Annotated in this window: 31 protein-coding genes and 2 pseudogenes; 18 read left to right on the top strand and 15 right to left on the bottom strand. The window is 38.7% G+C overall.

Going from position 1 to position 46,529, the window contains the following annotated elements:
* Positions 1 to 1,011: 1,011 nt before the first annotated feature.
* From ACFIMU_RS03620 to ACFIMU_RS03610, 3 genes and pseudogenes are all read right to left on the bottom strand, one after another.
* Positions 1,012 to 1,195, bottom strand: a pseudogene (locus ACFIMU_RS03620) (hypothetical protein); the annotation flags it as partial.
* Between the two features lie 129 nt (positions 1,196 to 1,324).
* Entirely contained in the window at positions 1,325 to 3,532 is a 2,208-nt protein-coding gene (locus ACFIMU_RS03615) for a primosomal protein N' (protein WP_375696849.1), read from the bottom strand.
* A gap of 1,202 nt (positions 3,533 to 4,734) precedes the next feature.
* Complete coding sequence (locus tag ACFIMU_RS03610) at positions 4,735 to 5,070, bottom strand: hypothetical protein (RefSeq protein WP_375606586.1); 336 nt, start codon at positions 5,068 to 5,070, stop codon at positions 4,735 to 4,737.
* Positions 5,071 to 5,536: 466 nt separating this feature from the next.
* Here ACFIMU_RS03610 and fsa point away from each other — a divergent pair, with 466 nt between their 5' ends.
* Positions 5,537 to 6,190 (top strand): fructose-6-phosphate aldolase, encoded by a 654-nt coding sequence (gene fsa, locus ACFIMU_RS03605; RefSeq protein ID WP_375609428.1) that lies wholly within the window; start codon positions 5,537 to 5,539, stop codon positions 6,188 to 6,190.
* On the opposite strand, the gene ACFIMU_RS03600 is transcribed toward fsa, so the two are convergent.
* Both ACFIMU_RS03600 and leuS read right to left on the bottom strand, forming a co-directional pair.
* The gene (locus ACFIMU_RS03600; protein ID WP_375609429.1) at positions 6,187 to 6,783 is read right to left on the bottom strand and encodes a hypothetical protein; all 597 of its coding nucleotides are present in this window, start codon (positions 6,781 to 6,783) and stop codon (positions 6,187 to 6,189) included. The two genes, fsa and ACFIMU_RS03600, sit on opposite strands and share 4 nt — an antisense overlap.
* Entirely contained in the window at positions 6,770 to 9,412 is a 2,643-nt protein-coding gene (gene leuS, locus ACFIMU_RS03595) for a leucine--tRNA ligase (RefSeq protein ID WP_375609430.1), read from the bottom strand. The genes ACFIMU_RS03600 and leuS overlap by 14 nt, the downstream gene beginning before the upstream one ends.
* A 165-nt stretch (positions 9,413 to 9,577) precedes the next feature.
* Here leuS and ACFIMU_RS03590 point away from each other — a divergent pair, with 165 nt between their 5' ends.
* The 6 genes from ACFIMU_RS03590 (at position 9,578) to ACFIMU_RS03565 (ending at position 17,325) form a co-directional block, all read left to right on the top strand.
* Complete coding sequence (locus tag ACFIMU_RS03590) at positions 9,578 to 10,267, top strand: YggS family pyridoxal phosphate-dependent enzyme (RefSeq protein WP_375606590.1); 690 nt, start codon at positions 9,578 to 9,580, stop codon at positions 10,265 to 10,267.
* Positions 10,268 to 11,365: 1,098 nt separating this feature from the next.
* Positions 11,366 to 11,659 (top strand): hypothetical protein, encoded by a 294-nt coding sequence (locus tag ACFIMU_RS03585; RefSeq protein ID WP_375609431.1) that lies wholly within the window; start codon positions 11,366 to 11,368, stop codon positions 11,657 to 11,659.
* 912 nt (positions 11,660 to 12,571) lie between these two features.
* Positions 12,572 to 14,515 (top strand): acetate--CoA ligase, encoded by a 1,944-nt coding sequence (gene acs / locus ACFIMU_RS03580; protein WP_375606592.1) that lies wholly within the window; start codon positions 12,572 to 12,574, stop codon positions 14,513 to 14,515.
* A gap of 532 nt (positions 14,516 to 15,047) precedes the next feature.
* Positions 15,048 to 15,707: a cell division ATP-binding protein FtsE gene (gene ftsE / locus ACFIMU_RS03575; protein ID WP_273723097.1), complete on the top strand. Its 660-nt coding sequence runs from the start codon at positions 15,048 to 15,050 to the stop codon at positions 15,705 to 15,707.
* Positions 15,700 to 16,653 carry a cell division protein FtsX gene (locus ACFIMU_RS03570; protein WP_375606593.1) on the top strand — a complete coding sequence of 318 codons (954 nt, stop codon included), beginning with the start codon at positions 15,700 to 15,702 and terminating at the stop codon, positions 16,651 to 16,653. The genes ftsE and ACFIMU_RS03570 overlap by 8 nt, the downstream gene beginning before the upstream one ends.
* A gap of 3 nt (positions 16,654 to 16,656) precedes the next feature.
* Positions 16,657 to 17,325 carry a YdcF family protein gene (locus ACFIMU_RS03565; protein ID WP_375606594.1) on the top strand — a complete coding sequence of 223 codons (669 nt, stop codon included), beginning with the start codon at positions 16,657 to 16,659 and terminating at the stop codon, positions 17,323 to 17,325.
* A gap of 3 nt (positions 17,326 to 17,328) precedes the next feature.
* On the opposite strand, the gene ACFIMU_RS03560 is transcribed toward ACFIMU_RS03565, so the two are convergent.
* The 9 genes and pseudogenes from ACFIMU_RS03560 to ACFIMU_RS03520 all read right to left on the bottom strand — a co-directional run bounded on the left by ACFIMU_RS03560 (position 17,329) and on the right by ACFIMU_RS03520 (position 35,103).
* The gene (locus ACFIMU_RS03560) at positions 17,329 to 17,466 is read right to left on the bottom strand and encodes a hypothetical protein (RefSeq protein ID WP_375614523.1); all 138 of its coding nucleotides are present in this window, start codon (positions 17,464 to 17,466) and stop codon (positions 17,329 to 17,331) included.
* A 1,221-nt stretch (positions 17,467 to 18,687) separates the two neighbouring features.
* Positions 18,688 to 23,643, bottom strand: a complete 4,956-nt coding sequence (locus tag ACFIMU_RS03555) for a DEAD/DEAH box helicase (protein ID WP_375696828.1) — start codon at positions 23,641 to 23,643, stop codon at positions 18,688 to 18,690.
* 1,707 nt (positions 23,644 to 25,350) lie between these two features.
* The gene (locus ACFIMU_RS03550) at positions 25,351 to 27,339 is read right to left on the bottom strand and encodes a MacB family efflux pump subunit (protein ID WP_375606597.1); all 1,989 of its coding nucleotides are present in this window, start codon (positions 27,337 to 27,339) and stop codon (positions 25,351 to 25,353) included.
* A 3-nt stretch (positions 27,340 to 27,342) separates the two neighbouring features.
* Positions 27,343 to 28,569, bottom strand: coding sequence for an efflux RND transporter periplasmic adaptor subunit (locus ACFIMU_RS03545; RefSeq protein WP_375606598.1), 1,227 nt, complete (start codon positions 28,567 to 28,569; stop codon positions 27,343 to 27,345).
* A complete protein-coding gene (locus ACFIMU_RS03540; protein WP_375606599.1) occupies positions 28,566 to 30,047 on the bottom strand; it encodes an efflux transporter outer membrane subunit in 1,482 nt (493 codons plus the stop codon). The genes ACFIMU_RS03545 and ACFIMU_RS03540 overlap by 4 nt, the downstream gene beginning before the upstream one ends.
* Before the next feature lie 61 nt (positions 30,048 to 30,108).
* Positions 30,109 to 30,924, bottom strand: coding sequence for an exodeoxyribonuclease III (locus ACFIMU_RS03535; RefSeq protein ID WP_375606600.1), 816 nt, complete (start codon positions 30,922 to 30,924; stop codon positions 30,109 to 30,111).
* A 33-nt stretch (positions 30,925 to 30,957) separates the two neighbouring features.
* On the bottom strand, positions 30,958 to 31,566 hold the full coding sequence (locus tag ACFIMU_RS03530; protein WP_375606601.1) for an outer membrane lipoprotein carrier protein LolA: 609 nt from the start codon (positions 31,564 to 31,566) through the stop codon (positions 30,958 to 30,960).
* A 121-nt stretch (positions 31,567 to 31,687) separates the two neighbouring features.
* Positions 31,688 to 31,954, bottom strand: a pseudogene (locus ACFIMU_RS03525) (DNA translocase FtsK); the annotation flags it as partial.
* A gap of 707 nt (positions 31,955 to 32,661) precedes the next feature.
* On the bottom strand, positions 32,662 to 35,103 hold the full coding sequence (locus ACFIMU_RS03520) for a DNA translocase FtsK 4TM domain-containing protein (RefSeq protein WP_375606602.1): 2,442 nt from the start codon (positions 35,101 to 35,103) through the stop codon (positions 32,662 to 32,664).
* Positions 35,104 to 35,846: 743 nt separating this feature from the next.
* On the opposite strand from ACFIMU_RS03520, the gene ACFIMU_RS03515 reads away from it, so the two are divergent.
* Positions 35,847 to 37,124, top strand: a complete 1,278-nt coding sequence (locus tag ACFIMU_RS03515; protein ID WP_375614525.1) for a ubiquinone biosynthesis hydroxylase — start codon at positions 35,847 to 35,849, stop codon at positions 37,122 to 37,124.
* 1,539 nt (positions 37,125 to 38,663) lie between these two features.
* On the opposite strand, the gene ACFIMU_RS03510 is transcribed toward ACFIMU_RS03515, so the two are convergent.
* Positions 38,664 to 38,951 (bottom strand): H-NS family nucleoid-associated regulatory protein, encoded by a 288-nt coding sequence (locus ACFIMU_RS03510; RefSeq protein WP_015857007.1) that lies wholly within the window; start codon positions 38,949 to 38,951, stop codon positions 38,664 to 38,666.
* 743 nt (positions 38,952 to 39,694) lie between these two features.
* Between ACFIMU_RS03510 and ACFIMU_RS03505 the strand changes: the two genes are divergently transcribed.
* The 10 genes from ACFIMU_RS03505 (at position 39,695) to ACFIMU_RS03460 (ending at position 46,298) form a co-directional block, all read left to right on the top strand.
* Positions 39,695 to 40,324, top strand: a complete 630-nt coding sequence (locus tag ACFIMU_RS03505) for a TrwN protein (protein ID WP_375606604.1) — start codon at positions 39,695 to 39,697, stop codon at positions 40,322 to 40,324.
* A gap of 117 nt (positions 40,325 to 40,441) precedes the next feature.
* Entirely contained in the window at positions 40,442 to 40,741 is a 300-nt protein-coding gene (korA, locus tag ACFIMU_RS03500) for a KorA family transcriptional regulator (protein ID WP_015857010.1), read from the top strand.
* A complete protein-coding gene (gene trwL / locus ACFIMU_RS03495) occupies positions 40,704 to 41,027 on the top strand; it encodes a VirB2 family type IV secretion system major pilin TrwL (protein ID WP_375696827.1) in 324 nt (107 codons plus the stop codon). Before korA ends, trwL (ACFIMU_RS03495) begins: the two co-directional genes overlap by 38 nt.
* Before the next feature lie 82 nt (positions 41,028 to 41,109).
* Positions 41,110 to 41,436 (top strand): VirB2 family type IV secretion system major pilin TrwL, encoded by a 327-nt coding sequence (gene trwL / locus ACFIMU_RS03490; RefSeq protein WP_375696826.1) that lies wholly within the window; start codon positions 41,110 to 41,112, stop codon positions 41,434 to 41,436.
* A 53-nt stretch (positions 41,437 to 41,489) separates the two neighbouring features.
* Positions 41,490 to 41,813, top strand: coding sequence for a VirB2 family type IV secretion system major pilin TrwL (gene trwL, locus ACFIMU_RS03485; RefSeq protein ID WP_375696825.1), 324 nt, complete (start codon positions 41,490 to 41,492; stop codon positions 41,811 to 41,813).
* A 53-nt stretch (positions 41,814 to 41,866) separates the two neighbouring features.
* The gene (gene trwL / locus ACFIMU_RS03480; RefSeq protein ID WP_375696824.1) at positions 41,867 to 42,187 is read left to right on the top strand and encodes a VirB2 family type IV secretion system major pilin TrwL; all 321 of its coding nucleotides are present in this window, start codon (positions 41,867 to 41,869) and stop codon (positions 42,185 to 42,187) included.
* Positions 42,188 to 42,427: 240 nt separating this feature from the next.
* A complete protein-coding gene (locus ACFIMU_RS03475) occupies positions 42,428 to 42,739 on the top strand; it encodes a conjugal transfer protein (RefSeq protein ID WP_375606608.1) in 312 nt (103 codons plus the stop codon).
* A 12-nt stretch (positions 42,740 to 42,751) separates the two neighbouring features.
* Positions 42,752 to 43,060: a type IV secretion system protein VirB3 gene (locus tag ACFIMU_RS03470; RefSeq protein ID WP_375606609.1), complete on the top strand. Its 309-nt coding sequence runs from the start codon at positions 42,752 to 42,754 to the stop codon at positions 43,058 to 43,060.
* A gap of 2 nt (positions 43,061 to 43,062) precedes the next feature.
* Positions 43,063 to 45,534: a VirB4 family type IV secretion/conjugal transfer ATPase gene (locus tag ACFIMU_RS03465; RefSeq protein ID WP_375606610.1), complete on the top strand. Its 2,472-nt coding sequence runs from the start codon at positions 43,063 to 43,065 to the stop codon at positions 45,532 to 45,534.
* Complete coding sequence (locus ACFIMU_RS03460) at positions 45,531 to 46,298, top strand: type IV secretion system protein (protein WP_375606611.1); 768 nt, start codon at positions 45,531 to 45,533, stop codon at positions 46,296 to 46,298. The genes ACFIMU_RS03465 and ACFIMU_RS03460 overlap by 4 nt, the downstream gene beginning before the upstream one ends.
* Positions 46,299 to 46,529: the final 231 nt, after the last annotated feature.

Here is a 46,529-nt window from a genome sequence, read left to right as displayed (position 1 = left end):
GACTGCGACTGCGACTGCGACTGCGACTGCGACTGCGACTGCGACTGCGACTGCGACTGCGACTGCGACTGCGACTGAAAAAATGTGTTATTTCAAACTCATAAGCAAGAAAAAATAACGGATATCCCTCTTAAAATTAAGAAAAATTTGATCTTTTTTCTTCAAATACCCACGCTTCTGAAAACATTTCACCAAATTATTTCCTTTTAAAAACACTTTTTAAATATACAACTTAAATATACAATGCATTGATTTATAATGATAATGCTTCTTTCTTCATACTGAATACTCCCCAACATCGTAAGATTCTCTCATTTCAAATCCTTTGATCAAAATCATTCTCTTGCTCCATTACAAGTAAGGAAGATGGATAAAATGATTAAAGAAAAAACATCTCTTATAAACGCTCTCAAGGACTAAGAGCTTTCGTAAGATTAAGAGCTAAAATAATATAATGGTGCCAACCGGTACTTTATAAAATAAAGGTGGTACTCCCTAACGGCTTCTGCATTCATGAAAGCCCTTACATTATATTATTCACGGATAACATCGTAAAATGAATTCGAGCGTACTGAGAAACACTTACTTAAACAAGAAATGTAACAATACAATAATATTCTGTTTTGGTTGCTCTGCTTTGCATGAAAAACGCAACCCCATTAAAAAATGAGGGTAATAAAAGCGTGAAGAACTGGAACAGCTCCATGAAAAAAATATTGCTATGAACGCTTTTAAAACGATAAAATCAAATAAAAAGATGGTAACGATAGACGCTCATTTTTACCTTTACGCTCCAAAATGAATCTGTGTTCTCATCAAAGATAAATAAAGCAGATATAATATTTTTCACTCTAATTGGGTATAACATCAAAACGACTCGTACAGTACAAAAACATTTTATTTTCTGTTACATGCTGCTGTATGAGATTTGACTGTCAAACAACATCAAAAACACGATCTTCTTAAATCCACACCCTTCATTTTAATATTGCGCAGACTTTAGAAAAAGCTTTATGGATCGATATCAATTTGAACCAGAATAGAACTGAGCATTTTGGAGTATACCGCTAAGCATTGTCCCCTTATACAAAGAATATTGCCCCTAAAATAAAAAAAGCAGCAAAAACTGAAAACGATAACGCCCCCGAACCAGAGCCAAAGGCGCTTCTGCTGGTCCCATAACAGAGATATTTTTTCCCGTGGCGCTGCTTAATGCAATGTACATATATCATATTTTGCTGCTTGGATGCTTATTCTGAATAATAAGAAGAGTTCAAGTAAAGCACCTTAAGCAAAAAGACCTTCGCTTTATGCGATACTGGTTTTAGAAAAAGCTTTGCGGATCAATATCAATTTGAACCCGAACGGAACTGGGCATTTTGGGTATACTACTAAGCATTACACGTATAAACCCTTGTATATCAAAAGAGCGCTGTCCTTTCAGCAAAAGCCGAAAACGATAACGCCCCCGAACCAAAGCCAAAGGCGCTTCTGCTGGTCCCATAACAGAGATATTTTTTTCCCGTGGTGCTGCTTGACGCAATGCGCGCGCATAATGTTCTGCTGCTTGGCGCTGTTGTGCCGACACAATCAAAGAGGCAAGCCGCCCATAGGGGGGCAAATGATAATGCTGACGTGCTGCAATCTCACGTGTGTAAAAATCTTCTGGCTGGCATGCAAGTAAGGCTTTGATGACCGGATGATCTGGTTGATAGGTTTGCAATAATCCTAAACTCTTCAATCCCACACGCCCTGCTCTTCCGGTAACTTGAGAAAGCAGCTGATAGGTACGTTCACTTGCGCGTAAATCGCCATTGGCAAGACCAAGATCAGCATCAATAACACCAACCAGAGAGAGCTTGGGAAAATGATGTCCTTTAGCGACCAGCTGTGTTCCAATAATAATGTCTACATCGCCATTGGCAATGGCTTGCAATTCGCTTCGCAACTGCCCAATTCCCCCTTTAAGATCTGTTGAAAGGATCAATGATCGCGCTTGAGGAAAAAGCATCTGTGTTTCTTCGGCAATTCTTTCCACACCCGGTCCGCAAGCCACAAGATGATCTAAGGTTCCGCATTCAGGACAGGCTTCAGGAAGTGGTTCATGATATCCACAATGATGACATTTCAGTTGCCCTTGCGCGCGATGTTCTACCAACCAACTTGAACAATCGTTACAATGAAAACGATGTCCGCAAATTCGGCATAAAGTTAAAGGTGCATAACCACGGCGATTAAGAAAAAGAAGAGCTTGTTCACCCTTATCAAGCGTTTGTTTTAAAGCTCTTTCAAGAGCAAAGGAAATAAAGCGCCCCTTTTGCACCCCTCCTTGACGCATATCAACCACCCGCAACTGTGGAAGTGCGACTTCTTTAAAACGGGATGGTAAATGCACCTTTTGATAACGCCCTTTTAAAACATTGGCTTGGCTTTCAATCGACGGTGTGGCTGAGGATAAAATAACAGGAAAATGCTCAAAAGAGCCCCGAGCAACTGCCATATCACGCGCATGATAAAAAATGCGCTCTTCTTGTTTATAAGCGCTATCATGTTCTTCATCGACAACAATTAAGCCAAGCTTAGGAAAGGGAAGAAAAAGCGCCGAACGAGCCCCAGCCACAACACGCACCCGCCCTTCTGCGACTTGCCGCCAGACGCGTTCTCTACGACGTGGCGTCAAATCAGAATGCCATTCTGCTGCCGCAGCGCCAAAGCGCGCATAAAAACGATCTAAAAACTGCTGAGTTAAAGCAATTTCCGGCAATAAAATTAAAACCTGCTTATCGCCTTTGAAGGCTTGAGCAACCGCTTCAAAATAAACTTCTGTCTTTCCAGATCCAGTCACACCATCAAGCAAAAAAACTTGAAACTGAGAAGATAAAACACCTTCCCGCAATACTGTTGCTGCTTCATTTTGCGCTCCCTGCAACTGAGGAGGACAAAAATCAGGATCAGGCATTTCCACAAGGTCAGGAGCAGGAACCATAACATCTTCGAAAACTCCTAGAGCTTTTAAACCTTCAACAACAGAAACCGAAGTTCCAGCCGCATGTGCCAGACCAGAACGTGTCCATATCTTCTCATCACGCACCAATTCCAAAATCCGTGATCGCGCTGGTGTGAGACGTTCTACATTGCCACCACAATATCGCAAACCCAGCATCTGCGCTTCCGGCTCTAAAGCAGCCGGTACAGACAAAACCAATCGTGCAACAAGACCAAAAGGTGCCATTGTATAGCGACTAACAAAACGCAAAAATGTGATCATTTCTGCCTTTAATGGGGGGCAATCAAAAACATGAAGAAGAAAGCGTAATTTTTCACGCGCCACAGGTGCAGCCCCTTGCCCATCGGCTCTCTTTTCTTCAACGTCCACAACAAAACCGCAAAGTTCACGCCCCATCACCGGAACCCGAACAAAAGACCCAACGTTTACCTCCATAGAAGATGGAACTTTATAACTATAAGGGTGAGCAACAGGAAGAGGAACCAATACGGATACAATCTTTTCCTCCATCATGTTTGAATTCATCTTTTTAACCAATCTACAACCCCTCTAGCACCAACAGGTCTATACGTTATCTTTAAATACTCTTAATTAAAATTCATTGCGGGATTCAATCTTTCCCTCCTATCACAGCACTTTTCTCACAAAAATTCTTTTAAACACTCATCCCATCATCAAAGCACCAACAAAAAACCAATCTCATCCTCTATAGCAAAAAAAACAGCGCCATTCTCCAGTGCAAATAAAGCCCATCACTATAAACATTCAACATGATATCGTAAGTATCCCCCTCCACAACACTATCCCATAGTGCAACTTATTCTTAACACAAAAACTTTTATTTTTTTTGCGCCTCATGTTTCAATTTAATCCTCAATAAACTGATTCATAAAGATAATTCACTTTTTGTATGTTGAATGAAAACCCCTCAATACGATAAATTTTTCTCATTTCAAACCCATCGAGGAACATTTGTAAATCTTTATTAATGAGAGAGTACGCCATGTTTTTGAGTGCCGGTGGGATAATAGTGCGCAAAACCATCGCAATATTTGTCTTGGCAATATTTGTCTTGCTTCATGCCAAAGCGTGGAAACAATGCGTACATTTTTCAACCTAGTTGAAACTACGCAACAACAATACAAGCAATAAGCCGGTACCAACACACACCTTGCCAGCTCGTGGATGTTGCCAACAAGCCCCTTGGCACTTAAAATGATTCATAAAAGGTATTTTCTCTTCTTTCTTGGACAGTTTCACTCTCCACGGCTTTTCCCGTTTGTCACCTGCAAGAAAATGATTTTTATTGATTCAACATCAAACAGGTTTAGAATGAGAGAATCTACGATATTCGGCGTTCTCATTCAACATACAAAAAGTGAATTATCTTTATGAATCAATGCAATGCAGTACAAAAGTATAGGGTTAAAAAATTGTTTATACAGATTTTTATTGTCAAAAGATCTTTCCAATGAAATTTCTAAGACATTAAACGCTATTTTAGCCCATTTTTCTCATCATCTTATGGAACTTCCAATGATCATAAGTCATTGAGGGTCCTCGCCACATTTCAAAAATGAAGATTTTTAACCTCGCCGATCTATAAATAATGTCCTGTACATAATGTTTTGTAAATAATCCTGCTTCCTAAACGGACTTACAACCTCTTTATGTGATTCATATCTCCCTCCTAAAGTAAGCTAATTTATAAGATACAGCTCCTTTCTCTAAATATTTATCAAACTCTCATACAAATCCACGCCCTTTTCGCAACGCAAACCATGAATGGTATAATGATAAATCCACTGATCACCACCATCTTTACGCTTCACAAAGGAGTAAACCAGCACCATCACATACCTTGCCAGCTCATGAATGTTGCCCCCCCTTAGCACTTGAAACAATTCATAAGAAGCATCTTGAGTACTTTCTGAAATACTTATTCCCCACATTCCTGCCCCTCTTATGACGTGCAAACAAGTGATTTTAATTGATTCAATATAAAGCAAAATACGTGATGAGAAAATCTTTCTGTCTTTGGCGTTATAATTCAAGTTAAACAATTATTTATCATTATAAATCAATATGTTGACCATATAAAATACTTAATGCGTAAAATTTTACATGCCTTCTTCAATGGTGTTTTATTACGACACAATGAATCCATTCGCTTTCATCAAAAATAAGGTTAAACGTACCGAAGATATCTTATGATGCACACTCAAATATAAAGAGCAATCGCAAATAAGAAATGAGCGAAGTGTGTGATAATGCTAGCCTATTTTCATAAGTATAAAAATACCGCTACACAAAAATGTTGGTACGCAATGAATTCTATACCTTATTACGAGCAACGCTATGAAATGGGTGTGAAAACGATAAATCGTATTTCTTTACCGAAAACGAGTATATGATTAACATCATAGCATTCTTGTTCTTTACACAGATATTAATTCTTTCTCTTGCTTTTGCCGTCAACAATAGCGCATAACAAAAAATAGGATAAAAGCTAAAAAGAAGAGGTTAGATATGAAGTTTTTTGTGGATAGCGCCAATATCGAAGAAATTCAAGAGTTACAGAATTTAAGCCTTGTTGATGGTGTTACCACCAATCCCTCTCTTATCCTAAAATCAGGACGCAATATTCTTGATGTTACAAAAGAAATTTGTGCTCTCGTTAGCGGACCTGTTTCTGCTGAAGTTGCAGCAACTCAATTTGAAGACATGATGAAAGAAGCGGCTGTTTTAGCAAAGATTGCCGACAATATTTGTATCAAGCTTCCTTTAACACTTGATGGATTAAAAGCCTGTAAAGCCCTCACAGCAGCAGGACTAAAAACAAATCTCACCCTTTGTTTTTCTGCCAATCAAGCCTTATTAGCAGCAAAAGCAGGCGCGACATTCGTTTCACCTTTTATTGGGAGACTTGATGATTGCGGAAATAATGGAAGTGAACTGCTTCATGAAATACGCACAATTTATGATAACTATAACTTTGAAACACAAATCTTAGCCGCTTCAATCCGCACCGTTAATCATGTCAAAGAAGCAGCACTAAGCGGTGCTAACGTTGCAACAGTTCCACCAACAGTCTTAAAAGCCCTGGTCAAACATCCTCTCACCGATAAAGGGTTGCAAATATTCCTCGACGACTGGAAAAAAACAGGACAAAATATTGTTTAATGGCTAGAAGTTTTATTGGAAAGATCTTTTGAAAGTAACAAAAAGATCTGTTCAGCCAACTCTTCCGCGACACGTTTTTTTGCATCTTCTTCTGCTTGCATCGTTGCATATTCTTGACGAAGGCGTTCAAAAGATGCATTCATCATTGCTGTTCCTTTTGCAACAGGCATATTTTTCATATCCTGCAAAGTATAAGAAGCTCTGCTCATAACAGTTCCAACAGAAGGTCGTCCCTCTCTCTTTCTATCATAATCAACCTCTATCTGCATCGATTCTCTTGTAAATACGGATGTCTGCAATGCTAATCGATAAGCCGGTAGAGAAGATTTACCCCCATTCCCATACAAAAGAAACAGTAAATGATTGCGCACCATTTGACCAAAACGATCTGAAGGTTCTTCCACAACAATAGAGGCGAGCTTTTGCGCAAGCCCCAAAGAAGCTTGCCCAGAAGAAGAATTCCCATAAGAAGCAGAATTCATCGCCATTGAACTCTGCGACTCCTGACGGTAAAGCGGCTCAACTTTGCATCCACACAACAGTGTGAATACACCAGCTAAAACGACAAGCAGAAAACTTTTAAAGAACGACATTCACAATCCTTTTTGGAACAACAATGATTTTTTTCACGGGCTTTTCAATCAGCTGCGCCTGTACGAAATCTAAAGCTAAAACCGCTTCTTTAATCATCGTCTCACTCGCTGTTGCTGCAACAGTCACCTCACCACGTTTTTTACCATTAATTTGCACCGGCAAAGTATAGCTTTCTTCAACGATTAATGCAGGATCATAAACAGGCCAAGCAAGCGTAGACATTAAAGTCTCTTCCCCTAAAGCCGCATGACATTCCTCTGCTAAATGAGGCATCATTGGTGCAATCATGGCAAGAAAAAAATCCATAGCTTGACGTAAAGAAGCTTTCATTTCATCGTCAACACTTTCTATCCTATTTAACAACGGTGCCATAATATTCAAGAATTCATAAAGGCGTGCAATAGCCCGATTAAAAGCGAATTTTTCCAAATCATCTTCTACAGCATAGAGCGTACGATGGGCTGCTTTTGAGAGTTCCAAAGCCGCTCCCTGATGCCCTGCACAAGGGGATATATCCTTTAAAACAGAAGCACTCAAAGCCACATGGCGCCAAACACGCTGGACAAAGCGATGAGCCCCTTCAACACCAGATTCTGTCCAGATAACATCCCGCTCGGGGGGAGAATCTGACAACACAAACCAGCGCACAGTATCAGCACCATAAGATGCAATAATATCGTCAGGATCAACAACATTCTTTTTTGATTTAGACATCTTCTCAATCAAACCAATCGTCACTTCACTTTGATCGGTTAATTTATAAGCCTGACGCTTTCCATCTTTTTCAACAATCGAAATTTCTGCTGGAGAAACCCAACCCTGTTCATCCCTATAGGTTTCATGCACCACCATCCCTTGCGTAAAAAGCCCCTTAAAAGGCTCATCAACCGTCACATAACCTAACAATTTCATGGCACGCATAAAAAAGCGCGCATAAAGAAGATGCAAAATCGCGTGCTCAATTCCACCAATATATTGTTGCACAGGCAACCATTCAGCGGTTGCGTGTTTGTCAACCGGTTCTGATGCAAAAGGAGCCGTAAAGCGTGCATAATACCAAGAAGAGTCAACAAATGTATCCATGGTATCGGTTTCACGTTTGGCAGGTTGACCACAGATCGGGCAAGCAACATTCTGCCATGTTTCATGCCGCGCAAGAGGATTTCCTGGTTGATCAAAAGTAATATCATCAGGTAATACAACCGGCAAATCAGCACGCGGAACAGGAACAACCCCACAAGTTGTACAATGGATCATGGGAATGGGGCACCCCCAATAACGTTGCCGTGAAATCCCCCAATCACGCAAACGAAATTGCACTGTTTTCTTCCCTTGCGGTTGCCCATTGAACATTTGTTTCTCAAGCCTTTTGGCTGCTTCTTCAAAGGCTTGTTGGGGTGTTAAACCATCCAAAAATCTAGAATTAATCATCACCCCATCACCAACATAAGGCGCTTCAGGTGTGACAAAATCTTCTTTCTCAACTCCTAAAGGCAAAACCACCGGTTTTATTGGAAGGTCATATTTACACGCAAAATCGAAATCTCTCTGATCATGAGCAGGACAACCAAAAACAACCCCTGTTCCATAGTCCATAAGCACAAAATTAGCGATATAAACGGGAATATGCACCGTTGAATCGAAAGGATGAACAGCCAAAAGGGGCGTGAGAAACCCTTGTTTTTCAGCTGTTTCAAGAGCTGCCGTTGTCGTTCCACCACACCGACAATTTTCAATAAAATCACTCAACGCTTTGTCTTTTTTTGCCAAAGCTTGTGCAATAGGATGATCAACAGACAGCGCTAAAAAGGAAGCACCAAAAAGTGTATCAGGGCGCGTTGAATAACAAACAACCTCATCAAATTTTTCACAAACATCACCAGCATCACCTGTCGACTTTAAAGCCCAACGAATCAGCAAACCTTGTGATTTTCCAATCCAATTTTTTTGCATGGTGCGAACTTTTTCAGGCCATTGGTTCAGCTCTTCAAGCCCAGCCAAGAGATCTTCACTAAAGTCGCTAATTTTGAAAAACCACTGGGTCAACTCACGTTGTTCCACCAACGCACCAGAACGCCATCCCCGTCCATCAACAACCTGTTCATTGGCCAAAACAGTATGATCAACAGGGTCCCAATTCACCTTAGCCACTTTACGTGCTACCAACCCCTTTTGATATAAATCAAGGAACAACATTTGTTGGCGGTGGTAATATTCCACATCACAAGTTGCAAATTCACGCGCCCAATCGAGTGAGAGCCCTAATTGTTTTAATTGCCCGCGCATGACCGCAATATTTTGATAAGTCCAAGTTTTAGGATGCACTTTATTTTGCATAGCAGCATTTTCAGCCGGCATCCCAAAAGCGTCCCACCCCATGGGATGAAGCACATTAAACCCCTTTGCGCGTTTATAGCGTGCAACCACATCTCCCATGGCATAATTGCGCACATGCCCCATGTGAATACGGCCAGAAGGGTAAGGAAACATCTCTAAAACATAATATTTTTCACGAGCATCTTCTTGGACAGTCTGAAAAATTTTCTTTTCATCCCAAATTTCTTGCCATTTTTTTTCTCTCGCACGTGGATTATAGCGTTCACCTATCTTATAATGCTCAATCGTCATTCCCATTATACTCTTTTAATAAAACAGAACCAAAAACTTGTTTTATTATGCTTGATCATGGATTAACCTCATCGTCAACATTTTCGTGAAATATTTCCCTAAGTATTTTATAAAACTTTAAAAAAAACGACCAACTCTTGAACAACAACGATAAAGCACAAACATATGAAGATACAAACTCCCCTTGATGCCCCTTCCATTGAATCATGGCAAAACCTTCAAAAAGATATTGCAGCAATATGCCAAGAGTTACAACGCCCTGTAGAAGAAATTGAACTTATCGCTGTTTCAAAAACTGTTTCTGCTATTGATATACGACCCCTTTTGCAAGCAGGACAATCTTTGTTTGCAGAAAACCGTGTACAAGAAGCAGCACAAAAATGGCCTGCTTTACGTCAACAATTTGAAAATATTAAACTTCATCTCATCGGCCCCCTACAGTCCAATAAAGCTGCTGAAGCTGTAAAGATTTTTGATGTCATTCAAACGGTTGATCGTGCAAAAATAGCCAAAGTTTTGATGGAGGAAATGCAAAAGCAAAAAAGGCATCTTCCCTGCTATGTTCAGGTTAACATTGGCTTAGAACCGCAAAAAAGTGGTATCGCACCACAAGAAGCTATATCTTTTGTCAACCAATGCAAAAACAACTATGGACTTGATATCATCGGACTTATGGGCATTCCCCCTGTCGATGAAAACCCCGGCCCCTATTTCGCGCTCTTAGCAAAATTAGCAAAACAAGCAGGTCTTCCAAAGCTTTCCATGGGTATGTCCAGTGACTTCAAAACCGCTCTACAGTTTGACTCTAACGTCCTTCGCATTGGCTCTGCTTTATTTGGAAAACGCCCTGTGTAAAGCAATTCCCTCTCATATAAATTCATTCCCCCTTCATATAAATTCCCATTGAAAATTCTACGAACAAGCCCAAAACAGCAGAAATGAGAAAAAATATTTCCTTCAATATCAATAAAAGAGCAATTCTAGCAAAAAAGATTCCAGTCCCTCTTTCATCCTGTTAGCAAAATAAGCAAAAAAGCTGGTCTTCTCAAATTTCTTACCGGCACATCCACAACACATACAATAGCTTCAAGATAGCGTTACAATTTGGCTCTCATATTCTCGCACATTAGCTCTACTTTACTCCCCTCTGACCGCCTCTCCAGCAAAAGCAACGTAAAAAATAAATCCTTATATAAAGGCAAAATGATAAGAGGGGCGTTGCGCATGAATGAAAAAACTGTCGCGAAATAAATAATTACAAAAGAATATTTAATAAGATCATCGCAATGATCTCCATTAAAAACCACGAATTCTCTTAACTTCCCCAACACGCGCACACAATTTCCCCATATGCCAATGGTGTAAAGTAGATAAAAAAAGCTTATGGCTGCATAATACAGTAACACAACTCTTTCATGTAAGCCACTTGAGCAAAATAAACATCTCAAATACCCAATAGAGCACCAAGAACCGCGCTAAACAACATGATAGCAATCTATAAGGTCAACGATAGCATAGAGACTTTCTATGCTCTACAAAGCGTAAAATACAGTCAATATCCGCCTGAAAAATAAAAGAACGAATCCCACGCATGTGCGCATAATACATGCAAGAAAAACAATAGCAACAAAGCAGATTTCAATAACGATATCTCTTTATATTTCTCGTAAACAAATAGAAAAACTTCAACTTTTCATATGCGCAATTTTTCTGATTTTAAACTTTAATTAAGGAAAAACAGGGAATATTTCTTATATTTTAAAATATTGTAAATAATATTATTATCTTCTTAAGAAGAAGATTTCATGTATACATATTATAGATATTATTTATACATTATTTTTATTTACATTTTTAAAATTTATATTTGATACTAATCTAAAGTGTGTGATAGCCATTTGAAATGTATCATTTTGATACTGTTTTAGACCTAGATAATTAAGGAGAATTAATATGTTTGGTTCATTCAACACATTCGGTCATATGGCGACAAAGCCTTCTTTTGGTCATTCGCACAATTCAAGACCTACTCATGGAAATGCATGTAGTCCTGGTGCTTTTATGTCTCACATGAATGCACGTGGCAGCGAAGTAGGATTTCCGGCAGGAGTAGTTGGTGCAATTCAAGGTGGTATAACTGGGGGACCAGTAGGTGCATTTACAGGTGGAATGGGAGCTTTGTCATTGAGATACATAGGAGGTGCTGCTTGGGGCTTTATAGAAAAAGGTCGTGAGTGTTGGTTCTAATTTATAGAGAATAGCGACAAAGATATCTCTGAAATTAATAGTTTTGTAAGTATACTTGAAAGAATATACCAAAGTTAAATATCTACATCTATGGATAAAATATTTTTCAGGGATATCTATTGCGGATCACCTCTTATAATCAGGATTTTGTTATAATGAATATTCTTTATGAAATCATAAGACTGTTTTGCATTCTCATTGTCGTTATCCCTATATATGCTATTGGTTTAAAAAAAATTGGTGGCTACAGTTGGAAACTATCTATAAAAATAGCCTCATTGTCAGTTATTGTATTTTTTATTCTTGATAGTTTGTGTAGATATTTCGGTTTATATTAATATTTATTGGATGAGTTCCAAGTACACTGAAAAAATAATTTTCAGAGGTATCTATTGATATCACATACTATAACTAGGATTTTGTTATAATGGATATTCACTATGAAATTATAAGAATGTTTTGCATGTTAATTATAATTACTCCTATAATTGCCATTTCTTTTAAAATATTCAATGGCGTAGGTTGGAGATTGTCTATTATAATGGCATTATCGTCATTTATTATGTTCTTTATTTCTAATTTTTTGCGTAGATATTTTGGTTTATATTAATATTTAGTAAATTTATTCTTTTAAAAAGCATTCTCATTCCCTCTCCTTTATAGGGGTATGTTTTTAATATCTTTATGCTTTTATAAAAAGCTCTATACCGCAATAGCCTTTGCCATATTTGAATATCCTAAAAGCATAAAATACTCTCTTAAAGACAAACGTATCAGATTTAAAAATTGACTATTCTAATCTTTGTCATTTAGTCTAACCTCATAATGAAAAGCTTTTGGGAAAACTCTGCCAAAATATAACCATACAAAAATACAGAGGCAGATTTTTCTAAACAATAAAATGAGGGAAACATGACCGAAAAAATTTATCCAATATCAGAAGAGATCAAAAAAAATACTTTACTCGATGAGGAAACTTATCAACAATGGTATCGAGAAAGCATCGATGATCCAGAAAGCTTCTGGGCAAAACATGGTCAACGCATTGAATGGTTTAAAGCTTTTACAAAAGTAAAAAACACTTCTTTTAACGGAGATGTATCGATTCAATGGTATGAAGATGGGATAACAAATGTAGCTTATAATTGCATTGATCGCCACCTGAAAACCCATGGAGACAAAATCGCGCTCATTTGGGAAGGGGATAATCCTTATCATGATAAAAAAATAACCTATAACGAACTTTATGAACACGTTTGTCGTTTTGCTAATCTTTTGAAAAGTCGTGGCATTAAGAAAGGCGATAAAGTAACCATTTATCTCCCCATGATACCCGAAGCAGCCTATGCCATGCTTGCCTGCGCCCGCATTGGAGCCATTCATTCGGTTATCTTTGCAGGCTTTTCTGCTGAAGCAATAGCAGGACGCCTTGTTGACTGTGAATCAACCTTTATGATTACCGCTGATCACGGCTTGCGTGGCGGCAAACGGATTAACTTAAAAGACAACGTTGACCATGCCATTGAGATAGCCGCGCGCCAAAATGTGCATGTGGACCAAGTCATGGTTATACGGCGAACTTGTGGCCCCATTCAATGGGTAGAGGGGCGTGATTTTTGGTACCACGAAGAGATAGCTCATACCCAAAGAGACTGTCCAGCAGAACCCATGAATGCTGAAGATCCACTTTTTATTCTTTATACTTCAGGCTCAACCGGCAAACCCAAAGGTGTTTTGCATACCACAGCAGGCTATCTTATTTTTGCCTCGATAACTCACCAATATGTTTTTGATTACCACCCCGATGAAGTTTACTGGTGCACAGCTGATATTGGTTGGATAACCGGTCATTCTTATTTGGTTTATGGACCTTTATGCAATGGTGCGACCACTTTAATGTTTGAAGGCACACCAACCTTTCCTGACAAAGGCAGATTCTGGGAAATTGTCGACAAGCATCAAGTCAATACACTCTATACCGCACCAACAGCTATCCGCGCCTTAATGGGAGCAGGAAATTCGTTTGTTGAACACTCAGACAGAACATCGTTGCGTCTTTTAGGCACAGTAGGAGAACCTATTAACCCAGAAGCATGGGAATGGTTTTATCATATAATTGGAAATGACCGTTGTCCGATTCTCGATACATGGTGGCAAACAGAAACAGGGGGGCATATGATCACGCCCCTGCCCGGTGCAACCCCCCTCAAAGCAGGATCGGCCACACGTCCTTTCTTTGGTGTTCAACCCCAAATTGTTGATGCCCAAGGCAATGTTTTAGAAGGTGAAGCAGAAGGCAATCTTTGTATCAGTGATTCATGGCCCGGACAAATGCGCACACTTTATAAGAATCATGAACGCTTTATTCAAACTTATTTTTCCTCCTATAAAGGAAAATATTTTTCAGGCGATAGCTGTAAGCGCGATAGTGACGGCTATTATTGGATCACAGGACGGGTTGATGACATACTCAATGTCTCGGGGCACAGGTTAGGAACCGCTGAAATTGAATCAGCCCTTGTTTCTCATCCCTCTGTATCAGAAGCAGCTATTGTGGGTTACCCGCATCCCATTAAAGGACAAGGAATTTATAGTTTTGTGACCCTCATGGAAGGAACAGCGCCAAGTGAAGAATTGCAAAAAGACCTTATCAAGCATGTGAGACAAGAAATAGGTTCTATTGCCATATTGGATAAAATTCAGTTTGCTCCGCAGCTTCCCAAAACACGATCAGGGAAAATTATGAGACGTATTTTACGAAAAATCGCTGAAAACGATTTTGATACTCTCGGAGATATTTCAACCCTTGCCGAACCACAAGTTGTTGAAGATCTGATTGCCAACCGACAAAACTAAAAAACACGACGAAATACAACATACGGTGGTTTTTGTTTTTTGCTAAAATTATCTCAGCATTATTACGAAAACCACCGAGGATAATAAAAAACAAAACAATTCATGAAAAGCTCAATCATTCTAACAACAAACGCTTTTCTTCATGAGAGGTAAGAAATAATTTAAGCCAAAACCTGAGGATTGGGATACGAACAAGAATAAGAAAGTAAGATAAAAAGAGCAATATAGCTTTTTAAAATCACCCAATGTCCACTCAGTGCAAAAAAACCTCTGAGTAAGAAGGAAAAATAGTTCTGATGTTTATGCTAGAATCACTTTGAAATTCCTGCTAAAATCATAAACAAAGCTAAAAAAAGAAAGTATAAGTGATAATATTCTTGAGCAAAAATATTTATCTATAACGAGGGTGTATAAAAAATATTAAAAACCATGAAATCTAAAATAAGCAAGCTTACAACAAAAATCTAAAGCAATGAAAGTAAGAGTTCTTAGAATAAATGATGCAATATAAAATCAGGAGTAATAATAAAAAGTGATTCATTTTGAAAATGTCGGCCTACGCTATGGAATGGGCCCTGAGGTCCTTCGTGATATTAGCTTTCATATTCCTCCTGGATCATTTCAATTTCTCACAGGTGCCTCTGGAGCAGGGAAAACGTCGCTGATGCGTCTTATGTTTTTGGCACTCAAACCCACCCGCGGTCATATTGATCTCTTTGGAACAGACACAGCATTGCTCAAACGACAAGAGCTCCCTGCGCTACGACAACGTATCGGTGTAGTTTTTCAAGATTTTCGTCTCCTTGATCACATGACCACTTATGAAAATGTTTCCTTGCCTTTACGCATAAAAGGACAAGAAGAAGCAACCTATCGCAGTGAAGTGGAAGATCTTCTCTGTTGGGTAGGTCTGGGAGATCACATTCATGTTTTACCACCGGTTCTTTCCGGCGGAGAAAAACAAAGGGTAGCCATTGCACGCGCGCTCATTGACCAGCCTGAAATCCTCCTTGCGGATGAACCAACAGGAAATGTCGATCCCCCCTTGGCAAAACGCCTACTCCGTTTGTTTATTGAATTAAATCGTTTTGGAACAGCTGTTATCATTGCCACCCATGATATTGCCTTAATGGAACAAGTTGCAGCACGGCGTATGCTTCTCCATAATGGACGGATGACGATTCATGAATAAGTCTTTCCCCATTTTTACAAGTAATAAAAAAAACACAACAGCGATTATTCCCAGTAGCAATATTTCTGGAAAAGCGCTGGTTGCAGTGATTGCAATTATGACATTTCTCTCAAGTCTCACCTTAATCGGTGTTGATTTAGTCCAACATGCCGCCCAAAATTGGAGTAATCAGATTAGCTATGAAGCAACAATACAAATACGCCCCGTTGACAATGTTGATATCAACAAAGCACTCCGTGATGCCGTACAATTGGTTAAAACATTTTCTGGTGTACAAGATGCAAAAATTGTTGACCAAAAAGCTACAGAAAAATTACTAGAGCCATGGCTTGGAACAGGCTTCAATATCAATGAACTTCCCCTTCCCCGCCTCATCATTGTGACTCTGAAAAGAGATGAAAAAATCAATTTTGCTGCCATCAATCATGCCATTAAAACTCAAATTCCAGGCGGTCAATTTGATGATCACCGTGTTTGGGTCCATCGTTTTGCGACCATGGCATACACCACGGTTTTTATCGGTTTTTCAATTTTAGCATTGGTTCTAGGCTCTCTAATCCTCACCATCATTTTTGCCACCCGCAATGCATTGGCAGAAAATACCCATATTATTAATGTGCTATATTTTCTTGGCACTGAAACCCTTTTCATTGCGCGTCAATTTGATTGGCATTTTTTTAAAACGGCACTGCGCGGTGCTTTATATGGTGGTTTCACAAGCATCTTTCTGTTTTCAGCCTTTTGTCTCTGGACAAATTATAACTTGGGAAGAGCAGAAGCCAGCCAAATAACGGCTTTATTAGGACATATTTCCATAAGTTCCGTTCCTTATGGCAAAATCACTCTGCTTATTATTTTCGTTTCTTTTCTCACCACCCTTACAAATCGCATGACTATTTTAGCGCAACTGAAAAAAATCGATCAATGTGAAAACGGTTTATTTTAATTTATGACTCACAACACTTTCAACTCATTGACGCAAAACAATTTAGAACGTCCTCTTCCAAAACGGCCCCACTATAATAGTTGGTCTCCATGGCTTTTATTTCGCTATTTTCCACCAACAACCCTTACTCTTGCAATCACTGTTTTCATTTTCTGGGGCGGTTTTATTATTTTTTCTGAAAAAACCGAACGACTTGTCCCCCCAACGCCTCTCCCCAAAGCGGATGCCATTATCGTGCTTACAGGCGGAGAAAACCGAATAGAGACAGGACTTCATCTCTTACAAAAGGGGCTTGGTTCACGACTCCTCATCAGTGGTGTAAACACCACAACCAACCTGAAGAGTTTCATGCATAACATGCATATTACCCCACGGCTTATCTCCTGTTGTATTGACATTGGGCATCAAGCGATTAACACCAGAGGAAACGCCGAAGAAAGCGCCGCTTGGATCAAAAAGCATCACTATAAAACCCTTTATATCGTCACCCATGATTACCATGTGTGGCGCTCGATGCGTGAACTTAAATATCTCATGCCTGATATCCATTTCATTGCTTATCCTGTGAAGAAGAGCAAAGCTGAAAGCACAATACAACAGATCAGGCAAGCCCGCATTCTCATATTCCAATATATTAAAACACTGCAAGTCTATATCAGAACCGCCTTCTGACCTTTATTCTTGTGACTTTAAACCTTGCCACCCTCTGACTGCTTTACCCTTCTCTCCATACCTTTCCACACGAATTACCGCCATAAAAGCACGCCAGAACTTCTCCCCATACAAAGCACAACGCCCCGATACACGTGTCACTGTCTTGCACATTCACCAAAAAACATCTCTTACATCCCAAACTTGATCTCACAACACGTGATCTATCTAATGCCATCCCCAATATAGAAGACAGCTCTTGTAAATAGAGCCCCTAGACAGCCATAGGATCTACAGACTTGTCATAAAAATCTATTTATACCACTGTCTTACCCTTCATAAAAAATGCAAACCGCCCCACCCTATATTTTGCCGCCTCTCAAGTATTACGATTGCTCTTAAACCTCTTGGGATGATTGGTAAGAGGCATACATTACGCCTTTCTTAAACACGAACATACCAACCTCATATGACATGCAAGGCAGTCATTTTAAAAGCCTAAAAGTAAGAAAATTTATGATCCTTAGAATTCTTGTTCAAGAGAGAGAACGTTAAACAGTCATTATAAATCAATATATTAAAAACAATCTCTTCATTCTACAAAGCGTCTTCATAAAAGCATTTTAGATCACAGATAGGAATAAGTTCAAAACGAACACTGCCACGAACATCCCACACTTTTTATAGCAATATATTTTGCATAAATCATTTCGCTCTCTAAGATCACTTTTTGTCTGGTTTCCTCCCCAAAAAAGAACGAAAATTTTTAAACTCTATCGATCTGTAAACAATAACAATCCAGATTCTTGTCTAACGCGTTCTCCCTGCTCACTTCAATATCAGAACACCTCAAAGGACAGATTTCATGAAAATTGTCATGTCCTCTCAACATCTCAAAGGACGATGATTCCTATCAGCAACGATTTGTAAACAATCCACTTTCTCTGGACAAGTTCCTCTCAGCGTCCCCATTTATATGGTTTACTCACATAAAGCTCGACAAGAAAACCCTGCCTGAGAATATTCATCACTGCCGCTAAAGCTCATGCGTCATAATTTTAGCGACCTCACTGCCTAAGGTGCTTTATCACATATAACATATTGATTTATAATGAAAATTTATTACGCTACAACTTGAATGAGAGCTCTCAATATCATCAGATTCTCTCATTTCAAATCTGCTCTCTATTGAATCAATCAAAACCATTTTCTTGCACATCACACAGGACTTGAACATCACAAAGGAAGAGAGCCTGCGCAGCGTAAAACTGTAAAAGAAAGACATGCCTCTTATGGACTTGTCTCAAGTGCCAAGGGCTGTCGCAATACCCACGAGCTGCTAAGGCGTGTAAGAGAGCCAGTTTGTGACAACTCAACACTTTTTTACCGCACAATGGATAATTTAACCTTTTCAGTTTCTCTCACTTCCAATTTTGGAAGGCTGCGCACAATTTTCATAGTTTCTAAACTTACCGTAATAACCCGCTGAAACAATTCCAATGGATAAGCTGGATTACCCACCGTTTCAACAGCATAGCGATTGGCATCATTAACAAGTCCGCTCGCTTTATCCGTTTTGACAACCTGCCGCTCCATAACCCATTCAAGAGCAGGCCTGCCATTGACCACATACTCATAAGCTTCAAGAGGAATATTCTGCATCGTGATATGTGCATTATAAACCACAGTGCTTTTATCAATAGCACCACGCTTACCAGCAAATTTCATCGCCTCAACACGATAAAAACTCTTCTCATCAGAAATCACCCAAGTTCTTGGATCACCCTGTTTGTAGGTAACGGAATAGGGTTCAACCTCTTCATAATTCATATGCAAATTACCAAGCTTGCGCCCCGCTGTCACAAAAGCCCAAAAATCCTCTACCTTTTTAACTGTTGGAATACGCGGCAATTGTTTAGATAAATTATGCGCATAACGAGCACGATAATCTTCAGAATGCAAAATCCCATAAACATAATAAAACAAATCATCCTTTGTTATCATTTCACCAGGATAAGCTGCCTTAAAATAAGCCAATCCTTCATCCGTAAGAGCATCACGCCGCTGCAGACCAGCTTTTTTGCTTTCCTCTACAAAATTTGCAAACAAATGAACCTGATCCCCCTCCTTATTTTTCAAGGACACAGCATCTTCATAAACATACCGTGGAAAACATTGATTTTTCTCCATTGCATCCAAACTGGGTAAATTCTTAGTCATAAGAACAGAAAAACCACTCCTTGCTCCTCTGCCCGTAACTTGTATTACCTTATTTTCAACCGCTTTTTCTAATGGAAATATACGCGGCATTTGTAAAACTCTATGGTTAAAAGTACGGTTATAATAGAGCCATTGTTGTGTAAAAGGACGATAAAAACTTTGAACTAAGCAATTACTTTCAAATTCAGAAAACTTTCCTCTTACCAATTCTTCTTTAAGGCTACTACTCCAACTGATTTTTTGGGTATCTGTATCAACAAAATCGTTCACGGCATTCGCACGCGCCTTGCGATCAGCGTGTATGTAGGCATTATTAAAACGCTCTACTTCACTGTTATAAAAAGTAATCATATTGCTCATATTTTTTGCTAAAGCTTCACGACTAAAATTATATGTCCACGCATCACGACTAGTTTGTATCCCACCAGAAAAATTTTCAAAAAGCTTTTTATCACTGCCCTTCTTATCACCTAAGATCAAAAATTTTTCAAAATCACTGTTGCGTTGATCCAACCAATCTCCATACGCATCTGGTATAATCACCTGCCATCCCTGTTCATGCTTGATACCACCAACACTACCCAATCGTTGAAGCTCACGGAGTTTCTCTTTTGTCGTGAGATTATCACCAATATCATGATAACAAATTTTACAAGGTCCCGTGGCATTTGGATTTTTGACAAACAGGGTCACAGCAATTCCTGTCATACTTCCACTTCCGAAAACATTTTGCCCTTCTTGAGCACGCCCTTTGCTCAACATATTTTTACGAATATCACCCCGCAAATTGAGAACATAAATGCGCGAAAATTCTTCATTCAAATTTTTTCTAAGACCATCCATTGCTAATTTTTCAACATAACCAGAACCAGTTACAAAACCAATAACACCACAATCTTTTATGCGATCACTTGCCCACCGAATGGCACGAATATAACTGTCATAAAGCCCATTAACATTGCTCGCTTTGGATTGAGCGGCATAGGTTTCACGAATGTGACGATCCAATTTAGGATAGCCAATATTCTGCGCATTGTCATTTTCACTTTTTTGTCCCGAAGAATAAGGGGGATTGCCAACAATAACACGAATATCCAGTTCCTTCTGGTGCGCCCGACGTGTACTGTTATCCACCAGCAAATCACTGATCAGGTCTTTTTCTTGCTCATAAAGCTGGAATGTATCGGTTAAACAAATTCCCTCAAACGGAATATAATCACCCCCCATCAGACCATGATAAGTTGTCTCAATATTAATGGCTGCAATATAATAGGCTAATAGAACAATCTCATTGGCATGGATTTCATGACAAAATTTGTGCTTCATCTCCTCTGGTGTGATCAATCCTGATTGTAAAAGCCGCGTGATAAAAGTACCCGTTCCCGTAAACGGATCCATGATGTGCACACCCGATGAGCCAAGCGTTTGCCCAAATTCTTGCTCTAAGACATCATTGACAGAGTGCAAAATAAAATCCACAACCTCGACGGGGGTATAAACAATGCCTAGTTTTTCTACAGTGCGTGGAAAAGCATAACGAAAAAACTTATCATAAAGCTCTACAATCAACCTCTGTTTTGCTTTTGGATCCGTAATGCCACTGGCGCGTAATTTTACACTTGCATAAAATTTCTCAAGATCTTTAGATTCCTTATCAAGATTCGCCTCATCAAGCACATCAAGCATACGCTGCATAGCACACGAGACAGGGTTCTCACGTGTGAACTGATACCCCTCAAATAACACCTGAAAGACAGGACGCGTAATAATATGCTGTGCCAACATCTCAATCGCATCAGCTTCTGTAACAGCATTATTTAAATCATCACGCAGTTCTGCCACAAACCTGTCAAAGGCTTGACGCGCCTCAGTATCTGGCTTTGCCAGAATACCTGTTAAGCGTGCAATATGATTCTTAGCAATTTCCGCAATATTGCTCGCCCAATCCTCCCAATAATCTCGTGTCCCACACTTTTTGACAATCTTTGCCATGATGGCACGCGAAATCTCATCCACAGGGAAAGCAAGCTCCCCTTGTTCATCTGTAAAAAGGACATCACGCTCCGCTGTACCAATGCCCAATCGTGCTGGTTGTGCGCGTAGTGGAAGATTGTCTACAACAGCCGTAATAGCCTTTAATTCAGTGCTCTGTGTGACACCAATAATCTCAATCACATTGCTAATATCTTGCCCGAGGGATGCCTTATTAATCGTTGCATCAAAACGATCATCATGTGCACGCAAAGCATTTAAAATTTGCCAGATAACCCGATATTTATCATTGTTGTTCAAAGCCTGTTCCGCTGGAGTATCAAGAGGAATACCAATTGGCAAAATGACATATCCCATCTTTTTACCCTCAGAGCGACGCATCACCCGCCCAACCGCTTGCACAACATCAATCTGGCTCTTGCGTGGATTTAAAAACATGATCGCATCAAGAGCCGGAACATCCACCCCCTCAGACAAACACCTTGCATTGGTTAAAATACGACAAATATCATCCCCACTATCAGCTTTCAGCCAATCAAGTAATGCACCACGATCCTTTGCATTGAAAGTGCCATCAACATGCTCAATTTCACACTTCAGAAAATGTTCATTTTCTGTATCCTCTTTCGTATAATCAAGATATTCTCTAACAACCGCAGAAAACTCATCACGAACGAGTTTAGAACTTTGAATAGTTTTACAAAACGCTAAAGCACGATGCATAGGATATGAATCCGTACCAACATCGGCCTTCATATTTTGTTTTGTCAAAGCCTTATAACAGCCAATAATCTTCGTTGCATCATCAAGAATAAGCTCAGAATCGCTATCACTAAGGCGCTTCTGAACAGCGGAACTGACCAATTTTTCATCCATTGCTAAGACAATAACCTTATAATCTGTTAAAAGATCATTTTGTACTGCCCATGAAAAACCCCGATAAAAAAGTGTTTTACCAAAAAGCTTTTCATCATCCATCGAAGCAAGAACAGCATTAACTTCATTCGCGCGACTTTTTGCGTTATCACCAAAAATACGTGGTGTCGCTGTCATATAAAGGCGCTTCTTGGCGCGAATAACATCATTGGAATGCACCTTAACAAAATTGGATTCATCCTCTCCCACCAGCGTTGCCCCTGTTGTACGGTGCGCTTCATCACAAATGATAAGATCAAATGTTGGCAAACCATAGTTTTTCTGAGCATCAGCAATCACCTGAATGGATTGATAGGTTGCAAACACAACGGTCATCTTATCTGCAACACTCTTCCCCACCTGATCTGCAAGTTTAGCCGCATTAGTTGTCGCCGGAAAAGCAAGATCAAACACATCAATTTCAGCAACATCATCACTATTTTTACGACGCTTTCCCACTTGTGTATCAGAACAGACAGCAAAGGATCTCAATCCAATTCCTGCATCCGTTGTCCATTCACGCACCGTCTGTGACATCAGCGCCAAAGAAGGAACAAGAAACAAAACAAACTTGCCTTCACCTGCCAAATCCTCAGCAATTTTAAGACTGGTAAATGTCTTACCAGTCCCACAAGCCATAATGAGCTTACCCCGATCTGCTTGAGCAAGCCCAGCACGCACATCACGCAATGCCTCCAGCTGATGTGGACGCAGCTTCTTTTTATCCTCCAAAACAACTTTGCCCTGGGCTGCAAAAGTTTCCCAACGGATCGGACTTTGTTGTATATCGGAAAGATTAATCCGTATAACAGGAATATCCTGCCCCCGTATCATTATTTCAGCGTTATCACTCCAAGCACGTTCAGTACTATCTATAATAACACGCCGCTTGAACGGAGCTTTTCCTGATGCCGAAATAAAACTATCAATATCTGCTTTTCTAATTCGATATGCTGCATCATAAAATTTACATTGGATTGCTGCAAACCCCTCTTCATCACGCATCTTTGCCACAAGATCAATACCAGTATCCCGACCATCCCAACCATTTTCATGCGCCCAATCTTTAAAGGTTTGAACTTTTTCATAACACCCAAACTGAAGAGGATCATGTGTCAGATAAGCAAGAGCAAAACGCTCAAAATACGTTCCTTTATCTCGTTCGGTACGCGCTTGATCACGATAGGTCTGTAAAAGCGATTGCAGCGTCATGCTTCCACCCCAATGAAAAATACCTTCAACTATCGAATCTAAACCAATTCGTCAATGCCTCTTGTTCTACCCAAAAAACTTAAAAAAAGCTTAAAATTGCTTGATTTTAAAACATTTCTTCTATGTTTAATTAAACCAACAAGAGAAAATCTTTTGATCCTTTTGAGTATCCCCCAAATCATATGATGCATTTACTGATGTCTATATCCCTATGGAAATAAACGGTAAGGCGTGATGATTTTGAAAATATTTTTTGCCTTTTGTAAGAATACAAAATAAAGTGCACAATAATTTTAGGATTTAGCTTAAGAATGAGAGGGGGGAAATGGATACGACACCTGCGAACACACAAGACACCAAGGAAGAAACTCCACACACAAAACAGCGCATTTTACGAACGATCATGCATATAATTTCCCTATAATATGCAAAATATTAGTCGTGATATTCAAAATATTGATTTTTGAAATATTTCTTTGTCTTTTGTTCTTTCGTAGACTAATTATTCGCTTCTTATACTTTATAGCGGGTGGTTTTAGAATTCTTTTTTATCTGTATCGGACTTGTAGCAGGAGGAAGAATACCATACCAACTAGACATACCATTGCTCATCACTAGCGCCATTATGTTCTTTAGCAACATAACTGCAGCTTGGTATTACGATGTTCTCTTACTTCATCTCACACCTGCTGAATATGAGCTTATTCTTTTTCAATAAATGAAAGCCCCTTTCATTCATACATCATTCAACATAAGAAGCCATCCGCCTCTCAAACTTTTTGTCGTCCTCACCAAACTCATGAAATCAAACCCGCATCTCACGGTATTAGTTCTTAAGATCACGCCCCCTACCGAGTATCTGACGGCATCCTTACCCTAGAAACTCAAATGGCTTGTTTATCCTTCAGCTCCAAAATCATGAGATATGGCAGAAAAAAGCGATGCCTTAAACAAAATATTCTAAAGAAGCTAAGCTACTCGTATAAAGGAACAGAAAATGGCTGTATCTTAGATCACATTTTAAAACTTAAGCACGATCATAATTTATTTGCATAAACCTAAACACCTATAATTTGCACCACCCTCTGCAAAACTAGAAGTGAGAAATCCTCATAACCTCTTTTCCGAAAATCTTAAAAATACTAAACGAAACCTCTTAAACTGCTCAGCTATCTCGATACCAGTTCATTTTTTTGGAAGAACGGAGGTTTAAGCTGTTTTTGGCATCAACCTTCTTTTTTGTTCTTTTGTTTGTTAGCAGATATACTATTCATTTCCCCCGCCTCTTTTTAAATTAAATCTTAAGAATCGTCGCACCATATATTTCATTTGTCCTCCTCTTCACATTTCAGAAGAGGAGGGTTTTTAACAAAATTCAGTCTGCAAGCAATCTCGTTTTAACGGGTTCCATTTAACTTCTCCTTAATAGGATTTACTTCCATAAGACTCGACAAGAAAGATTTAAAATATTCATCATGCATTCTCAAAACATTTAATGCCTCAAGAAGGCTTATATGCCTACCATATCTCACATGATGTGGTGCGCTATAAAACGCTTACCTCTAGTGATACGCTCCACTTAATGAACAAAGCGTTTTCTAAAATAGAGCAGCAAATAATACTAAACTTTTCCCATTCATTTTTTGCTTCATAAACGCTTCATCTAAGTATAAAGCATCTCCACAAACATGCCCAAATTAATAAAGCTTAATCGCGTGAAAGAGCGACAACAGGGTCAAGCCGTGAAGCTTGCCGCGCTGGAGAAAAGCCAAAACATATTCCTATGAGGGTTGAAAAAGTAAGAGACATAATGATCGATTCAATAGTATAAACCAAATGGATAGGTGCCTTAAACAGAAGAAACAAGCCACCGATAGAAAGTCCAAGCAAGATTCCCAAACCACCACCAATCACACAAACCAAAATCGCCTCAATGAGAAATTGCTGTAAAATATCACTTTGTCGTGCACCAACTGCCATACGCACGCCGATTTCATTGATCCGCTCAGAAACAGTGACCAACATAATATTCATCACCCCTATACCCCCCACAACCAGGGAAATAGCTGCAATTGAAGAAATTAAAAGTGTTAAAATATTTGTACTCTCCATGATACGTTCACGGAAAAATTCAGAATTTCTAATGAAAAAATCCTCCCCGCCATGCCGCATAATGAGAAAACGTTTTATCATAGTCTCCGCTAAATGTGAATCAATATCATCAGCAATCCTAACGGTAATTGCACGAACTTCTGTTGTACCAAGAAAACGCGTCTGCACTGTTGTATAGGGTAAATAAAGCTGTAAGGTATTTGATGTATCTCCACTTGCATTATTTTGCGAATCAACAACACCAATAATACGCGCTGGAACATTACCCACATGCACCACCTTTCCAAGGGGGCTTTCATGGCTATGGGGGAAAAGAACAGACAACGCTTCTTTCTCGATCACGAGATCAACCGCCCGATCATGGACACTCTTGTGATCAAAAAACTGTCCTTTGAAAACTTTGAGCCCCTGTGTCTGAAAAAATTGTTCTCCCACCCCCGCAATGACAGCATTGACTTCAACTGCACCAAAACGTACTTTCGAGCTTGCTGAAATCTGTGGTGTTACACCAGAAACATAAGGTAATCCAGATAAAGCTTCTGCATCAGCTTCAACCAAACTGGTTATTTTTTCTGCTTGTGGATCAGAAAAACTTTTGCCAGGAAAAATGGTTAATGTATTAGCACCTAAACTTTTAAAATTTTCCAGAATTTTCTCTCGTGTACCATTCCCTAAAGCTACCATAGCAATAATCGCCCCAATACCGATAATCACCCCAAGCATTGTTAGAAAAGTCCGCATGCGATGTGCATTCATGGCCAACAAAGCCATCACAAACGCCTCACGGAATCGCTCAACAAAAGAACGAAAAAAGCCCAGTTTTTGTTGGCCTTTTAGATTTTGTTGTTCCTGAAGAGATTTTCTACCAACTTTTGTTTTTCCAACCCTTGACCGCTTATCAGCAATAATTTCCCCATCACTGATTTCGATAATACGCTCTGCTCTTTCAGCTACCTGCATATCATGGGTTACAATGATAATAGTACGCCCTTCTTGATGAAGTTCATCCAAAATATGCAATACTTCTTGCCCACTCTTTTTGTCCAATGCACCAGTTGGTTCATCTGCAAGAATGACCTCCGCATTATTCATGAGCGCCCGAGCAATAGAAACACGTTGTTGCTGACCACCAGAAAGCTGATTTGGACGATGATTTATCCGATCACCCATGCCCAAACGCGTTAAAAGATCCTGTGCCCGCTGTTTCCTTGCTTCCACAGCACATCCTGCATAAATAGCCGGAATTTCAACATTACCAAGAGCTGTCAGTTCATTCAACAAATGGTAACGCTGAAAAATAAAACCAAAATGATTACGTCGCAAAGCCGACAATTCATCCGCAGAAAGGGAAGCTGTTTCTTTACCAGAGATCCAATAACGGCCAGAAGTTGGACGGTCAAGACAGCCTAAAATATTCATCAAGGTAGATTTACCTGAACCGGAAGCACCTACAATTGCCACCATTTCACCACGTTTAATGGTAAGATTGATGTTTTTCAAAACGGTAACAAACGCTTCGCCGGCAGGAAATTTGCGCACAATATTTTCCAAGACGAAGACGGCATCTGCTTGATTTGTGCTCATGCTTTAACTCTCGTCTTCGCTATGCATGTTAGAAGACTCTGGCATCACTCCATCAGACGAACTGGTGACGACGACATCACCCTCGTTAAGTCCTGAAACAATCTCTGCCATAACCTTATTATTCAACCCAACGCTCACCTGTTTAGTAACCACCTTATTTTCCCCCACTAAAACAGAAACCCATGCTTTACGCTCTCTTGTCTCATCGCGTAAAGCATCACTTGGAACCAACAAGACATTCTGCGCGCGCCCTAAGATAATATGAACTTGAGCAGTCATATAGGTTCGCAAAAAATTATCCGCATTATCAACATGTAGAATTCCATTGTAATAGATCGCCGATGATATTAAAGCACTAGAACCACTCACCATACCAGGATTAATACTCACATCAGCACGAATTGCTTCAGGAGCCGGCTCTACTTTTTCTAAAACGCCTTCATAACGACGCTGTGAATTACCTAAAACTGTAAAATAAAGTGGTTGTCCAGCTCGGACTTTAAGAATATCTGCTTCTGAGATTTGCGCCTTGATCGTCATCTTTGATAAATCACCCAAAATAACAATTGTTGGCGCCGACTGAACCGCATTCACATTCTGCCCTTCTTCCACAACTGTTGCCAAAACCGTTCCTGCTGAAGGGGCAGTGATGCGTGTATAACCTAAATTAACCTCTGCACTCTCCACATCAATTTGTGCTTGCACAATCTGTTGACGAAGTTGTTCAATTTGCGCCTCGCGTATTTTCACCTGTGTCGCAGCCTCATCGAGGTTCGCCCGTGAAATCGCTCGTGTTTCGATCATTTTTTTCTGACGCTCTAAATTTTTTTGTGCAAGAGAAAGATAGGCTTCTTGTTCTACCAAACTCGCATAATAATGCGATAATGCTGCTTTTTTTCTTTTTAAATCATTTTCCTGATCTGTAGGATCAATTTCTGCCAAGAGATCGCCTTCTTTCACAACACTCCCAGGGGAAACATGCATTGACACCACACGCCCTGTTGCTCGCGCACCAACAGCCACCAACCGGTAAGGACGTACAAGACCAGAAGCTAAAACACTTTCCTCAATATCCCCACGTTTCACCACCGCGGTTATATAAGTTGGAGTAGATGTTCCAAAAAAAACAGAACGTAACCATAACAACAAGAAAATGAGAAATATAGCAGTTAAAAAGAAGGAAAGTTTTTTGTGTTTTGTAATGAAATTTTTGAGTAAGTTTTTTTTCATTTCCCTACCTTTGCACGCGAACGAGGTGCATTATCAACGACTTCTGGACGCGATACATCAACAACGCCATCCCAGCCCCCCCCCAACGCTTTCATCAACGTGATATATTGCGTAACCAAAGAAACACGGCTATCTTTAAGCGCCATTTGTGCAGAATAATAAGAGCGATCAGCATTTAACAATTCAAGAAAACTAGTATTTCCATTCTCAAAAAGGCTCCGTGAAAGTTTTAAGGAATGAAGAGAAGCTTTATTCGCAACGATTAACTTTTCTAAGCGTTGATGTTCCTTCGTCAATCTTACAAGCGCATTTTCTACATCTTCTAAAGCCTCCAACACAGCAGCTCGATAAGTAATAAAAGCTTGATCACGCTGCGCGCGCGCTACCGCAATAGAAGCCTCGACCTGACCTCCATTAAAAAGAGGAAAACGAAGACCAGGTCCAAAAGACCAGCCAATCGTTGAATTTTTCCATAACTGATCAATTGCCGTTGCTGCTGTCGAAATATTACCTGTTAAAGTAAGTGATGGATAACGATCTGCTTCACGTTGACCAATCCGTGCTGTCGCTTGCGCATATTGACGCTCTGCCCGTCGTAAATCTGGACGTGTTAACAAAATATCGGCTGGAATCCCTGCTGGTATCGGCCAGCGTGGTTGTGGAATCTTTGCATGCTTAGCATTTTTTTGTAAAAGATCCTTCAATGCCGTAGGCACACGACCAGTTAAGACAGAAAGGCGATGAACGCTCATTGCTAAATTCGCTTCCATCTGTGATATATCTGCTTCTGTATTTGCCATTTGTGCTTGCGCATTTGAAACATCAAGCTCAGAAACATCACCAGCTGTTAATCTAGCGCGCATCAATTCATAAGTTTTACGTTGTGATACAGCAATTTGCCGCACAATAAACAACTTTTGTTGCCAACCACGCATTTGCACATAATTTGTTGCCACATCTCCTAGTAATGTCACCATGGTAGCGCGCATATCTTCCACAGCCGCATCAAGGCCATAACGCGCTGCTTCAACCGCACGTTTATGCCCACCAAAAAAATCAAGCTCCCAGCTTGCATCAAAACCACTACTATACTGGTTGAATAATGCATCAGACTGTCCAGAACGACTACGGGTTCCTGAAATTGAATTGGACACATTTGGCAAAAGAGTTCCCACAACCTGTCCTAAACCCGCACGCGCCTCACGTACCCGAGCTTTAGCAACAGCAACATTATTATTTCCAGAAATCGCGTAATCCATTAACGCATCTAGAACAGGATCATTCAAATGCCGCCACCATCCGGCAAGCGCAACGGGCTGCCCTGCAGTCTGTGCAGATTTTTCTCCCCAAACTGCTGGAACACGAAAAGATGTCTTCTGGTAATTAGGACCAACCATACATCCTGACAAAAGCAAACACAACAAGACACTAAAAAATAATCCACGAGAAGCGCCCCATTTGAGATTTCTGATATACATCCAGTCTCCCGCATTCTTTCAGAATCATTATTTAATATTAATACTTTATTTACCTCTTATTTCAAACTTGACGTGAAAAATCAAATACAGTTTGCACAGGAATATGATCTGAAGGACGTTCCCATCCGCGCGCATCACGAAAAATCGAAAGATCTACAACAAAAGGGGCTAAATCTTGAGAAGACCAAACATGGTCAAGCCGCCGTCCATAATCGGTAAATGCCCAATCGCGAGCACGATAACTCCACCATGTGTAAAGCTTAGTAGGAACAGGAATATGCAACCGCATCAGATCAACCCATCCACCTTGACAACACAAATCCTGCAAACGCTCGGTTTCAATGGGAGTATGGCTTACAACCTTCAACAATTGTTGATGAGACCAAACATCCTCTGCCAAAGGAGCAATATTTAAATCTCCCACCAAAAGAGAAGAAAGACCATCGCCTTGGTCCGCACGAATGGAGGACATTTCTTCTAAAAAATCAAGCTTATGACGAAACTTTTCATTCACATCAGCATTAGGGATATCTCCCCCAGCAGGAACATAAAAATTATGAATCCGCAAGCTTCTCCCATGGGCTTCCACAATAACTGAGATATAACGGCAATCTTGGTTTTGACAAAAAAAACGTTTTTCTACCTTTTTAAAAGGCAAACGAGAAACAATAGCCACCCCATTATAAGATTTTTGTCCACTCAATGCGATATGCTTATAACCCGCTGCTTCAAAAGCCTCCACTGGAAATAAAGCATCTGGACATTTTGTTTCCTGTAGACACAATACATCTGCGGAAAAGAGTTCCAAATACTGAAAAACCTGTGCAAGACGCAAACGAATAGAATTAATATTCCAAGTCGCAATACGAAAGAACATTTGTTTTAATCCCAATGACGTAACACTCTTTCTTCATTTCTTCGAAGGAAGTGTGAACATCCCATTAGCGAACCGGACGTCTGTCCGCACATTCATAATCTGCACAGTAGTTTCCAAATTTTGTTGGTCAACAATTGTCCACTGTCGCAAAGCAGAGCCTTTAGAATCAAAAACCATCCTTATTTGCCCTGCCCCAATCGTCTGATCACGCAAAACAATCGTCACGGCCCCAGGATCTTCGCGAAAGGCCAACAAACGCCCAGAAGATACATCAATTTTATCATCCAACAGAAATTTCATTGGCGTTTGCGAAAGTTGTGAAAAGTTCCAAGTATTCAAAGCTCGATTGTTAATGCCCACAAATTGACCATCTGCAATAATCTGTAAAGGCATTTTCTTGTAAATAAAACGAATTTTCCCTGGACGCTCTAGATAAAACGTTCCTTGAGTCATCTTTCCCTTTGGACTAAATTGAATAAAATCACCTGTCATTGTTTTGATTGCCGCAAAATGGTTCACAACATTCTGCGCCTTTGCCACTTTATTAGAGGCTTGCGAAAAAGCAGGAAAAGTTAAACACCAAAAGACAATAATCCCCACAAACCCAAAGACTCTTCTTTGCGACAAAAAAGACGTTTTCATAAAAAATGCTCCCAAGCAATACTTAATTGGCTTTATAATTCATAACTTAAGTAATCAACGACGAATAAATACCCTTCTTTATAAGATAAAGATATTGTTTGAAAAAAATATCAAAAGATTTTTAAAAGTATTCTTCTTCGACAATCTCCAAAACTTTTCGCTTACCCATATCATTCGCTGGACTAATAATGATGCCTTCTTCTTCTATCCTTTCGATCAATGTGGCGGTACGGTTATAACCAATGCCTAAACGACATTGAATATAAGAAGTTGAAGCCTTACGATCACGAAGCATAATAGCAACAGCTTGACAATAGGAATCATCTGCTAAAGAAAAAGCTAAAGAAACATCCTTTTTTATTTCTTGCGATATCGTTTCCAAATAATCAGTCTGCGTTTAAGTTTCCGAAAGCATCCAATTTTCCCGCTTTTCTAAACGCATAATATATTCTTTTCCACCCCTAATCTATGAAGCAACATAAATTATAGTCAAGACATAATGGATTAAGGACTAAACATATTACTCGCAAACCTGAAAGCTCTTTTAAGTATCAAAAATACTTTTTTGACTTCCTTCTCGCCCAAAAGAATAAAAAATTTCATCAGAACCGCTCTGTAAACAGTTTAGAGTTTAGCAAATTTCACTTAGCTTCCCACCCCATATAATTCATTTATATTAAAACTCGAGAGATCAGCCTTGCCCTAAATATTTAGAGCGCACTTAAAAAGACACTAAAATATCAAGTCTTACATGCTTTTACACCCCTATACTCGCAATAACATTATTTTATACCAAGATATTGATTTATAATAATTTATCTTTTTAACTTAAATCATAACGCCAAATACAATAAGATTCTTTCATCACATACTCTCTCATATTGAATCAATTCAAATCATTTTCTTGCACGTTACAAGCAAGGTTGGTGTATGGATAAAAGTTATATAAGATAAAGAATCCCCTTATAAGGAGTCTCAAGTACCAAAGAGCTATCGCAAATTGAGAGCTGGTATATGAAAATGCAGACTTTCTACGATACAATAGGATAAACACTTGTTTTACAAGGTATTATAAAAAACAACTATCAAGATTTTTCAAAAGCGCTCTTCTTCAGCAGGCACTAAAATTTCTCGTTTCCCTGCGTGATTTGCTGGACTAATGATACCTTCTTCTTCCATCCTCTCAATCAATGTCGCAGCACGGTTATAACCAATGCCTAAACGGCGTTGAATATAAGAGGTCGAGGCCTTACGATCACGAAGCACAATAGCAACAGCTTGACTATAGGGATCATCTTCTGAAGGAGAAGACAAAGAAACATCAGCACCATCCTCTTCAACTTCTTGCGTAATTGTTTCTAAATAATCAGGTCGTGCTTGCGCTTTGAGATGCGCAACAACCTGCTCCACTTCATTATCCGCAACAAAAGGCCCATGCACACGCTGAATACGTCCTCCTCCCATCATAAAGAGCATATCTCCTTGTCCCAATAATTGCTCAGCTCCCTGTTCGCCTAAAATTGTTCGGCTATCAATTTTGGAACTCACAGAAAAAGAAATGCGTGTAGGAAAATTGGCTTTGATCGTACCAGTAATAACATCGACGGAAGGACGCTGTGTCGCCATAATTACATGGATACCGGCAGCACGTGCCATTTGTGCTAAACGTTGAACCGCTCCTTCAATATCTTTCCCAGCAACCATCATCAAATCAGCCATTTCATCAATAATGACAACAATATAGGGCATAGGACTAAAATCAAGTGTTTCCGTTTCATAAAGAGGCTCACCGGTCTCGCGATCAAATCCAACTTGAATTGTCCGCACCATTGTCTCTCCCTGACTTGCAGCTTCTCTAAGACGCGCATTAAACCCATCAATATTACGAACGCCTAGTTTTGACATTTTACTATAGCGCTCTTCCATTTCACGAACAGCCCACTTTAAAGCAATGACGGCTTTTTTAGGATCTGTCACCACCGGTGTTAATAAATGAGGAATGCCATCATAAACCGAAAGTTCAAGCATTTTTGGATCCACCATAATGAGACGACATTGCTCAGGTGTCATCCGATAAAGCAGAGATAAAATCATTGTATTGATAGCAACAGACTTTCCCGATCCTGTTGTACCAGCAACCAAAAGATGAGGCATTTTTGCTAAATCTGCAATAACAGCTTCTCCCCCGATTGTCTTACCCAAAGCAAGTCCTAGCTTTGCTTTGCTGTCAATAAATTCTTGCGCCTGCAACATTTCTCGTAAATAAACCATCTCACGCTTTGCATTAGGCAGTTCTATTCCAATAACATTACGTCCTGGAACCACCGCAACACGAGCCGAAATCGCACGCATCGAGCGTGCAATATCATCTGCCAAACCAATGATACGGGAAGACTTAATGCCAGCAGCCGGTTCAAATTCATACAAAGTTACTACCGGTCCAGGACAAGCATCTATAATTTTTCCTTTTACCCCAAAATCTAACAAAACCCCTTCAAGCTCCTGAGAATTTGCTCTTAAAACAGCAGGAGAAAGTTTTGCATCCCTAACAGACGGTGGTGGAACCGAAAGATAATCTACAAGTGGAAGAACAAAGCCACCATTTGAAGAAGCTGTTAAAGACTTTCGATTTTTAACAGGAGAAACATAAGCTTTATTTTGATTTTCCTCACGCTTTACTTTTTCACCTAAAAAAGTTGGCTCAATCCGATCAAATGGCTTTCCTTGCCCTTTACTCTGAAAACGCCTTTTGAAACAGAATAAACGAAAAAAACGCGCTTGTAAAAAATAAAAAAGATGCAAAAGAGCGCCACAAGTTGTCGCAAAAAAACCATGATTTTCACGATCCTCCTCTGCGGCATATTCCGTATCTTCTTCCAACTCAAAGACTGGATTAATGATTTCGTCTTTTGGAATGTTTTTTTCTTTTCTTTTCTTTGTTCGACGCCGCCATATTACATTACCAGCAAAAGCAGCGGTGAAAAAACCTAAAAGAATAAAAACAACACTGAAAAACACCGTGTAAGGAGGAGAAAGAAAAAGAGGAAAGACTGAAGAAGCAACACTTAAAACTTTATCTCCTAAAACCCCTCCCAATCCCATTGGCAATGGCCAATAAGTAAAAGAAGCAATAGGTGACATAAGAGCAAAAGCAATTAAAAAACAAATCGTTGATAGCACCCATAAAAAAAAGCGCAAAGTCAAATTGTAGATATTCTTTTGCGCCAACAAGAGAAAAGACCAAAATAACGGTGGCAACAAAACAGAAAGACTTGCCAAGCCAAAAAACTGCATAATAAAATCTGAAAAAATTGCCCCCATCCACCCCATAAGGTTTGTAACCTCATTTGTACTTGCATGAGTTAAAGATGGGTCCGCAACATTCCACGTCGCCAAAGCAAACACACAAAAAATAATAAAGCCCAAAAGCCCGAGCCCAATAAATACTCCTATCTGACGCAAAAACATCTCAATAAGACGCGAACCTTGAGAATTTCGCACTTCTAATGAATCATAAGGAGAAGAACTTCGGTGCATCTATCAATTCCAAATACAAAACTTTCATATTTTAAAGAGTTATAACTCCCTCTCTCTCTTAAAAAAGGATGAAGCTTAAACTCTGTACCAATTTGTAAACAAATAGCCTGTAAACAATCCGACTTCTTATCTAGCGCGTTCTACCTTCTAACCACTTCATATCATTCATATACCACCACCCTAAGAGATAATCCTTCATAAGGCGCACAAAAAGCTCTCCCTGAATATTTATCACACGATCAACCAAAAAACACCTTATGTGTAAAGTGTTACATGGGTGCTATAGGCACCTTCTTAAAAAAATAATATTTTTTACGCTACATCATGATAATGGCGAAATATGAATACTGTTTTAACCATCACGAATGACCACAATTTTTATCTATTTTTATCTATCATACTAACGAAATGTCCCCCTTCAGGACAAGCATACTGAAGTAACTCACACAACTTAAAAAAATACACGACCATCTTTGTTTATTTTTAGTTTTCTTTTTTATCAACCAAGTGTAAAAAGAATTGAAGAAGATATTTAAAAAAGCTTATCCGATAAATCTGTAAGATGAATCACATAAATGATTAAGCAGAAAAACTCTGAAAAACCAATATGTTATCAGATTGGCGTTAAAAAGAAATCTCGTTTTTGTAAAGCAGAGAGAAAAGTAAAAGTTAAGATATTTTAGGCAATGTAAAAAGATATTCTTTTTAAAAGAAAGCAAACTATAAACAATGGAAGAAGTATTGTGTGTTCTAATCGCAATAAAAATGTACAACCCAATAAAAAAATTAAATCTCATAAAACTAAACAATGTGATCTGCTCATTGCAGGAGGGGCGGCTGTCGGTTTAGCCCTAGCGATAGCACTCAAGCAAACAGCCCCTAATCTGAAAATAAAAATCGTTGATGCTGCTCCACAAGGAGATACCCCTGCTTCTAACATACGAACCATTGCCCTTGCTGCTGCTTCTATTCGTATGTTAAAACAATTACAATGTTGGAAATCTGTAAAACCCTATGCGCAACCCATTCATTCAATGATCATCACAGATACAAGCACAAATGATCCGGTCAAACCCACTCTTTTAACCTTTGAAGGCGACATTAATCCCGGTGAGCCCTTTGCTGCCATGGTAGAGCATAGAGAACTCATCAATACTTTAAAAAAACGTGTCAAAGATCTCAATATCCCTGTTATTACAAACACACGTGTCATTGATTTTCATCAAGAAGACCAACATACAACCGTCACTTTAAATAATGAAGAGGTTTGGCAAACAAAATTGCTTATTGCAGCTGACGGAGCCCATTCGAAATTACGCCAAAAAGCAGGTCTTAAAAACTTTTCTCATCCCTATAAACAAACAGCAATCATCTGCACAGTTGAACATGAAAAACCCCATAATGGTCAAGCAATTCAACATTTTTTACCTGCCGGTCCTTTTGCTCTTCTCCCTCTTAAAGGCAACCGATCCGCCATTGTGTGGAATGAAGATCATAAAACTGCGCAATATTATCTCAAAGCGGATGCACTTATTTTTGAAACAGAACTCGAAAGACGTATTGGCCATCGATTAGGCAAACTCTCTTGGAATGGCGAACGTCAAGCTTTTCCTTTGAGCCTTTCTTTAACACGTCAATGCGTTAAACCACGTTTTGCTCTCGTTGGCGATGCCGCCCATACCATCCACCCCATTGCAGGACAAGGACTCAATTTAGGATTACGCGATAGCGCTGCGCTGGCTGAAGTGATTATTGAAACAGCACGACTAGGTCTTGACATTGGCTCTCTCACAGCTTTAGAGCGCTATCAAAGCTGGAGACGTTTTGAAATTGTCCGTATGGCTTTAAGCAATGATTGGCTTAATAAACTCTTTTCTAATGATAGCCTTCTTTTACGGATGCTCCGCGATACCGGCCTTGGAATCATTAATCAAGCGCCAAAAATAAAAAAATACTTCATTCAAGAAGCTGCCGGACTCACTCCAAATGCCCCACGTCTTCTACACGGCTTCCCACTTTAAGCGAAAATTCATACTATTTCACTTTTTTTACAACCTTTGCCTTCCTCCTTTAAAGAACAAAAAATTCCTATCTCATCCAATCTGTTTACAAACCGGATTCCTGTCGAGTAATTTTTTCTTGACTTCCTCCCCCCATATTTCACTCAACATAAGACTCGACAAGCAAGCTACATTCTAAGAATATTCACCATGCACTGAAAAAAACGTTTAATGTCTCAAAGAGGTTACCTTATATCACCACTTAAAAGAAGCCATTTCACAGCATAACAAAATAAACAAGACTTTTTAGTACACAACACTTTTATTTATAATAATAAATTCATTGTTCTCATATTGAGTGAAAAGTCTAAAGATCATAAAATACCCTTGTTTCAAATCTCTCTCATGTTGAAGCAATCAAAATCATTCGCTTGTACATCACAAGTGAGAGTATCGTATAAATAAAAACAATTAAACAAAGCAATACAAAGACTCCCTCTCTCAAGGACTAAGGGCTTTAGCAACATTGGAGGCGAGTAAAGTGTATAATGGCACCGGCATACACTTTTTATCGAAGTAAAAATGGTGGTGTACAATGGATTTTATATGATCATAGGGACTTTTACGTTATACTATTCAAGAAAAGCGCCATAAAATAAGCTTAATTGCATTGAAAAATTTTTCTTTTAAAAAAGCACGTAAATTGGAAACATAAATGTATTCGGTTTGGGACATTCTGCTTCTCAGATAAACTCTTTAACTTATTGTGGAATGCCACACGACTTTAGAAAAAATATTCCAATATATAAAAAGTGTTCCGTACACTATACCGTCACACACAATTGTAAACCTGCATATCACCCCCTATTTCACACCATAAAAGAAGATAAACCGCAATAGAAATGATCCAATCCTTTTATTTTCAAATACGCTCTTTATTCATTATTCATAAACGCTCATAAATGAATTTTAATCACAAACGCTCAGAAATATGTCATAAATTCTATAAAACCCATAACAGCCATAAAAATTTTCCATTTTTCTACATACTCACTCATCTCAACTAAACGAACGATAAATAAAGTAAATGCCTCATATATAATCTTACAGAAAAAGACCAAACAAAATCTATAACATCAGGCTTGTTCTAAAAAACAGTATTTCAAAAATATAAGTATGCTAATTTATTAACATATTAATTGCTAAAATTATCATTTTACATATTGAGTTAAAATCCCTATGCAATAAATTATTGTCATTTCGACCATTTTTGTAAAGAATCAATAAAACTATAAAAAGAAGTAAAATATCCCGCTCTCTCAAATGCCAAAAGCAATTACAATATTCCTAATCTGGCATCATCATTATGCTTGCCAGATTATAATAACAAGACTTTTTGCATTTAAATAAACTTTTTCACGCTCCCTATCATTGTATTTGGTAACTCAATACTTTAATATATTCGTTCAGTATGTTTATACAATCAAATTACCCAAAAGAGCATACTTCTTGCATTTACATTCCTTGGTATTCCCTTATCTTGTAAATATCGCATACGTGTTACGTTACTTCGAGTTCATCAAGTGTATACCCATTCTCCAACCACTCTTTAATCCACTTAGGTCTACGTCCACGCCCATTCCATAATTCCCATTGGTTATTGGGATTTCTATAATGGCGCTCTTTGCTCACAAGATCAGCGATATCAATTCCATGGGCATTAGCAATTTCAAGAATTTTTCGTCGCGCATTTTGCTTTTCCTTTGCTTGCCGTTTTTTTAATTCCACATCGATTTGTGTACGCATCTCTTGTAGTTCATCAAAATTCATATTTTTGAGATCATTCACCTTAATTACTCCCCTTGCAAAAAAAGAATTTCTTTTTGTCATATTTTAAACACAATTATAGACAATTTCTGTCCATTTATTATCGAAATTAAAATTACGATACATATATCATTTTGACGGAGATGTGCTTTGAGCCACAAAGAACTGTTTATTGGTATATCAATTACCGCCACTGCATCTTTTTTCAGTTCAGTTATTGGAACTACTAAATGCAGTGCTCAAACACCATCGCACCTCTCTGACTCTTATGAATCAGTAGTCAAAAGTAAATATAAATCGTCACTCTATAAGTTATGGCAATGCGCAACAAAGAACAAGCCCTCTCTGTATAATGATAGTGTAGTTCATTATGACAGGAAAACCTCCCTTCATACACAACGGCTTTTTACTTCGTATAAATTTTTTTTGAAAAGATTTTTGCAACTAGAGAATTATATAAAACAAGCAGCTTCAATACAGTATCAAAGATTATTATTTTTTAAAAGCAACGCCTTTCTTCGTGATTCCAATAATATTGGTTGGCGTAATGTGCTCTATTTTATTCCACACTTTTATCTTGTTAGTTGGATATTCGCATATATTAGAAATATTCTTAGAAGAGAACAAAGCAATAATCACAAGGAATATTCTGAGCTAAACAATCTCATTCTGCAAATTTATAAAATCAAAAGACAACGAGAAAAAGCACAACACAGAATTAGCATTTGTATTAATAAAATTCTTCATAATAAGGTGTGTTGCTAATGATTGTTCCAGATTTCACATTTTTTGCTGCTGCATACATATCCAATATGCCTCCCATGACATTTTCAGTTGTTGCCGAACAAGAAACGCGGGACAATATCTATGTAACAGATGATAAAGATAACTTGTTCTATCAATCATCTCAGTTTAAGGAAACAATCGCAACAGTTAAACAGAGCGAACATAATTTTAACATAATTTTAGGGCAAATTGATGTTGGAAATGTGAAATTGTTTTCTCTTTTTGATGCGTTTGATTTTTGCAGAAATATTACAGCTGTACAAAGCGCTTTAACTTACTGCTATGAACAAACAACATCAAAGTGCATCTTTGAAAAAGCGACTTTGCAGTCTGTGCTGAATTTTTACAATACAGAAAACTCAAACCATACCCGTATGCAAAAAATTACTTCATATATTGGAGTAAAAGCTGCTGTACGAGGAAATGAAGGCTTGCAGGAGCCTATAAAGCTTAAAAAAGAAGAACCAGAACAGACAACTAAAGTAGATTCTCTTCCTCTCTCTTCAAAAGGAGAGGAAGATGCATTTACACATAAAGAAAGTAGCGCCCACGATGCTTTTTCAGCTGAAGATTTTTCTTCATCGAGAAGATCGCTGAGTGATGACTGATATTTTCACGAAACCCCAGAATTTTGATAGGATATTATAATGAAAAGTAGATAAGAAAATGTTAAAGCTCTAATTAGTAAGATTGAACAAAATCTCTTCTAATTGAGGGCAAAGATAATGAAAATGATAGAACAAAACAGCGTTGATATAGCATTTAGTCAAAAAGCAGCACGTGAGATTACAGTCGTGATGCTTTCAGAAAGAGAATGGTATTTCACGTTTATTTCCGATGATCCAATCACCGGAAAGCCAAATAAATATACGTTACTTACACAAAGAGGAAAACTAAGAACTTGGGCTGATCCAAAATATCTTTTTAAGTTTCTTCATGAACGAGGGGTCATTTGTGGGAGTTTTAATCTTAATCAGGATAAAGAACATGAAACAATTAAATATTCTTCACACAACAGCTCGTAATAGAATTGCTGCATTTTCTGCAGTTTTAACTGTGTTTTTTATGGGTAATTCAGCTCATGCACAAGCCCAAGCAGTAACTTTAAAAAATGCGGAGACAGCTCTAAAGGGGTTACAAGGCGATATTGAAAAAATTATACCTATTGCTGCTGCTATTATACTATTATGCTTAGCAATTGGTTATGCAGGACGCTACATTGGAAAAGATACATTCGTACGGTGGGCAATCGGGGTCGTTATCGCTGGTTCAGCAGCCCAACTTGTTACACTGCTATTTAAAACAACATAATAATGGCATTAATTATAAATTATAAAATACAATATGTTTGTTCATATAAAAATATTATCTAGATTTTAATTAAGAGTGAAATATGCAAAAATTAATTAGTATTCAATCGAAAAATAACAACAAAATCATCGCATTTTCTGCTGCTATGATTGCGTTCTTTATAAATAGTTCTGCTCATGCACAAGCCAAACCATCGGTTTTAACAAATGCATCGGACGCTCTAACAGCTTTACAGACAGATTTAAAAGTGATTATTCCTGTCGCTGCTGCTGTTATACTTTTATGCTTAGCAATTGGTTACGCAGGCCGCTACATAGAAAAGGATACATTTGTACGCTGGGCAATCGGTGTTGTCGTCGCTGGCTCAGCAACCCAACTTGTTACTCTACTATTTAAAACAACAAACTAATAGCATTAATTATAAATACAATATGTTATCTAGAACTTTAATAAGAGTGAAATATGAAAAAATTAATTAATCTGAAACCAAAAGGTAACAACAAAATCATCGCATTTTCTGCAGCTATAACTGCGTTTTTTATGGATAGTTCTGCTTACGCCGCCAGCGCAAGCGTTTTAAAAAATGCAGAGACAGCTCTAACAGGTTTACAGACAGATTTAAAAGTGATTATCCCTATCGCTGCTGCCGTTATACTGTTGTGCTTAGCAATTGGTTATGCAGGACGCTACATCGGAAAAGACACATTTGTACGGTGGGCAATCGGTGTTGTCATCGCAGGTTCTGCAACCCAACTTGTTACTCTGCTATTTAAAACAACAAACTAATAGCATTAATTATAAATACAATATGTTATCTAGAACTTTAATAAGAGTGAGATATGAAAAAATTAATTAATCTCAAACTGAAAAGTAACAACAAAATCATCGCATTTTCTGCAGCTATAACTGCGTTCTTTGTGAATAATTCTGCTTACGCCGCCAAAGCGAGCACTTTAACAAATGCAGAGAAGGCTTTAGAAAGTTTACAGGGCGATATTCAAAAAATTATACCTATTGCTGCTGCTATTATACTATTATGCTTAGCAATTGGTTATGCAGGACGCTACATCGGAAAAGACACATTTGTACGGTGGGCAATCGGGGTCGTTATCGCAGGTTCAGCAACCCAACTTGTTACACTGCTATTTACAACACCATAATAATGGCATCAATTACAAATAATACAACACGATACGTTTATACGATAGACAATTAGTATTATTATCGTGCCCTCTACAACAAAACTTACTGCAATATTATTGAAAGGTAATTCATGAATCATGTATAATACGTAATGTTTTTAATATCCATCGATTATAGGTGTGTACTAGTAATAATGTAGCCATACTGAAAAAAGGAATATTAATTATAGCAACTTTAATTAAAAGGGGATAAAGGATATGAAACAATCAAATACGTTTCAAGCGAAGTCGTGCAACAGGATTAATGTTATTATCATCACTTCAATGATGTTATTAATAACGCAATCTGCATATGCTCAGACGGAAACAGAGAGCCTGGATGCTTTCATAGGAATGCAATATGGATTAAGTATACTTATTCCTATCGTCGCCATCATTATTCTTTTATTTCTTTTGCTTATTTATATATTTCGCATCATCGCAAGAGCTACATTTATACGATGGGCCTTCAGCGTCATTATTGCTGGTGCAGCCTTTTATATTAGCCACATATTATTTCACCTCCACTGACAAGAGCACCCCATGAAATCACAAGAACAAAAAGAATTCCCCCTATTCAAAGGAGCAACACGTGTTCCAACGATATGGGGTGTCCCCATGATGCCATTTATCGTTATGGTTATGGGGGTCGCTGTTATTGCCATGACAGTAAGTATCTTTTTGTGGATTATGGCACCTCCGTTATGGTTCATTATGGTGCAAATTACTAAAAACGATGATAAGGCGTTTCGTATCTGGTGGTTATGGATCGATACTAAATTTCGCAATCGCAACAAAGGTTTTTGGGGCGCATCAAGTTATAGTCCCTCTGATTATAGTAAAAGGAGATAAACATGACAGCTGTTGAAAGCAGCAAACGCCTTGCATCAGAGGCACCTGTAAGCCTGTTTCTGCCTTATTCACATCATATTACAGATACGATTATTTCTACTAAAAATGCGGAATATTTGTCAATTTGGAAAATTGACGGGCGTTCACATCAAAGCGCTTCAGAAGAAGATATTTTTCAATGGGTAAAAGAGCTTAACAATACTCTACGGGGTATTGCATCGGCCAATTTATCATTTTGGACGCATATTGTGCGCCGCCGTGTTTATGAATATCCTGATTCAACATTTGATCAAATGTTTTGCTATCAGCTTGATGAAAAATATCGACAAAGCTTTACTGGTTATAATTTGATGGTCAATGATTTATATCTGACTGTCATTTTTCAACCGATAGCGGATAAAATTATGTCGTTCTTTTCTAAGCATGAACGTGAAACGCTTGATCAAAAAAAGATGCGACAAGACACATGTATCAAAGAACTCAATGACATCAATCGTACTTTAGGCCAATCTTTAAACCGTTACGGTGCAGAACTTCTTGGTGCTTATGAAAAAAATGGGCATGTTTATTCTTCTGCACTTGAATTCCTTGGAATGCTTGTCAATGGTGAATATCGCCCTATGCCAATTTGCCATGACCGTTTTGCTGACTATATGTCTGTCAATCGACCTTTTTTCTCAAAATGGGGCGCTCTTGGTGAACTGCGAACAACCAGTGGAATGCGTCGATTTGGAATGCTGGAAATTAAAGAATATGATGCAACAACCAAACCAGGACAATTGAATGTTTTGTTGGAAAGTGACTTCGAGTTCGTATTGACGCAGAGCTTTTCAGTTCTCTCCCGACATGCTGCTAAAGACTATTTACAACGGCATCAGCGTAATCTGATTGATGCACGAGATGTGGCAACGAGCCAAATTGAACAAATTGACGAAGCACTAAACCAGCTTATCAGTGGTCATTTTGTCATGGGAGAACATCACTGCACATTGACGATCTATGGTGATACAATTCAACAAGTTCGCGACCATATGGCCAAAGCAAGTGCAGCATTACTAGACGTTGCAGTACTACCCAAACCTGTAGACTTAGCGATAGAGGCTGGCTATTGGGCACAACTTCCTGGCAATTGGAAATGGAGACCGCGTCCTGCTCCGATTACATCATTGAACTTTTTATCATTTTCATCTTTTCATAATTTTATGTCAGGAAAACCCACTGGCAACCCATGGGGGCCAGCCGTCACAATTCTTAAAACAACCAGTAAAACACCGCTTTATTTCAACTTTCATGCCTCCAAACTTGAAGAGGACTCAACAGATAAACGTTTGCTCGGTAATACCGCACTTATCGGACAATCTGGTTCTGGTAAAACCGTGTTACTTGGCTTTTTGTTAGCACAAGCACAAAAATTTAAGCCGACAACTGTTGTTTTTGATAAAGATCGTGGCATGGAAGTTGCCATTCGAGCGATGGGTGGAAAATATTTAACATTCAAGCCAGGTAGAAAAAGTGGTTTCAATCCTTTCCAACTCCCACCCACACAAGAAAATCTTATTTTTCTGAAACAATTTGTTAAAAAATTGGCAGAAGCTGGTGGTGAAGTCACGCATCACGACGAAGAAGAAATTAACAAAGCCGTTATGTCTGTTATGAGTGCTAACATTGACCGATCACTCCGTCGTTTGTCCTTTCTAGTACAATTTTTACCAAATCCACGTTTAAGTGATTATAATGCTCACCCATCTGTTCATGCTCGCTTACTAAAATGGTGTGAAGGTGGTGATTATGGGTGGTTGTTTGATAATCCCCATGATGCTCTTGATCTCTCAACACACCAAATTTACGGTTTTGATATCACGGAATTCTTAGATAATTTTGAAACTCGCACTCCAGTGATGATGTATTTGCTTTACCGCACAGAAGGCATGATTAGCGGACAGCGATTTATGTATATCTTTGACGAGTTTTGGAAGCCTTTGCAAGATCCGTACTTTGAGGATTTAGCGAAAAATAAACAAAAGACTATCCGTAAACAAAATGGTATTTTTGTTTATGCAACACAAGAGCCTAGCGATGCCTTGGAAAGTAATATTGCCAAAACACTCATTCAACAGTGTGCAACTTACATTTTTCTAGCCAATCCCAAAGCAAATTATGAAGATTATACAAAAGGCTTTAAACTAACAGATGCCGAATTTGAACTCGTTAAAGGACTTGGTGAGTTTAGTCGCCAATTCCTCATTAAGCAGGGTGATCAATCTGCGCTTGCAGAACTGAATCTTGGTAAATTCCATCTGACACGCGATGGAAAAACCATCGAACACGACTTTAGTGACGAGCTCTTGGTGTTATCAGGAACGCCTGATAACGCAGAGTTAGCCGAAAGCATTATCGCAGAAGTTGGTGATGATCCAGCAATATGGTTGCCAATTTTCTTACAGCACGCAAAAAATGACAGGAGGGAAACATGAAAAAAAAGGTCATTTCAATAGTAGTTGTAATAACTTTAGGGATTTCAAACCCAGCGATGGCTTGGGTTTGGGGCGCTGGGGCGGCGGATTTGGGAGCATCAGTCCCAACGACGTGGCCTAATTTTTTTGGAAAGTCATCTTCAAATAGATCAAAGCCTAAAAAAACTCCACAGGAAAAGAAAGCGCCACCTGATGCCCAACTTCTCGATATGCTAAAAAAACAACTTGAGGAAACAAAAAAGATACACGAATCTATAACGGGAAGCCAAAAATTCGACACTAAAAAGCTTAAAAATGTACAAACAGATCACAGTAGCTTTTTTCTCAAAAATCCAGAGAATCTCTACAATAGAAATAAAACTTCTGCTCTATCTACATCACTTGAAAATATTTTAAAAGAAGAAGAAATTCCTGTCACTATCCATGAATCTAGCAGTTTTATCAACAAGCGCATCCAATATGCAGCCATCACTGATAAAGCCGTAAGTTTAAAAACTTTTCAAGAAGCAAACAATCGTTTTCAGCAAATTGAAGAACTATTAAAAGAAATCACGACAACAAAAGATCTAAAAAGTATTGCCGAGTTACAAGCACATATAATTGGAATGCTTGCTATGCTACAAAATGAAACAGCAAAACTACAAATGGTTACACATTTACGCAATGCTGAACATACACTTATCAAACAACAGAAAGATAAGCATAACATAAAAATTTTGAATAGTAAAAACACGAAAATGCCTACCATAAGATTTATTAGGTAAAGCTTTTATAATAACGTTTTGTATATTATTTCCCTATATGCTTGTAAAAAGAAAAAGTTAATGCGTAATACTCAATTCTCTCTCATAGATCAAAAAGGTCTACGAAGTTTAATTTTATCCTTAAAAAGTTCAACGAAAAATGCTTAAAAATCATATAAAAAGTTGAAAATTCATTAAAGAGGAATTCCATGGACTTTACAGTGTTCACGCAACTTTTCAATAAAATTGATC

The organism is Bartonella sp. AC70YNML (assembly GCF_042196545.1).
GTDB lineage: Bacteria > Pseudomonadota > Alphaproteobacteria > Rhizobiales > Rhizobiaceae > Bartonella.
The sequence above is the reverse complement of the archived record's forward strand: the minus strand, read 5'-3'. Positions and strand labels throughout refer to the sequence as shown.

Bases quoted from the DNA above. Each gene is read 5' to 3' on its own strand.
- ACFIMU_RS03615 (WP_375696849.1), bottom strand. From the start codon at position 3,532: ATGAATTCAAACATGATGGAGGAAAAGATTGTATCCGTATTGGTTCCT.
- fsa (WP_375609428.1), top strand. From the start codon at position 5,537: ATGAAGTTTTTTGTGGATAGCGCCAATATCGAAGAAATTCAAGAGTTA.
- ACFIMU_RS03600 (WP_375609429.1), bottom strand. From the start codon at position 6,783: ATGTCGTTCTTTAAAAGTTTTCTGCTTGTCGTTTTAGCTGGTGTATTC.
- leuS (WP_375609430.1), bottom strand. From the start codon at position 9,412: ATGACGATTGAGCATTATAAGATAGGTGAACGCTATAATCCACGTGCG.
- ACFIMU_RS03590 (WP_375606590.1), top strand. From the start codon at position 9,578: ATGAAGATACAAACTCCCCTTGATGCCCCTTCCATTGAATCATGGCAA.
- ACFIMU_RS03585 (WP_375609431.1), top strand. From the start codon at position 11,366: ATGTTTGGTTCATTCAACACATTCGGTCATATGGCGACAAAGCCTTCT.
- acs (WP_375606592.1), top strand. From the start codon at position 12,572: ATGACCGAAAAAATTTATCCAATATCAGAAGAGATCAAAAAAAATACT.
- ACFIMU_RS03570 (WP_375606593.1), top strand. From the start codon at position 15,700: ATGAATAAGTCTTTCCCCATTTTTACAAGTAATAAAAAAAACACAACA.
- ACFIMU_RS03565 (WP_375606594.1), top strand. From the start codon at position 16,657: ATGACTCACAACACTTTCAACTCATTGACGCAAAACAATTTAGAACGT.
- ACFIMU_RS03555 (WP_375696828.1), bottom strand. From the start codon at position 23,643: ATGACGCTGCAATCGCTTTTACAGACCTATCGTGATCAAGCGCGTACC.
- ACFIMU_RS03550 (WP_375606597.1), bottom strand. From the start codon at position 27,339: ATGAGCACAAATCAAGCAGATGCCGTCTTCGTCTTGGAAAATATTGTG.
- ACFIMU_RS03545 (WP_375606598.1), bottom strand. From the start codon at position 28,569: ATGAAAAAAAACTTACTCAAAAATTTCATTACAAAACACAAAAAACTT.
- ACFIMU_RS03540 (WP_375606599.1), bottom strand. From the start codon at position 30,047: ATGTATATCAGAAATCTCAAATGGGGCGCTTCTCGTGGATTATTTTTT.
- ACFIMU_RS03535 (WP_375606600.1), bottom strand. From the start codon at position 30,924: ATGTTCTTTCGTATTGCGACTTGGAATATTAATTCTATTCGTTTGCGT.
- ACFIMU_RS03530 (WP_375606601.1), bottom strand. From the start codon at position 31,566: ATGAAAACGTCTTTTTTGTCGCAAAGAAGAGTCTTTGGGTTTGTGGGG.
- ACFIMU_RS03520 (WP_375606602.1), bottom strand. From the start codon at position 35,103: ATGCACCGAAGTTCTTCTCCTTATGATTCATTAGAAGTGCGAAATTCT.
- ACFIMU_RS03505 (WP_375606604.1), top strand. From the start codon at position 39,695: ATGATTGTTCCAGATTTCACATTTTTTGCTGCTGCATACATATCCAAT.
- korA (WP_015857010.1), top strand. From the start codon at position 40,442: ATGAAAATGATAGAACAAAACAGCGTTGATATAGCATTTAGTCAAAAA.
- trwL (WP_375696827.1), top strand. From the start codon at position 40,704: ATGAAACAATTAAATATTCTTCACACAACAGCTCGTAATAGAATTGCT.
- trwL (WP_375696826.1), top strand. From the start codon at position 41,110: ATGCAAAAATTAATTAGTATTCAATCGAAAAATAACAACAAAATCATC.
- trwL (WP_375696825.1), top strand. From the start codon at position 41,490: ATGAAAAAATTAATTAATCTGAAACCAAAAGGTAACAACAAAATCATC.
- trwL (WP_375696824.1), top strand. From the start codon at position 41,867: ATGAAAAAATTAATTAATCTCAAACTGAAAAGTAACAACAAAATCATC.
- ACFIMU_RS03475 (WP_375606608.1), top strand. From the start codon at position 42,428: ATGAAACAATCAAATACGTTTCAAGCGAAGTCGTGCAACAGGATTAAT.
- ACFIMU_RS03470 (WP_375606609.1), top strand. From the start codon at position 42,752: ATGAAATCACAAGAACAAAAAGAATTCCCCCTATTCAAAGGAGCAACA.
- ACFIMU_RS03465 (WP_375606610.1), top strand. From the start codon at position 43,063: ATGACAGCTGTTGAAAGCAGCAAACGCCTTGCATCAGAGGCACCTGTA.
- ACFIMU_RS03460 (WP_375606611.1), top strand. From the start codon at position 45,531: ATGAAAAAAAAGGTCATTTCAATAGTAGTTGTAATAACTTTAGGGATT.